At 34.5% G+C, this 57,671-nt stretch carries 47 protein-coding genes, 2 rRNA genes and 3 riboswitches (2 of these 52 running past the window's edge); of the genes, 35 read left to right on the top strand and 14 right to left on the bottom strand.

All coding sequences use genetic code 11. From position 1 onward, the window contains the following. The 5 genes from A9CBEGH2_RS09785 to A9CBEGH2_RS09765 form a co-directional block, all read left to right on the top strand. A 23S ribosomal RNA gene (locus A9CBEGH2_RS09785) occupies positions 1-2,878 on the top strand (it extends 18 nt beyond the left edge of the window). Between the two features lie 43 nt (positions 2,879-2,921). Beyond that, positions 2,922-3,035 (top strand): 5S ribosomal RNA (gene rrf / locus A9CBEGH2_RS09780). Between the two features lie 132 nt (positions 3,036-3,167). Continuing rightward, on the top strand, positions 3,168-5,195 hold the full coding sequence (gene mutL, locus A9CBEGH2_RS09775; protein WP_118277913.1) for a DNA mismatch repair endonuclease MutL: 2,028 nt from the start codon (positions 3,168-3,170) through the stop codon (positions 5,193-5,195). A 2-nt stretch (positions 5,196-5,197) separates the two neighbouring features. Beyond that, positions 5,198-6,112, top strand: a complete 915-nt coding sequence (gene miaA / locus A9CBEGH2_RS09770; RefSeq protein ID WP_118277912.1) for a tRNA (adenosine(37)-N6)-dimethylallyltransferase MiaA — start codon at positions 5,198-5,200, stop codon at positions 6,110-6,112. Continuing rightward, positions 6,094-6,834 carry a tRNA threonylcarbamoyladenosine dehydratase gene (locus A9CBEGH2_RS09765; protein WP_118277911.1) on the top strand — a complete coding sequence of 247 codons (741 nt, stop codon included), beginning with the start codon at positions 6,094-6,096 and terminating at the stop codon, positions 6,832-6,834. Before miaA ends, A9CBEGH2_RS09765 begins: the two co-directional genes overlap by 19 nt. An 81-nt stretch (positions 6,835-6,915) precedes the next feature. On the opposite strand, the gene A9CBEGH2_RS09760 is transcribed toward A9CBEGH2_RS09765, so the two are convergent. Next, entirely contained in the window at positions 6,916-7,557 is a 642-nt protein-coding gene (locus A9CBEGH2_RS09760; RefSeq protein WP_118277910.1) for a YggS family pyridoxal phosphate-dependent enzyme, read from the bottom strand. Between the two features lie 321 nt (positions 7,558-7,878). Between A9CBEGH2_RS09760 and tmk the strand changes: the two genes are divergently transcribed. From tmk to A9CBEGH2_RS09695, 13 genes are all read left to right on the top strand, one after another. Next, positions 7,879-8,517, top strand: coding sequence for a dTMP kinase (tmk, locus tag A9CBEGH2_RS09755; protein ID WP_118277909.1), 639 nt, complete (start codon positions 7,879-7,881; stop codon positions 8,515-8,517). Further along, positions 8,498-9,478, top strand: coding sequence for a DNA polymerase III delta subunit-related protein (locus A9CBEGH2_RS09750; RefSeq protein ID WP_232057277.1), 981 nt, complete (start codon positions 8,498-8,500; stop codon positions 9,476-9,478). The genes tmk and A9CBEGH2_RS09750 overlap by 20 nt, the downstream gene beginning before the upstream one ends. Next, positions 9,479-10,384: a regulatory iron-sulfur-containing complex subunit RicT gene (gene ricT / locus A9CBEGH2_RS09745; RefSeq protein WP_118277907.1), complete on the top strand. Its 906-nt coding sequence runs from the start codon at positions 9,479-9,481 to the stop codon at positions 10,382-10,384. Positions 10,385-10,393: 9 nt separating this feature from the next. After that, complete coding sequence (gene rsmI, locus A9CBEGH2_RS09740; protein WP_163104674.1) at positions 10,394-11,251, top strand: 16S rRNA (cytidine(1402)-2'-O)-methyltransferase; 858 nt, start codon at positions 10,394-10,396, stop codon at positions 11,249-11,251. Positions 11,252-11,493: 242 nt separating this feature from the next. Continuing rightward, positions 11,494-12,735, top strand: coding sequence for an RNA polymerase factor sigma-54 (gene rpoN / locus A9CBEGH2_RS09735; RefSeq protein ID WP_163052242.1), 1,242 nt, complete (start codon positions 11,494-11,496; stop codon positions 12,733-12,735). Next, positions 12,719-13,222 (top strand): PTS sugar transporter subunit IIB, encoded by a 504-nt coding sequence (locus tag A9CBEGH2_RS09730; protein ID WP_118362112.1) that lies wholly within the window; start codon positions 12,719-12,721, stop codon positions 13,220-13,222. The genes rpoN and A9CBEGH2_RS09730 overlap by 17 nt, the downstream gene beginning before the upstream one ends. A 4-nt stretch (positions 13,223-13,226) precedes the next feature. Next, on the top strand, positions 13,227-15,944 hold the full coding sequence (locus A9CBEGH2_RS09725) for a sigma 54-interacting transcriptional regulator (RefSeq protein WP_163104672.1): 2,718 nt from the start codon (positions 13,227-13,229) through the stop codon (positions 15,942-15,944). 80 nt (positions 15,945-16,024) lie between these two features. Then, on the top strand, positions 16,025-16,495 hold the full coding sequence (gene agaB, locus A9CBEGH2_RS09720; RefSeq protein ID WP_115716278.1) for a PTS galactosamine transporter subunit IIB: 471 nt from the start codon (positions 16,025-16,027) through the stop codon (positions 16,493-16,495). Positions 16,496-16,529: 34 nt separating this feature from the next. Beyond that, entirely contained in the window at positions 16,530-17,339 is an 810-nt protein-coding gene (agaC, locus tag A9CBEGH2_RS09715; protein ID WP_115716279.1) for a PTS galactosamine transporter subunit IIC, read from the top strand. Beyond that, on the top strand, positions 17,326-18,120 hold the full coding sequence (agaD, locus tag A9CBEGH2_RS09710) for a PTS galactosamine transporter subunit IID (protein WP_115716280.1): 795 nt from the start codon (positions 17,326-17,328) through the stop codon (positions 18,118-18,120). Before agaC ends, agaD begins: the two co-directional genes overlap by 14 nt. Positions 18,121-18,177: 57 nt before the next feature. After that, positions 18,178-18,948: a Cof-type HAD-IIB family hydrolase gene (locus A9CBEGH2_RS09705; protein ID WP_157964979.1), complete on the top strand. Its 771-nt coding sequence runs from the start codon at positions 18,178-18,180 to the stop codon at positions 18,946-18,948. 15 nt (positions 18,949-18,963) lie between these two features. Beyond that, on the top strand, positions 18,964-19,548 hold the full coding sequence (locus tag A9CBEGH2_RS09700; RefSeq protein ID WP_115716282.1) for a hypothetical protein: 585 nt from the start codon (positions 18,964-18,966) through the stop codon (positions 19,546-19,548). Between the two features lie 2 nt (positions 19,549-19,550). Next, a complete protein-coding gene (locus A9CBEGH2_RS09695) occupies positions 19,551-20,264 on the top strand; it encodes a 6-phosphogluconolactonase (protein ID WP_157964980.1) in 714 nt (237 codons plus the stop codon). An 85-nt stretch (positions 20,265-20,349) separates the two neighbouring features. Here the strand turns inward: A9CBEGH2_RS09695 and A9CBEGH2_RS09690 are convergent, their stop codons facing one another. Next, the gene (locus A9CBEGH2_RS09690; RefSeq protein WP_115716285.1) at positions 20,350-21,195 is read right to left on the bottom strand and encodes a fatty acid kinase binding subunit FakB; all 846 of its coding nucleotides are present in this window, start codon (positions 21,193-21,195) and stop codon (positions 20,350-20,352) included. 104 nt (positions 21,196-21,299) lie between these two features. Next, entirely contained in the window at positions 21,300-22,193 is an 894-nt protein-coding gene (locus A9CBEGH2_RS09685) for a diacylglycerol/lipid kinase family protein (RefSeq protein ID WP_115716286.1), read from the bottom strand. A 167-nt stretch (positions 22,194-22,360) separates the two neighbouring features. Here A9CBEGH2_RS09685 and A9CBEGH2_RS09680 point away from each other — a divergent pair, with 167 nt between their 5' ends. The 7 genes from A9CBEGH2_RS09680 to purH all read left to right on the top strand — a co-directional run bounded on the left by A9CBEGH2_RS09680 (position 22,361) and on the right by purH (position 30,776). Then, complete coding sequence (locus A9CBEGH2_RS09680; protein ID WP_115716287.1) at positions 22,361-22,681, top strand: zinc-ribbon domain and TM2 domain-containing protein; 321 nt, start codon at positions 22,361-22,363, stop codon at positions 22,679-22,681. Continuing rightward, positions 22,656-23,030: a DUF2752 domain-containing protein gene (locus A9CBEGH2_RS12730; protein WP_118362097.1), complete on the top strand. Its 375-nt coding sequence runs from the start codon at positions 22,656-22,658 to the stop codon at positions 23,028-23,030. Before A9CBEGH2_RS09680 ends, A9CBEGH2_RS12730 begins: the two co-directional genes overlap by 26 nt. A 98-nt stretch (positions 23,031-23,128) precedes the next feature. Further along, positions 23,129-23,230, top strand: a riboswitch (purine riboswitch). 173 nt (positions 23,231-23,403) lie between these two features. Then, on the top strand, positions 23,404-23,904 hold the full coding sequence (gene purE, locus A9CBEGH2_RS09670) for a 5-(carboxyamino)imidazole ribonucleotide mutase (RefSeq protein WP_115716844.1): 501 nt from the start codon (positions 23,404-23,406) through the stop codon (positions 23,902-23,904). Positions 23,905-23,920: 16 nt separating this feature from the next. Next, positions 23,921-27,613, top strand: a complete 3,693-nt coding sequence (locus A9CBEGH2_RS09665; RefSeq protein ID WP_118362096.1) for a phosphoribosylformylglycinamidine synthase — start codon at positions 23,921-23,923, stop codon at positions 27,611-27,613. Positions 27,614-27,631: 18 nt separating this feature from the next. After that, positions 27,632-28,663 carry a phosphoribosylformylglycinamidine cyclo-ligase gene (purM, locus tag A9CBEGH2_RS09660; protein WP_115716289.1) on the top strand — a complete coding sequence of 344 codons (1,032 nt, stop codon included), beginning with the start codon at positions 27,632-27,634 and terminating at the stop codon, positions 28,661-28,663. Continuing rightward, entirely contained in the window at positions 28,657-29,247 is a 591-nt protein-coding gene (gene purN / locus A9CBEGH2_RS09655; protein ID WP_115716290.1) for a phosphoribosylglycinamide formyltransferase, read from the top strand. The genes purM and purN overlap by 7 nt, the downstream gene beginning before the upstream one ends. Further along, positions 29,244-30,776 (top strand): bifunctional phosphoribosylaminoimidazolecarboxamide formyltransferase/IMP cyclohydrolase, encoded by a 1,533-nt coding sequence (gene purH / locus A9CBEGH2_RS09650; protein WP_115716291.1) that lies wholly within the window; start codon positions 29,244-29,246, stop codon positions 30,774-30,776. Before purN ends, purH begins: the two co-directional genes overlap by 4 nt. Positions 30,777-30,834: 58 nt before the next feature. Here the strand turns inward: purH and A9CBEGH2_RS09645 are convergent, their stop codons facing one another. Then, positions 30,835-31,392 carry a folate family ECF transporter S component gene (locus tag A9CBEGH2_RS09645; protein ID WP_115716292.1) on the bottom strand — a complete coding sequence of 186 codons (558 nt, stop codon included), beginning with the start codon at positions 31,390-31,392 and terminating at the stop codon, positions 30,835-30,837. 59 nt (positions 31,393-31,451) lie between these two features. Further along, positions 31,452-31,549, bottom strand: a riboswitch (THF riboswitch). Between the two features lie 159 nt (positions 31,550-31,708). On the opposite strand from A9CBEGH2_RS09645, the gene pta (A9CBEGH2_RS09640) reads away from it, so the two are divergent. From pta (A9CBEGH2_RS09640) to A9CBEGH2_RS09610, 7 genes are all read left to right on the top strand, one after another. Then, positions 31,709-32,692, top strand: a complete 984-nt coding sequence (gene pta, locus A9CBEGH2_RS09640) for a phosphate acetyltransferase (protein WP_163104670.1) — start codon at positions 31,709-31,711, stop codon at positions 32,690-32,692. Positions 32,693-32,902: 210 nt separating this feature from the next. Next, complete coding sequence (pta, locus tag A9CBEGH2_RS09635) at positions 32,903-33,877, top strand: phosphate acetyltransferase (RefSeq protein ID WP_118277947.1); 975 nt, start codon at positions 32,903-32,905, stop codon at positions 33,875-33,877. A 139-nt stretch (positions 33,878-34,016) separates the two neighbouring features. Beyond that, entirely contained in the window at positions 34,017-35,168 is a 1,152-nt protein-coding gene (locus tag A9CBEGH2_RS09630) for an RpnC/YadD family protein (protein WP_163104668.1), read from the top strand. A 192-nt stretch (positions 35,169-35,360) separates the two neighbouring features. Next, complete coding sequence (locus A9CBEGH2_RS09625) at positions 35,361-35,597, top strand: hypothetical protein (RefSeq protein WP_115716296.1); 237 nt, start codon at positions 35,361-35,363, stop codon at positions 35,595-35,597. A 236-nt stretch (positions 35,598-35,833) separates the two neighbouring features. Continuing rightward, positions 35,834-36,556 carry a collagen-like protein gene (locus tag A9CBEGH2_RS12600; protein WP_147360171.1) on the top strand — a complete coding sequence of 241 codons (723 nt, stop codon included), beginning with the start codon at positions 35,834-35,836 and terminating at the stop codon, positions 36,554-36,556. A 2-nt stretch (positions 36,557-36,558) separates the two neighbouring features. Then, a complete protein-coding gene (locus A9CBEGH2_RS09615; protein WP_115716846.1) occupies positions 36,559-37,617 on the top strand; it encodes a tetratricopeptide repeat-containing glycosyltransferase family 2 protein in 1,059 nt (352 codons plus the stop codon). A 212-nt stretch (positions 37,618-37,829) separates the two neighbouring features. After that, entirely contained in the window at positions 37,830-39,791 is a 1,962-nt protein-coding gene (locus tag A9CBEGH2_RS09610) for a penicillin-binding transpeptidase domain-containing protein (RefSeq protein ID WP_115716299.1), read from the top strand. A 409-nt stretch (positions 39,792-40,200) separates the two neighbouring features. Here the strand turns inward: A9CBEGH2_RS09610 and A9CBEGH2_RS09605 are convergent, their stop codons facing one another. The 10 genes from A9CBEGH2_RS09605 to A9CBEGH2_RS09550 all read right to left on the bottom strand — a co-directional run bounded on the left by A9CBEGH2_RS09605 (position 40,201) and on the right by A9CBEGH2_RS09550 (position 50,297). Next, complete coding sequence (locus A9CBEGH2_RS09605; RefSeq protein ID WP_118277556.1) at positions 40,201-40,692, bottom strand: hypothetical protein; 492 nt, start codon at positions 40,690-40,692, stop codon at positions 40,201-40,203. 43 nt (positions 40,693-40,735) lie between these two features. Beyond that, positions 40,736-42,349, bottom strand: coding sequence for a recombinase family protein (locus A9CBEGH2_RS09600; protein ID WP_008394611.1), 1,614 nt, complete (start codon positions 42,347-42,349; stop codon positions 40,736-40,738). Positions 42,350-43,454: 1,105 nt separating this feature from the next. Continuing rightward, positions 43,455-44,669 (bottom strand): replication initiation factor domain-containing protein, encoded by a 1,215-nt coding sequence (locus tag A9CBEGH2_RS09585; protein WP_008394618.1) that lies wholly within the window; start codon positions 44,667-44,669, stop codon positions 43,455-43,457. Between the two features lie 408 nt (positions 44,670-45,077). Then, positions 45,078-45,545 carry a 6,7-dimethyl-8-ribityllumazine synthase gene (ribH, locus tag A9CBEGH2_RS09580; protein WP_008394619.1) on the bottom strand — a complete coding sequence of 156 codons (468 nt, stop codon included), beginning with the start codon at positions 45,543-45,545 and terminating at the stop codon, positions 45,078-45,080. Further along, entirely contained in the window at positions 45,546-46,751 is a 1,206-nt protein-coding gene (locus A9CBEGH2_RS09575; protein WP_008394621.1) for a bifunctional 3,4-dihydroxy-2-butanone-4-phosphate synthase/GTP cyclohydrolase II, read from the bottom strand. It lies immediately after the preceding gene. Between the two features lie 19 nt (positions 46,752-46,770). Then, complete coding sequence (gene ribE, locus A9CBEGH2_RS09570) at positions 46,771-47,406, bottom strand: riboflavin synthase (RefSeq protein WP_008394622.1); 636 nt, start codon at positions 47,404-47,406, stop codon at positions 46,771-46,773. Next, positions 47,391-48,491, bottom strand: a complete 1,101-nt coding sequence (ribD, locus tag A9CBEGH2_RS09565; RefSeq protein ID WP_008690020.1) for a bifunctional diaminohydroxyphosphoribosylaminopyrimidine deaminase/5-amino-6-(5-phosphoribosylamino)uracil reductase RibD — start codon at positions 48,489-48,491, stop codon at positions 47,391-47,393. Before ribD ends, ribE begins: the two co-directional genes overlap by 16 nt. A 136-nt stretch (positions 48,492-48,627) precedes the next feature. Continuing rightward, positions 48,628-48,742: riboswitch (FMN riboswitch) on the bottom strand. 109 nt (positions 48,743-48,851) lie between these two features. Then, a complete protein-coding gene (locus A9CBEGH2_RS09560; protein ID WP_118277557.1) occupies positions 48,852-49,007 on the bottom strand; it encodes a type II toxin-antitoxin system RelB family anti-toxin in 156 nt (51 codons plus the stop codon). A 124-nt stretch (positions 49,008-49,131) separates the two neighbouring features. Continuing rightward, complete coding sequence (locus tag A9CBEGH2_RS09555; RefSeq protein ID WP_118361707.1) at positions 49,132-49,443, bottom strand: hypothetical protein; 312 nt, start codon at positions 49,441-49,443, stop codon at positions 49,132-49,134. Beyond that, entirely contained in the window at positions 49,440-50,297 is an 858-nt protein-coding gene (locus tag A9CBEGH2_RS09550; protein WP_118277558.1) for a hypothetical protein, read from the bottom strand. The genes A9CBEGH2_RS09555 and A9CBEGH2_RS09550 overlap by 4 nt, the downstream gene beginning before the upstream one ends. A 154-nt stretch (positions 50,298-50,451) precedes the next feature. Between A9CBEGH2_RS09550 and A9CBEGH2_RS09545 the strand changes: the two genes are divergently transcribed. From A9CBEGH2_RS09545 to mfd, 3 genes are all read left to right on the top strand, one after another. Beyond that, positions 50,452-53,652 carry a DEAD/DEAH box helicase gene (locus A9CBEGH2_RS09545; RefSeq protein WP_118277559.1) on the top strand — a complete coding sequence of 1,067 codons (3,201 nt, stop codon included), beginning with the start codon at positions 50,452-50,454 and terminating at the stop codon, positions 53,650-53,652. Positions 53,653-54,051: 399 nt separating this feature from the next. Next, the gene (gene pth, locus A9CBEGH2_RS09540) at positions 54,052-54,612 is read left to right on the top strand and encodes an aminoacyl-tRNA hydrolase (RefSeq protein WP_115716303.1); all 561 of its coding nucleotides are present in this window, start codon (positions 54,052-54,054) and stop codon (positions 54,610-54,612) included. 9 nt (positions 54,613-54,621) lie between these two features. Continuing rightward, positions 54,622-57,671 carry the 5' portion of a transcription-repair coupling factor gene (mfd, locus tag A9CBEGH2_RS09535; protein WP_163104666.1) on the top strand. It continues 400 nt past the right edge of the window, so the window shows 3,050 of its 3,450 coding nt (coding positions 1-3,050); it begins with the start codon at positions 54,622-54,624; its stop codon lies beyond the right edge, outside the window.

Raw genomic sequence — 57,671 nt, 5'->3', positions numbered from 1 at the left:
GTACGGTGGATGCCTAGGCACTTGAAACTGAAGAAGGACGCAACAAACGGCGAAACGCGGCGGGGAGCTGTACGTAAGCAAAGATCCGCCGGTATCCGAATGGGGGAACCCGGCATGCGTAATAGCATGTCATCCGCAGATGAACAAATAGTCTGCGAGAGAGGTACCCGGGGAACTGAAACATCTAAGTACCCGGAGGAAAAGAAAACAACAGTGATTCCCTGAGTAGCGGCGAGCGAAAGGGGAGGAGCCCAAACCAGACCGAGGTCTGGGGTTGAAGGACCGCGATACGGCAAGAATCATGGTAGGAGAACGGCATTGAAAGGCCGACCGGAGAGGGTGCAAGTCCCGTATCCGAAACCGTGAGGAAGCCCAGCGGGATCCTGAGTACGGCGAGACACGAGAAATCTTGTCGGAAGCAGGCGGGACCATCCGTCAAGGCTAAATATAAGCAAGTGACCGATAGTGAACCAGTACCGTGAGGGAAAGGTGAAAAGAACCGCGGGAGCGGAGTGAAATAGAACCTGAAACCGTATGCTTACAAGAAGTCAGAGCACGTTAAGGTGTGATGGCGTGCCTTTTGTAGAATGAACCGGCGAGTTATGTTATCGTGCGAGGTTAAGCAGGAGATGCGGAGCCGAAGCGAAAGCGAGTCTTAATAGGGCGGCAGTACGATGACATAGACCCGAAACCGTGTGATCTAGCCATGACCAGGTTGAAGTTCAGGTGAAACTGAATGGAGGACCGAACCGACCCCCGTTGAAAAGTTGGCGGATGAGTTGTGGCTAGGGGAGAAATTCCAATCGAACACGGATATAGCTGGTTCTCCCCGAAATAGCTTTAGGGCTAGCGTCGAGGATGAGTCTTGTGGAGGTAGAGCACTGAATGTACGATGGCCCCATCCCGGGGTACTGAGTATAATCAAACTCCGAATGCCATGAGATATTCCCGGCAGTCAGACCGTGGGTGATAAGGTCCATGGTCAAAAGGGAAACAGCCCAGACCGCCAGTTAAGGTCCCAAAATGTATGCTAAGTGGAAAAGGATGTGGGGATGCACAGACAACTAGGAGGTTGGCTCAGAAGCAGCCATCCTTCAAAGAGTGCGTAACAGCTCACTAGTCGAGTGACCCTGCGCCGAAAATGTACCGGGGCTAAGCATACTACCGAAGCTGCGGATTTGTAGTAATACAAGTGGTAGGGGAGCGTTCCATGCACGTGGAAGCCATACCGAAAGGAGTGGTGGAGAGCATGGAAGTGAGAATGCCGGTGTGAGTAGCGAGATGCAGGTGAGAATCCTGCACACCGATAGCCCAAGGATTCCAGGGGAAGGTTCGTCCGCCCTGGGTAAGTCGGGACCTAAGGCGAGGCCGAAAGGCGTAGTCGATGGAAAACAGGCAGATATTCCTGTACCCGCGATGGAAATGAAGGAATGACGGAGAAGGCTAGCATGAGCCACTTATTGGATTGTGGTCGAAGCGAATAGCAGGTGCATAGTCAAATGCGTGCACGGGATGTAAAACGTGACAGGTAAGCGAAACCCCTGGGGAGTAGCGAAGCATGCGAGGCCAGCTTCCAGGAAAAGTTTCTAGTGCTGATTCCATAGCGGCCCGTACCAAAACCGACACAGGTGGGCAAGGAGAGTATCCTGAGGTGAGCGAGAGAACTGTTGCCAAGGAACTCGGCAAAATGACTCCGTAAGTTAGCGAGAAGGAGTGCTTATGAAAGTAAGCCGCAGTGAAGAGGCCCAAGCGACTGTTTAACTAAAACACAGCTCTCTGCGAAGTCGCAAGACGAAGTATAGGGGGTGACGCCTGCCCGGTGCTGGAAGGTTAAGAGGATTTGTCAGTTTCGACGAAGCAATGAATTGAAGCCCCAGTGAACGGCGGCCGTAACTATAACGGTCCTAAGGTAGCGAAATTCCTTGTCAGGTAAGTTCTGACCCGCACGAAAGGCGTAACGATTTGGGCGCTGTCTCGGCAGCAGACTCGGTGAAATCTTAGTACCTGTGAAAATGCAGGTTACCCGCAACTAGACGGAAAGACCCCATGGAGCTTTACTGCAGCCTGATATTGGATTTTGATCAGAGATGTACAGGATAGGTGGGAGACGAAGAAGGATGCACGCCAGTGTATCTGGAGTCGACGTTGGGATACCACTCTTGTCTGATTGGAGTTCTAACCTGCGTCCATGAAGCTGGACGGGGGACCGTGTCAGGCAGGCAGTTTGACTGGGGCGGTCGCCTCCCAAAGAGTAACGGAGGCGCCCAAAGGTACGCTCAGATTGGACGGAAATCAATCGGCGAGTGCAAATGCAGAAGCGTGCTTGACTGTGAGACAGACAGGTCGAACAGGGACGAAAGTCGGGATTAGTGATCCGGCGGTGCCGAATGGAAGGGCCGTCGCTCAACGGATAAAAGCTACCCTGGGGATAACAGGCTGATCTCGCCCAAGAGTTCACATCGACGGCGAGGTTTGGCACCTCGATGTCGGCTCATCGCATCCTGGAGCTGAATTCGGTTCCAAGGGTTGGGCTGTCCGCCCATTAAAGCGGTACGCGAGCTGGGTTCAGAACGTCGTGAGACAGTTCGGTCCCTATCTGTTGTGGGCGTAGGAGATTTGAGGAGAGCTGTCCTTAGTACGAGAGGACCGGGATGGACCTACCGCTGGTGCACCGGTTGTTGTGCCAACAGCATAGCCGGGTAGCTAAGTAGGGAAGGGATAAGCGCTGAAAGCATCTAAGCGCGAAGCCTACTCCAAGATGAGATCTCCCATACGCAAGTAGTAAGACCCCTTGAAGACGACGAGGTAGATAGGTCAGGGATGGAAGCGCAGCGATGCGTGGAGTTGACTGATACTAATAGGTCGAGGACTTAATCAAATGTTGACTGTTGTTCAGTTTTGAAGGTTCGAACCTTCAGGGATCTGGTGATGATGGCGAAGTGGACACACCTGTTCTCATCCCGAACACAGAAGTTAAGCACTTCAGCGGCGACAATATCCAGACGTGCTCTGGTGAAGATAGCACGTCGCCAGTTCCTTTTTGAGCCTTGAGGCTCTTTTTTTTCGTCATGGTTCTACACCATGGCTTTTTTTATTTCATGTTTATTATAGGAGTATAAATAAGAAAGATTTGATATAATATAAAAGAAATTTAAGGAGGTAATTGCATGGGTAAAATAAATCGTTTAGATGAACATCTTTCTAATATGATCGCAGCCGGAGAAGTGGTAGAGCGACCTATGGGGATTGTTAAAGAATTAGTTGAAAACTGTATTGATGCACATGCAACGAATATTGAAATACAAATCTCGCAAGGTGGTATTGAGTCTATATCGATTATAGATGATGGAGATGGAATGGATTCTGGCGATGCTACTCTTGCATTTGAAAGACATGCGACAAGTAAGTTGAAAGAAGTTAATGATTTATGGAACATTCATACAATGGGATTTCGTGGGGAGGCATTACCATCAATTGCTTCTGTGTCTCATGTATTGTTAAGAACGAATAATGGAAATGAATCTACAGAAGTAGAAATTAAGTATGGAACATTAGTGTGTGCAAAACCATGTGCAACCCCAAAAGGTACAATGATAGAAGTTAGAAATTTATTTCAAAAGACTCCAGCACGTTTTAAGCATTTAAAAAGTCCACAATATGAATTTTCCTTAATTTCTGATGTTGTACAAAAATTTGCATTATCTCATCCAAATATAGGTTTTTTACTTTCTCATGATGGTAGAACGGTATTTAAGACTAGAGGAAATGGCAGCTTGTTAGAAGTATTAATGCAAATTTATGGAAGAGAGACTGCAAAGAGTGCTATTGCACTAGATGGAAAAGATAACGATTATATAATTGATGGATACATCATGCAGCCACAATATAATCGTGCTACTAAATATTATATGTTGTTGTATATTAATGGAAGAATGATACGTAATTATCATTTACAGAAAGCGGTTATGGATGCTTATGCACCTTTTTTACCAAAAGATCGTTATCCAATAGCTGTTATTAATTTACATATGGATGCGCAATTGGTTGATGTAAATGTACATCCTAGTAAGTGGGAAATTCGTTTATCAAAAGAAAAGCAATTGGAGAAACTAATATATCAAACGATTTCAGAAGCACTAACGAATCGTTTAGAAGTACCTAAAATTAAGATAAATAAAGAAGAGAAAAAAGAAAAAATAGAGATGCAGGAGCTTGAATTTACATATGAAAGAGATAATCAAACAAAGCAGCTGCATTTGGATGTGAATCAAAGTTTTTTAAGTCCACAGAAAGAGGAACAAGTAAAAATCATAGAAGAAATACCTGATACAAATATAGAAAAAAAAGAACTAATTAAAGTAGAAAAGGAAACTGTTGATTACACACAGTTACCAAAAGAAGAAAAAATGCTTGTAAAAGAAGATGGATTTAAACATGAAATAAAAGAGGAACCAGTTTCTGTTAATATAGTATCTCAAGAAGAAATTATACCGGTTAAAGAAGAAATAAAACTTAGCGAATCACAATTAAAGAATGAATATTTTGCTTTTCAGCCACAAGAAGAAAAACAAAAATTAGAAATTTCAAAAGAAGAAAGCTTTACTCCTAAAAATCCTAGTCTTCCACAGTTACGTGTTATTGGGCAGTTTCACAATAGTTATATTATCGCAGAGGGAGAAAAAGGATTATATATTATTGATCAACATGCTGCGCAGGAACGTTACCATTATGAAGAAATACGTAAACAAATATTAGCAGGTATTACAGAAACACAGCCTTTATTAATACCAATTACAATCGAAAGTACTATGTCTGCCGTATCTCAGGTAAATGATATTAATGCATTACTTGAACAGTTAGGTATTCATTTGGAAGCTTTTGGAAATACAACATTTGTTTGTAGAGAACTTCCTGTGTGGATGAAGGATATAAAAGAAGAAGCCTTCTTACAAGATATGATAGATATATGGGAAAAAGATAAAGAAATTTGCATAGATAAATTAAGAAAACATGCAATTTCTACAATGGCTTGTCATTCATCTATACGTTTTAATAGGTCTTTAACACTAGAAGAAATGAAGCAAGTTATTATAGATTTAGAAAAATGTGAACAGCCATTTCATTGTCCACATGGAAGACCTACTTTAATTTGTATGGAAGATAAAGATTTAATTCATGAGTTTGAAAGAGGTTAAATATGGAAAAAATAATTATTATCGTAGGACCAACTGCTGTAGGAAAGACAAGTTTAAGTGTAAAGCTTGCGAAAGAACTTCAAGGAGAAATCATTAGTGGCGATTCTATGCAAGTATATAAAGAAATGAGTATTGGTACAGCAAAAGTGAAAGAAGAAGAAAAAGAAGGGATTCCTCATCATCTTGTAGATTGTTATTCATTTGATGAAGAATATAATGTGAAAATATTTCAAGAGAAAGCAAGAGAAGAGATTAAAAAAATGCATGAAAAGGGCATTCTTCCTATCATTTGTGGAGGAACTGGTTTATATATTAAAAGTATGTTGTATGATTATCAATTTGAAGATCAGAAACAAGATGAATCCTTTATGCGATATTTACAATCTAGAAGCAATGATGAACTTTGGGGTTTGCTAAATATAATTGATCCAAAATCTTGTGAAACTATACATCATAACAATCGTCAGCGAGTTGTTCGTGCTTTATGTATGGCACATGAAGGGAAAAAGAAAAGTTCTATTATAGAAGAACAAGAACATAAACCAATTTATGATGCATATATCATAGGATTAACAATGGATAGAGATCATTTATATGAAAGAATTAATAAGCGTGTAGATATCATGATGGAAGAAGGTTTATTTGAAGAAATAGATCATCTTCAGAAACAAAAGGAAAATGTATGGGAACTTCAAAGTTTCCAGGGAATTGGATATAAAGAATGGAAAGATTATTTTTTGCATAATGAAAGTAAAGAGTTTTGCGTAAAAAAAATCAAAAAAAATTCTAGAAATTTTGCGAAACGTCAATATACATGGTTTAATAATCAAATGGATGTACACTGGTATGATGTTGAAAATCAAGACTTCCAGCAGAAGTTAATGGAGGATGTGAAAAAATGGCTGAACAAACAGTAGAAACACCATTACAAAGAATGGAACTACTTATTGGAGAAGAAAACCTAAATAAACTACAAAACAGCAGTGTTATGGTTGTTGGAATTGGTGGAGTTGGTTCTTATGTATGCGAAGCACTTGCCAGAAGTGGTGTAAAAAAGTTAATTCTTGTGGATGGAGATTGTGTTGCGTTAAGTAATCTAAATCGACAGATTCATGCGACATATGATACTTTGAATCAAAGCAAAACGCAAGTGATGAAAGAGCGAATCCTAACATATAGAAATGATTGTGAAGTTATTTGTTTCGACTTATTTTATAAGGAAGAAGAAAATGAAAGATTATTTTCTCAACCTGTAGATTTTGTAGTGGATGCAATTGATACTATGAGCAGCAAACTTTCTTTAATAAAATATTGTCTAGCACATAAGATTCCATTCATATCCAGTATGGGAATGGCAAATCGGATGGATCCAACGAAAATAGAGATTACAGAGCTTTCAAAAACAAGTTATGATCCAGTTGCGAAGATTATACGTCAACTTGTTCGTAAAGAAAAAATAAAAGGTAAAATTCCAGTTGTATGGTCGAGTGAACAGCCAAGTGTACAAACAAGAATTATTAATGAAAACGGAGTTACTAGAAAACAGAAAATGCCACCGGCAAGTTCTCCTTTTGTACCATCGGCAGCAGGACTTGCGATTGCATCATATGTAGTAAAAAAACTAATAGAAACCAAATAGATTTTGGTAAAAAGAAAAAAGGTGTGTTTAGGCTGATGATTACTAATCAACTTAATTCACATCTTTTTCTTTCTGTAAACTTTATTTTCTTTTACCGAAAATTAAACTACCTATACGAACAAGATTAGATCCATGTTCTAAAGCAATTGGATAATCCTGGCTCATTCCCATAGAAAGATATTTTATCTTATCTTTTCCATATTCTGTTTGTAGACGCTGGAATAAAACTCTCATTTTTTCAAAACATTCATGAATATGTTCTTCATCATCTGTTAAAGGACCAACACACATAAGACCTTGTATATCTAAATGTTCAAACTTCATACAATTTTTTACAAAAGATAAACATTCTTCAAAATAAATTCCTGTTTTATTTTCTTCTCTTGAAATATTAACTTCTACAAGAACAGGCATAATTTTATTAATTTTAGAACATTCTTTCTCAATTTCCTGTGCAAGACGCAAGCTATCCAAACTTTCAATCATAGAAACAAGAGGAACAACATCTTTAACCTTATTTCTTTGTAAGTGACCGATAAGATGCCACTCATAACGTGAATCATATTTATCTTTTAACTCTTGTACACGGTTTTCTCCAAAGATTCTACATCCGCAATTATAGGCTTCTTCAATTTCTTCTTTTGTTCTTGTTTTACTTACTGCAACTAAAGTTGCTTTATTTTCTATATCTTTTTGAACCTTGGCAAGTTTTTTCTTATCCATATATTTCACCTCTTATTTTTCTATATTATAGCACTAATATATACGAAAAGGACAGTTACCTGTCCTAAACGTGGCTTATAGCCTGTATATAAAAGGGATATAAGAATTCCCTATTAAAAGTATATGTAGAATACATTGTTTTATACATTTAATCATACCTATATCATAATTTTTTGAAACAGTATATAAATAAGGAACGAGATAACAATTTTTATTTTGTTTTGTCTAGCACTAATGTAAGGAGACATCATTTACATACTGTGAAAAAGGTGGTTGTATGATATAATAGTAATGTATTTTTACGATTAGGAGTGTGAATATATGAACAAGGGATTGTTTATCACATTTGAAGGAAATGATGGAAGTGGAAAAACGACAATTTCCAAAAATATATATGAAAAATTAAAGAAAATGGGATATCCAGTTATTTATACAAGAGAACCTGGAGGAATTGATATTGCGGAGCAGATTCGCAATGTTATATTAAATCCAAAAAATACTGCCATGGATGCAAGATGTGAAGCTTTGCTTTATGCAGCAAGCAGACGTCAACATTTAGTTGAGAAAGTTTTGCCTGCTTTAGATAAAGGACAAATTGTTTTATGTGATCGTTTCCTGGATAGCTCTTTGGTATATCAGGGAATAGCCAGAGGGATTGGTGTACAGGAAGTATATGATATTAATGCATTTGCGATTGAAGGGCATTTGCCTGATGCGACAATCTTTTTATCAGTCGATTTAGAAGTAGGGCTTTCCAGAGTAAGTTCCAGAGGTAATAAAGATCGTTTGGATCAGGAGGGAATAAAGTTTCATAAAAAAGTTGCACAGGGGTATGACATGATAAAAGAGCGCTACAAAGAGCGTATGCATATCATTGATGCGAATCAAACAGTAGAGGAAGTAGAAGCTTCTACATTGAAGGAAGTATTGGAGATTATGAATGCTCATGGTCAAGGATAAACTAAAAGAGCAGCAGCCAATTGTATATCATACACTAAAAAATGCATTGGAAAATTCTCGACTGGCACATGCATATTTGTTTAGTGGGCCAGGCGGTTCCATGAAAAAGGATGCAGCAATCCTTCTTGCGCAAAGCTTGCTTTGTAAAGGAAATACTTTTGCATGTGAAGAGTGCGATCTTTGTAAAAGGGTGAAAGCACATGAATATGCAGATATGATTTATCTAGATGGAAGTGAAATATCTATAAAAAAAGAGGATATAAAAAAGCTGCAGAAATCATTTGAAAAAACAGCACTGGAAAAGAACGGAAGAAAGATATACATACTGGATCATGTTGAAAATGCAACAGCGGATGCATTAAATTCTTTATTGAAATTCTTAGAAGAACCATCTGGTGATATGACTGCGATTCTTCTGGTAGAGCAGATGGATCGACTTCTTCCAACCATTGTATCTAGATGTCAGAATGTTCCTTTTAAGGCAATGAATACAGCACAGGTATTTGAAGAAACAAAAAAGGAAATGGATCGTTTAGATGCTTATTTTCTTAGTAAGATGTTACGAAATAAAGAAGGCATGAAAGAAATTAGTGAAAGTGAAGATTATCAGCATGCCCTATATTGTTTCAAAAAAACATTAGAAGAGATACATATATCTGTAGCGGATTCTTTAATGTTTTTACAGTTAGAAGGATTTAACGCAAAACAAAAGAAATTCGGAAAACAGGCATGTGAGTATTTCTTTTCTATGCTGCAGATTTTCTTTATGGATTGTATGCGTAAAAATACATTGGAAAATGAAAATTGGTATAATCATCAGATAGAAAAGATGCGTAATAAAAATATTGATTATGTGCGTATTTTACAGATATTGATGCAAGGGAAGGATAAGCTTTTGCGTTCTGTAAATATACAATTATTAATTGATCAAATACTATATCAGATAAGTGAGGTGTTATAAATGAGTCAAAATGAAAATTCTTTAAAAAATAAACATGCATCGGATGGACATACTCATCATCATGAACATAAGAAAAATGAAACAACGGAACCAAGAATATATAAATATTTAGCATTTGTATCTTTTGAGGAATCAAAAAAGGTCTATAGTTTTGGATGTGACAGCGATGAGTATCGAGTTGGAGATGATGTTGTAGTAGAAACAATTCGAGGATTGGAACTTGGAAAAATTGTAAAAGAAACAGAAACTTTTATCCCTAATGGGATGGAAATAAAACCTGTTATAAGAAAGGCAACAAAAAAAGATCATCAGCAAGTAATAGAAAATAAGAAGAAAGCTAAAGAAGCCTTGGAAATCTGTAATGAGTGTGTCAAAAAATTAAATTTGGATATGAATTTAATTGAGGCAGAATATACATTAGATTGTAATAAAATTATCTTTGTCTATGTAGCAGATGAAAGAGTTGATTTTAGAGAATTATTGAAAGAATTGGCGGGTATTTTTAAATGCCGTATTGAACTTCGACAGATTGGACCAAGAAATAAATCAAAACTAGTTGGTGGTCTTGGTATGTGTGGTATGGAAACATGTTGTTCTCGTTTTATGAATGATTTTGATGTTGTTTCTATCAATATGGCGAAGAATCAGCTTCTTGCATTAAATATTCAAAAGCTAAGTGGGCAATGCGGTAAATTGATGTGCTGTTTAAAATTTGAAGATGCACAGTATAAAAAGTTAAGAGAAGGACTCCCAAAAATGAATTCTCAGGTAGAATATAAGGGAAATCGTTATAAAATTACGAGCATGAATGTATTATTACAGCAGGTAAAAATTGAAAATAAAGAAGATGTACAGTTTTTAGATTTCAAAGAGTTATGGCCAGATATGGATTTTTCTGATCGGTAGGTGATAAACATGATTCGTCAAAAAAGTTTTGAGAATGAGAAAGCAACTTTATATGTTGTTGCGACTCCTATTGGAAATTTAGAGGAGATGACTCCACGTGCAATTCATGTTTTGGAAAGTGTAGATGTGATTGCGGCCGAGGATACAAGAAATACATTGAAGTTATTGAATTATTTTGGTATTCGTACAAGACTTATTGCACATCATCAGCATAATGAGGAACAAAGTGCAAATGGTTTGCTGGAGTTACTTCGTCAGGGAAAAAATGTTGCTATTGTATCGGATGCAGGATATCCTTTGATTTCTGATCCAGGCAGTGTTGTCGCAAAAAAAGTGATGGAAGAAGGATTTAATGTTGTACCGATTTCTGGAAGTAATGCAATGTTAAATGCTTTGGTTGCTAGCGGTATGAACACTAGACATTTTCTGTTTTATGGTTTTTTAAAAGCACAGGAAAAAGAGAGAATACGAGAACTGCACGAATTAAAGTATTATCCGTTTACAATTGTTTTTTATGAAGCACCGCATCGTATAGAAAAGATGTTAAAAAGCTGTTTGGAAGTATTGGGAAATCGACAAATTTGTCTTGCTAGAGAACTTACAAAAAAACACGAAGAATTTATTCGTGGAACAATAGAAGAAGTTTTAGAAATTGTTGATGATATAAAAGGAGAAATGGTGGTTGTCATTGAAGGATGCAGCGAAGAAAAAAATCCTGGAGAAGATCAGGCATCACCTCTTGTACATGAACAGATAAAAACATATATTGATGGTGGACTAACAACAAATGAAGCCATTAAGCGTGTGGCAAAAGAATTAGGATTATCAAAAAATGATTTATATAAGGAATATCATGAATTGAGTTAATAAAATTTAGTAAAAAATAGACTGTTTTAATTTTATAGATTCTTATATGATGTTTGATAAATCAAAAAAGGAGATTTTGAATTCTATTGAAACAATCAATATTATCATAATCTCCTTTTTTAAATGATATAGATATTTAATATCGTTTAAACAATATATAAGTATTTCGAATTATCAAATAGTTGAAAGTAAAATTTCATATTTTATTTTTTGAAATATAAATGTTTGTTATAATAGGAAGTATGAAAAATGTACTGATTTTAAAACCAGAAATAATCCAGAAGCAAAATTATAATAAGTCCAGAGAAACATCGTTATCTATGTTATGTATGGCAAATAAGGATTTGAAATTGTTTTTATATAATAAAGCAAGTACTAATCCTTTTTTGTCGTTTCAAACTGTAAGCGATGAGATTATAAATTATCAGGCTTCTGCAGCGACTTTATCCGATACGATTCTTTCTCAGCTTTCTTATTTAAATGTAGAGTTAGATGAGGATATATGTTATTACTTGTTATCACAGCTAGATTCTAATGGATATTTTAGATGTTCCATGAAAGATTTATGCAAGCAAAGTATATATACTCAAAAACAATTAGAAAAAGTAATTTCTATTTTACAGACACTAGATCCTGTTGGATGTTTTTGCTTTTCTTTAAAGGAATCATTACAGGTGCAGGCTTTTGCCTGTGAAGAAGCAGAAAGTGAAACAGCATATATTTTATGTTCTTATTTAGAGGATTTAGCAAATCATAATCTTAATCATATTATGGAAGAAACGCAGATGGATGTAGAGGAAATTCAAGAAGGACTTCGCTTTATTCAATCTTTAAATCCAAAACCGGCAAGCGGGTATGCATCTTTTTCACAATATATGGAAGCAGAAGCAAGTGTTGAAGTGAAAGATGGAAAAATACAAATTCAGTTATTAAAACAAGATTTTACTATAGAAATTGATGAAGAAATGCAGAAGAACAAACAAATGCAAGAAGAATACAAGCAGTTATATACAGAAGCAAAAAATATTATGAACTTTATACAGAAAAGAAATGCTACAATCATGCAAATTCTTCAAATCGTATGTCAAAAACAGAAAGATTATTTTTTACATGGAAAAGCATTGCAGTATTGTACTATGCAGCAGATTGCGAAGGAATGCGATGTAAATGTTTCTACAATATCCAGAGCAGTAACAGGAAAAATGTTACAGTTTCAAAATCGATATATTCCATTGCGTTATTTCTTTGTAAGAAATGGGAATAAGGAGCATAGTCAGGAAGAACTTGTTGATAAAATAAAAGAATACATAGAGAGTGAAAATCCAAAAACTCCATACAGTGATGAGAAACTGAAGGCGTTGCTGGAGAAAGAGGGGATTTATGTATCGAGAAGAACGATTGCGAAATATAGGGAATTGGCACAGATAGAAAATGCTTCTAAACGAAAAAAGAGAAAGGGAGAAAAATATGAGCGCAAAAATTAAATTAATACGTGTAGATAATCGTTTGGTTCATGGACAGGTGGGAGTCACTTGGACAGATTCTTTATCAATAGATACAATTGTAGTAGTAGATGATGAGGTTGTATATAACCCATTATCACAAAAGTTAATGCAAACCATTGCGAAAAGTTCAAATGTACAAATCCGTTTTTACACTGCGGAACAGTTTGTTGAAACTTATCAAAATAGTTCAAGCAATCGTAAACTTTTTGTCGTTGTGAAAACAATACAGGTAGTAAAACGCTTATGTGTTTTAGGATTGTCAGCACAGAAATTAAACATTGGTAATATTCATTATGAAAAAGGAAGATACCCATTTAATAGAAAAATGTATTTAACGAAGGAAGATGTAGAAGATATTATATATCTAAATCAACATGGATATTCTGTATTTTATCAAGATGTACCAGGTACACTTGTTGAAAAGCTAGATTCTATTTCTTTGGAAGATTTAAAAATCAGGAGGTAATACGATGGGTACGAAGTTTCAATTATTAGAAGAATTGACAAAGAGAACATTGGAAAATGAAATAGAGGAAAATTCTTGTTTTACTTCTAATGATTTGTCAGATTTTATGCAAATGAGTAGAAATACAGTAAGTCAGTATTTGAATGAGTTCGTAAAGGAGAAAAAATGTATTAAAGTTAACTCTCGTCCAGTGTATTTCTTTTCAAAAGAAGCATTGGAAAATAAATGGAAGATTACTTTAGATAAAACGATATATACATCTGTCAGTGAACTTTGTGCAAATAAAGAAAATGATTTTGAAAAAATAATAGGATATAATGGTTCTTTAAAAGACCAGATTGAACAGTGTCAAGCTGCAATATGTTATCCTCCACAAGGATTGCCTGTTTTGATTTATGGACCAACAGGAACGGGGAAAACAATGATAGCATCTTCTATGGAAGAGTATGCAAGACATCAAAACATCATTAAAGCAAATGCGAAAATGATAGCAGTAAATTGTTCAGAATATGCAAATAATCCAGAATTATTGACAGATAATTTATTTGGACATGTAAAAGGCGCCTATACTGGAGCTGATGATGAAACAGAAGGGTTGATATCTTTAGCAGATGGAGGAATTCTATTTCTAGATGAGGTACACTGTTTAAAACCGGAATGCCAAGAAAAGCTGTTTCAGTTCATGGATAAAGGAGTTTTTCATAAGGTTGGGGATAATGAAAACTGGTATTCTTCAAAATGTCGTTTGATTTTTGCGACTACAGAAAATCCACAAAATGCTTTATTGAAAACGATGCTTAGAAGAATTCCTATTATGATTACGATACCTGCTTTAAGCGAACGTCCTTTGATTGAAAAACATGAGATGATTTTTAAAATGCTGCAGGTAGAAAGCCAAAGACTTCATAGAAAAATACATATTTCTAATCTTGCATATCAAACTCTATTAGAACATGAGTTTAAGGGAAATATTGGAGAAATGAAAAACGCAATTAAAGCAACTTGTGCAAATGTGTTTGTGAAACGTCAGGAAGAAGAGATGCAAATACATTTGTTAGATTTACCAGGATATTTATTTGATGAATCTAAATCCGTTTCTATGAATGCATATAATTTAAAAACAGAAACAATGATTGATATAAGCGAACAGAATAAAGATCAAGCTTCATCAAACCCATTGATTCAATTGTATGAAAGGCTGTTAGAAACATATCAATTATATAAAAAGGAGCAGATAAATGAAGATCTTTTTGTAACACATTGTCGCTCATTTATTACAAATTTTATAGATTATTTGTTCTTTAAAGGGAAATATAAAACAACGACTTCTAATGAAGAATATTTATTAAAGATGGTGGATAAGATTTACTCTATTGTAATGAATAAATATTCTTTAATTATTCCAAATAATAAAATACGTGTATATTCGAAGATGTTTGTTGAGTATGCAAAAAATGTAACGGAGGCGTGTATTTGGACTTCGGTTCATGCACAAGAAGTAGACGAGTTCAAACAATTGATTTGTGAGAAGTATCCACGTGCCTATACAATTGCGGACGAGATTATTGAAAATGCTGATTTGAACCTGGATATTCATATGGATTCTTTTATGTGGGTAGTAATGGGATTTGCATTCTTGGAGTTTCAGCCTACCAGTCATAATGGTCGAGTTGGTTTGATTTTATGTCATGGATATTCTACTGCCAGCAGTATTGCGGATACTGCGAATCATATGCTTGGAGAGCATATTTTTGATGGAATTGATATGGAACTGCAAACATCGATTGATAAAATTGCTACATTAGTAAATTCTTATTTAAAAGAAAAAAGTCCTATTCAAGAATTGATGCTTTTGGTTGATATGGGAAGTTTAGAGGATATTTATGAGAAAATAAATCCATTATTAGAATGTAATATTGGTTTGATTAATCATGTATCCACAGCTTCAGCCATAGAGATTGGAAATTACATAAAACAAGGAAAAAAAGCAAAAGAAATTGTACAGGAAATACAGAAAGTTATTTATTCTTCCTATAAATTTATCGAAGGGAAAAGAAAACAAGATGCGATTTTAACTCTTTGTGCAACGGGATTTGGAGCTGCGAAAAAAATTAGTGAAATGCTTCTTCGCTCTTTACCAAAATCTATAGATTTACAGATCTTTCCTTATGATTATAAATCATTAAAGAACTATGGAAAGCAAGATGCAATTTTTTCAGAGTACAATATTCAATTGATTGTAGGTACACTAGATCCGCAAGTAGAAGGTATACCATACATGGGAATGGAAACAATTATTACCAATGGGGAAATGGATTATTTGCATCAGCTCATAGGAAAATATTTAACTCCACAAGAGCTTAGAACATTTAATGAAAATATAATGAAGAACTTTACTCTTTCTAATATAGTGAATCAATTAACGATATTGAATCCAGAAAAAGTTATGAATATCGTAGAAGAAATTGTAGGAGACTTAGAAGAAAAACTTAATAAAAAACTGGACATTGCAAATAAAGTGGGATTATCTATACATATCAGTTGTTTAATTGAGCGATTGCTTCTAAAACAGGGGATTGAGAATGTAGATGGAATTGAACTATTCCGCAGAGAAAATAAAGAAGCAATTGAAAAAGTTAGAGAAGCTTTTAGTGTCGCAAATTATCAATATAGTGTCGAAATAACCGATCCTGAAATCAAATATATCTTGAATTACTTCTAAAATTAACCGTTTTCACTAGTCGACAGTTTTTGGCATGAATTTTGCTATAACAATGAGTGAAGAGGAAAGGAGAGATTGATATGCCAAATATCATATTAACAAGAATTGATAATCGTTTAGTACATGGACAAGTGGGTGTAACATGGACAAAAACAATTGGTGCAAACCTATTGCTTGTTGCGAATGATGAAGCAAGTCAGGATAAATTGCAGCAACAGTTAATGAGTGTTACTGCAAAATCTTCTGGAGCAGGAATTCGTTTCTTTGACATTGCAAAAACAGCAGCAATCATTGGAAATGCCGCACCGAATCAGAAAATCTTTATTATTTGTAAAACTCCTGCAGATGTCAGAAGACTAGTAGAAGCAGGTGTAGAATTGAAAGATGTCAACGTTGGAAATATGCATTTCTCAGAAGGGAAACGTGCATTATCCAAAAAAGTTTACGTTGATGACAAAGATATGGAAGATTTGAAATTCTTAGCATCAAAAGGAATCAATGTATATATTCAGGATGTACCTGGAGATCCTAAAACACAAATTGAAGGATAGTATAAAATAATAAAAACAAAAGAGGAGAAAGTTTATGGAAATAACATTAGTGCAAGGAATTATGTTAGCCATAATGACAATTATCGTTGGGCTTGACTTCTTCCTTGAAGCATTCTTTATTTTCCGTCCATTAATGGTTTCTACATTCACAGGACTTATTTTGGGCGATGTTACATTAGGTTTAAAAGTTGGGGCGTTGGTTGAACTTGCATTTGCAGGGTTGACACCAGCTGGGGGAACACAGCCACCTAACCCAGTTTTTGCAGGTTTGATGGGAACTGTATTAGCTTATACTACAGGATGTCAGCCAGAAGCTGCATTAGGACTATGTTTACCATTCTCATTCTTAGGACAATATGTAATTTTGTTCTATTATTCAGCATTTTCTTTCTTCATGGGAAAAGCAGACAAATGTGCTGAAAATGCAGACATGAAGGGAATTAGAAGAATTAACTTTACGACAATGGCAATTATTTCGTTATCTTATGGAGTATTGGCATTCTTGTGTACATATGTTGCACAACAGCCAATGATTGCATTTGTTAACTGGTTGCCAGAAGTTATTACACATGGTTTAGAAGTCGCTGGTGGTATTCTTCCAGCAGTTGGATTTGGTATGTTGTTAAGAGTTATGATGAAAACAAAATATGTTCCATATTTCATCGCTGGTTTCTTAATGGCAAGTTTCTGCGATATGCCAAACCTTCTTCCAGTTGCTTTATTAGGAACTGTATTTGCTTTAATTGATTTCTTTAACGCAAAACAGAGAAAAGCAGATATTGAAGAAGCTATTCAAAATGCAGATTTAAGTGGAATGGGAGGCGATTCAAATGTCGGAATCTAAATTAACTAAAAAAGATATAACGATGCTAGGGATTCGTTCTTCTTTCTTACAGGCATCATTTAACTATGAACGTATGCAGGCTTGTGGTTTTACATGGGCAATGCTTCCCGTACTGAAAAAAATCTACGGGGATGACAAAGAAGCAATTTCTGGTGCAATGACAGATAACCTGGAATTCATCAATACACACCCTAACCTAGTTGGTTTCTTGATGGGATTAATGATCTCTTTAGAAGAAGGTGGGGCTTCCCGTGATATGATCAAAGGGTTGAAACTTGCGTTATTTGGTCCAATCGCTGGTATTGGAGATGCTATTTTCTGGTTTACAATTTTACCAATCGTAGCTGGTATTTCATGTTCTTTCGCAAGTCAGGGTTCTATCATCGGTCCAATTATCTTCTTCCTAACATATTTAACAATTTGGATTCTACGTATCGTATGGACACATCTTGGATATCGTTTAGGTACAAAATCTATTGATATTATTACAGAAAACTCAGATGTATTGGCAAATGCTGCTACCATCTTAGGTATTACCGTTATCGGAGCTTTGATTGCTTCTTATGTATCTGTAAATCTATTACCTGTCATTAAAGTAGATGGTGGAATTGAAGTTGCTGTTCAAACAGAATTCTTTGACCGTATCTTCCCTAACTTGTTACCAATGGGAATCACATTGCTGTGCTTCTTCCTGTTGAAGAAAAAACAGGTATCTCCAATCCTTCTGATTTTAGGTATTATCGTTATCTCTATTCTTTGTGCTTGGGTTGGATTAATGTAAAATGAAGAAAACGGATTGGATATTTTCAATCCGTTTTTATCAATATGGAGGATGAATATGATAAAAGCAGTTTTTTTTGATGTAGATCATACACTATTTTCGCATCGATTAAATGCGATACCGGAAAGTGCAAAAAAGGCCATTCAAATATTGCAGAAAAAAGGCATATATGTCTTTTTAGCAACCGGCAGACATCGAATTGAGATAGAACAGCTTCCTATGGAAGAAATTACATTTGATGGATATATTACGTTAAGTGGACAACTTTGTCTGGATAAAAACTATCGTATCCTTTATGAAAATAGCATTCATCCACATGATATAGAAATCCTAAGAAATGAATTTGAGAAAAAAGAAATTCCTGTATTTTTTATAGAAGAAAATGCACTTTACACCAATAAACACACCAAAGAGCTGGAGAAAGTACAAGCCAGTGTTTCTTCTGAAATGCCTCCTATTAGAGAACTATCCGATAATAAAGTATATCAGGTAACTTTATTTACAAGCAGAGAAGAAGTAAACAAAATTGTATCTAATCTTATATACAGCAAGTGTACAGGATGGAACGCTTTTGGCTCTGATGTGATTTCCAGTAGTGGTGGAAAAGCAAAAGGAATTGAGCACATGCTGCAGCACTATGGAATAAAAAAAGAAGAAACCATGGCCTTTGGTGATGGGGAGAATGATATAGATATGCTGGAGTATTGTCAGATTGGTATTGCCATGGGGAATGCGCATGAAGGCTTGAAAAAAGTAGCAAACTATATTACAGAAGATATAGATAACAATGGTGTTGAATTAGCGTTAAAGCACTTTGGTTTAATTTAGAGAGGATATAGAAGTATGTTGATATTTTGTTTGGCAGTTGTTTTCCTTTTTTTCATTGTTTATATGGGATTACAAATGTATATAAAAAATAAACTGATTGCATTTCTAGAAAATAAGGACTTTGATTCTTTTTATAATTTATTAAGTACTACAAAAGCACAGGTTGTACTTCCGCCATATAATATTGAATATATGAAGTTAAATGGATATATGATGCAGAATCGTAAAAAAGAAATCGATCATCAATTTACACTCTTACTAAGAGCAAAGAAAAACAAGCAGCAGACACAAGATCTTTTACAGCGAGGATTACAGTATTATATAGATAGAAAAGATAGCAGAAAATGTCATTTATTTTTAGATGAAATGAAGAATGTTATGGGTACACAGGTTATGAAAGAAGCGACTTACATGGTAGATATTTTAGTTGATGGAAAATCTTGTTTTATTGAGGAAATGAAAGAAAAACTGAATAGTGTAAGTGAAAATCAAAAACCTGTTTATTATTATCTGATACAAAAACAATATGAGAATTGTCATGATATGAAAAATGCGAAATTATATGAAAACTTATGTAGTCAATGGAAAGAGAGGAAATAATAATGAATTTTATTCAGGCAAAAGATTATGATGAAATGAGTAACATCTGTGCAGAATTGATGCGTAAAGATGTAGATGAGAAAGAAGATATAGAAATTTGTCTTGCGACTGGTTCCAGCCCTGCATTGGCTTATAAGTATTTTGTAGAACAAGTAAAAAATGATAAAGTAGATATGTCTAAATGGAAACTTGTAAAGCTAGATGAATGGGTAGGATTAGATGAAACGTCTACTGCTACTTGCGAATACTTTTTACAAAAACACTTCGTTGGTCCTTTGGACTTGGAAAAACAAATGGTATCTTTCGCATTAAATAAGGATGCCAAGCAAGAAACAGAAAGAATTAATGCTTATTTGGATGAAAATCCTATTGATTTATGTATTCTAGGATTTGGAAAAAATGGGCACTTAGGATTAAATGAACCAGATGATGCTTTGCATCCAATTTCTTTTGTAAGTGAACTAACTGCATTATCTAAAACGCATTCTATGCTGGAAGAGGAAGATAAAGGAGTTACACAAGGTGTTACGATTGGTATGAAAAATATTTTGGATTCTAAACATATTATCCTGTTAATGCATGGAAAAGAGAAACTGGAATTATTTAAAGAATTCTTAAAACAGAAGATTTCAACACAACTTCCTGCTTCTTTCTTATGGTTACATAATAATGTAGATGTTGTTATATGCATGGATGAATTTGATGTAGAGATATAAAATAACAACAATAAAAATACCACGCAGCTGTATGTCAAAATACAAGAATGCATGGTATTTTTTTAGATATGTTTAAATAAGGATTTTACTTCTTAGTAACATAAGTAATCAAACAAGCCCCAGGTCCTGCATGTGTACCAATTACTGGACCAACTACTCCATGTTTTACATTTTTAATTCCCAGCTCATCTTTTAATTTATTTTCAAATTTTTCGATTGAAGTATTGTTTCCTGTATATGCAATACATACAGGCTCATCTAAATCAATTTCGTTTCCTTGTTTTATAAGGTCAATGAGTTTATCTGTTGCTTTTTGCGTTCCTCTCGCTTTTCCAAAGACATCTAGTTTACCTTTTTCTTTAAAACCAATAATTGGTTTTAATTTTAATACAGAACCAACTGTAGCACTTGTTCTGGACAATCTGCCACCTTTGAATAAAAACTCCAAAGTATCCACAATGCCATAAATCTTTACCCTTGTTTTATAATTTTCAATCTCTTTTACTATTTCTTCTGCAGAAAAACCTTTATCTCTAAGAGATACTGCTTTTTCTACAATTAACCGTAAAGCCTGTGTAGCACTTAAGCTATCAATGATATGAATATCTTCATATTCTACTAAGTCTTTAGCCATACAGGCATTTTGATACGTACCACTTAATCCACTGGATAATGTAATTAAAATAACGCTGTCTTTCTTTTGTTTTGCATCTTCAAAAAAATCCATGAAATCTTGTGGAGCAGGTTGAGATGTTGTTGGTAATGCATCACAGTTTTCCAATAATTCATAAAACTTTTCAGGCTGCAGATCAATTCTATCTTTATATTCTGCAGTATTAAAAATAACCTTTAACGGTACAATCTCAATATTTAATTCTTTTGCATAATCTAATCCTATATCGGAAGTAGAGTCAGTAATAATTCTAATCATCTGAATTCTCCTTTATATACTTTTAACTTCAAAGTAGTTGTGATAAAACTATACACAATTATACTTTGAATGTCAAATTTTTTATGCAAAGATTATAATTTTCGTTAAGGATTAGGAAGTATAAGTTTGACTTTTTTATCAGATAATTTAATTTTTAAAGAATCACATACTTGTGTTTCTCCATCTAGATTTACTACAATTTCTTTTTCAGGAGATAAGACTTCAAATTCATTTTCTTGGTATGTAGAAACAAGGCTTGTATAAGCTGTATGTGTTCCTAGTTTATATTTATGAGACAAAGATAAAATCTTTCTTCTTGTAACTTTTTTAATTAGACAAATATCCATTTTATCATCATTGACTTCAGCTTTTGGAACAGGACAGTATCCACCGCCATAATATTTTCCATTGCCACAAACAAGGAAGGTAAATTCATCTTCTAATATATGTTCTCCAACTCTAATTTTATAAACAGATGTTAAGGAGTGCATCATACTATATAAAAGTCCTAAATAATAAGGAATTGCACTGCCTAAAAAAGAAAAGAATTTAAACTTATCAACATTTTGTGCAATTTTAACATCTAAGCCAATAGAGGCAGTATTGATGGCATAATATTCATTTGCTTCTAAAAGATTGCAGGTAATTGTATGTGGATGCTGATAATTATTTAAATTAATAAAATCTTTTTTTGTGAGAGATTTAAAAGATTTAATAAAATCATTTCCTGTACCTAGAGGAATGATTGCTAATTCAACTTTTGAAAAATCTTTAATTCCATTTACAATTTGATGAATAGTTCCATCTCCTCCACATGCATAAATACGAATATTTTCGTCTGTAGATGATATTTCTTTCGCAATTTCTTTCGCATGTCCAGAGTAAGAAGTTTCTTTGATTAGTATATCTTCTTCTTTATATATAGAACGTATGCTGTTATAAAACTTCATACGTTTTCGTTTTTTTATTTGGGAATTTATAATAAATACGTGTTTCATATACGTCCTCAGTCTTTCTAAACTTTTAAAATCAAAGTTATTTTATCATAAGTTAATAAAAGTAAAAACTAAAATGTGCATAATCTGTTTTTGTATAGATTACATTTATTGACTATGGGCAGGAATCATTATAGAATTTACATAGAGAAGGTAGAGGAGGAAATTTTATGTATTGTAAAAACTGTGGAGCACAAATCGATGACAAGGCATACATTTGTCCTAACTGTGGTGTAAAAACAGGTGGAGGATATGATGCAAATGCGAAAAATAAAATTATTGCGATTATATTAGCTGTATTTTTAGGAACTTTTGGTGTACACAATTTTTATTTAGGATATATTTCAAAAGGAATCGCACAGCTTTTGTTGAGCACGATAGGTGCATGCATTATCATTGGTCCTATTATTACCTGGGTATGGGTAATCGTTGAAGTTATTATGATTGCGACAGGTTCTTTAAAAGATGCGCAGGGTAACGACTTGGTATAGTTTTTGGATTGTAATTCTAGAGGGAATTCTATTTGCTTCTATTTATATATGGCGTATAGATATTCCCTGTTATTTTGAAACAATATATAAGATTCCTTGTCCCTTATGTTATATGACACAGGCTATGGATTATCTGCTTGCTGGAAATATAGAAAAAGCAGTGCTTACAAACCCTTTGATAGTTGTTTTGCTTCCTCTAGGTATTATCATAAATTTGATCTGTATGTTAGATTTTTGTACATTGTTTAAACATAATCATATGAAAAGGTTTATTCAAAAAGTAATTTTAAGATGGTGGAGTGTAGGCATTATTGCTTTGGGATGGCTATATGTTCTTATATATCATTAAGTTATATATAAAAAGAATGTTATATTTTAAGAGATAAGGTAAAAAATAAAGAAAAAATAATAGATTTTTATTGTAATAAAAGAAGAGGTCATGTATAATATCCATGTATTGACTTACCTTGTATATACTTCGTAATATGGTCGAAGAGTTTCTAGCCGTTCTCCGTAAACGAACGGGCTACAAGTAAACAATTACTCTTTCTTTTTGTTCTGGGACGTACTTGTTTGCTTTAGCAGGTGCGTCTTTATATTTTATAGGAGGTCTTAGTTATGGTCTTAACAAGATGTGCTATAATTTTAAAAACAAATATTTTCAGCATGTACATATTGTAGAGCAGCAGTATGTACTTTTTTTGTATGAAGGAGGAAATTTTATGTCTGAAAAGAAACCTGTTGTAAGTATTTTAATGGGAAGTAGATCTGATTTACCTACAATGGAGGCATGCTTTGCACAGTTAAAGGAATTTGATATTCCATTTGAAGCGCATGCTTTATCTGCACACCGTACACCAAATGAAGTTATTTCTTTGGCAGAAAGTGCAAAAGATAGAGGAATAAAAGTAATTATTGCGGCAGCTGGAGGAGCAGCTCATTTGGGAGGTGTCATTGCTTCTTCTACAACACTTCCAGTGATTGGTGTTCCCATTCAGACAAGTGCTTTAGGGGGAATGGATTCTTTATTATCAACAGTACAAATGCCAGGAGGAATTCCAGTGGCAACAGTTGCGATTGGAAAAGCAGGTGCGAAAAATGCAGCGATTCTGGCAGCACAGATGATTGCTTTACAGGATGAAAAATTAGCTGAAAAATTAGTAGAGTTTAAGAAAGCAATGGCAGAAAAAGTAATAAAAGATTCTGTTATTGAAGTGGAATAAGAAAGGGTATAAACATATGAATTATCGTGTATTTGTAAAGAAAAAAGAAATGTTTCAGGTAGAAGCACAATCTTTGCATCATGAGTTAAAACAAAATTTAAATCTAAGTAGTTTAACAGGACTAGAGCTATATAATGTATATGATATCTTTCATGGGGATGAACATGATATTGCTTTATTAAAAGAAAAAGTATTATCCGAGAAAGTTACAGATGAAGTGTTTGATTCTGTAGACTTAAATGGAAAAACATATATTGCGTATGAGTGTTTACCAGGGCAGTATGATCAGCGAGCTGATAGTGCACAGCAATGTTTAATGTTGTTAAATAATAAACAGGATGTAGTAATCAAAAGTGGTAAAATCGTAGTTTTAGAAGGAAGTCTTTGTGAAGAAGAACTGAATGCAGTACGTAAATACTTGATCAATCCTGTAGAAATGAGAGAAAAAGATCTTTCTGTATTGAAATATGATGAAGATGTAGAAATCGAACCAGTACCTGTGCTTAGCGGATTCTGTGAATTGGATGAAGCTGGGTTAGAAGAACTTCGTAATACACAGGGTCTTGCGATGACATTGGAAGATGTAAAGCATATTCAAAAGTATTTCAAGAATGAAGAACACCGTGATTTAACTTTAACAGAATTAAAAGTATTAGATACGTATTGGTCTGATCATTGTCGTCATACAACATTTGAAACAATTTTACAGAATGTTAAATTTGAAGCAGGAGCATTGCAGGAAGAAATTCAAAAAGCGTATGATTTGTATCTTGAATTAAGAGAAAAAGTACATCATGGAAAAAAAGTCATGACGTTGATGGATATGGCTACGATTGCCGGTAAATATTTACGTAAAGCTGGAAAACTTGATGATATGGAAATCAGTGATGAAATCAATGCATGTTCAATTGAAATTCAGGTAGATGTAGATGGAAAAGAAGAACCTTGGCTATTGATGTTTAAAAATGAGACACATAATCATCCAACAGAAATTGAACCATTTGGTGGGGCAAGTACATGTATTGGTGGAGCAATTCGTGACCCATTATCTGGAAGAAGCTATGTATATCAGGCTATGCGTATTACAGGAGCTGGGGATATTACAGCGGATATTAAAGATGCTCTTCCAAATAAACTTCCACAGTCTCGTATATCCAAAGGTGCTGCAGCAGGGTATTCTTCTTATGGAAACCAGATAGGACTTGCGACAACTTATGTAAAAGAAATCTTTAATGATGGATATGTCGCAAAACGTATGGAAGTTGGTGCTGTTGTAGGTGCTGCACCAAAAGCAAATGTTGTACGTAAAGCACCATGTCCAGGAGATATTGTTGTTTTGATTGGTGGAGCAACAGGTAGAGATGGAGTAGGAGGGGCAACCGGTTCTAGTAAAGAACATAATGATACTTCTCTTACAAAATGTTCTAGTGAAGTACAAAAAGGAAATGCACCAATTGAACGTAAATTGCAGCGTTTATTCCGTAATCCAAACGCCACTCGTCTAATTAAAAAGGCAAATGACTTTGGTGCTGGAGGAGTCAGTGTTGCAGTTGGGGAATTAGCAGATGGGTTAGATATTGATTTGGATAAAGTACCAGTAAAATACAGTGGATTATCAGGAACAGAACTTGCGATCAGTGAATCTCAGGAACGTATGGCTGTTTTGATTGAAGAAAAAGATTTTGATGCTTTCAAACAGTATGCTTATGAAGAAAATCTAGATGTCAGTGTTGTCGCAAAAGTTACAGAAGAGCCAAGACTGGTTATGCATTTCCAGGGAAATACAATTGTAAATATGTCTCGTGCTTTCCTTGATACAAATGGGGTAAGAGGATTGCAGGATGTACTTGTAAAAGAAGGATTAACTACAACAAATCCATTCCACAGCAAGATAACATCTATCAAAGAAAACTTGAAACAGCCAAATGTTGCATCTCAAATTGGACTTGCGGAAATGTTTGATGCATCTATTGGAAAATCAACAGTATTAATGCCATTTGGAGGTAAATATCAGTTAACAGAAACAGAAGGAAGCGTACAGAAATTGCCTGTTTTTGGATTCACAAATACAGCAAGTATCATGACACATGGATATAACCCGGAAGTTTCTTTATATTCTCCATATTTAGGTGCAAGTTATTCTGTTGTAGAAGCACTTGCAAGAGTTACAGCATTAGGTGGAAACTATGCAACTTGCCGTTTAACAAATCAGGAATATTTTGAAAGATTAAACAAAGACAGTGAACGCTGGGGAAAACCTATGCAGGCATTGTTAGGTTTAATCGAAGCAGAAATGGCATTTGAAACACCAGCGATTGGTGGTAAGGACTCTATGAGTGGAACATTCAATGATATTAGTGTTCCTCCAACGCTTATTACTTTTGCGGTTACAACAGAAAAAACAGAAAATATTATTTCTTCAGAATTTAAAAAAGAAGGAAGTTATGTATATTTAATTAAACATACACCAAAAGAAAACTATGTTCCAAATTATGAACAGTTAAAACATAACTTTGAATCAGTTCGTAAACATATTTTAAACAAAGATATTTTAGCGGCATCAACGGTGAAATTTGGTGGTATTGCGGAAGCTTTATGTAAAATGTGCTTTGGAAATAAAATTGGTGTAAGCGTAGAAACGAAGGAACCTGTATTTGATTTATCGATTGGTTCTATCCTTGTAGAAAGTGCAGTAGAAATCAAAGAAGATAATTTCATCTTGTTAGGTAAAACAACAAGTGATGGTATGATTGCGATCAATAAGGAAACAGTAAGCATTGACGAAGCAATTTCTACTTGGTGTGAACGTTATCATAAGATCTATCCAATGACTACGGATGAAGATGGAAAGAAAATAGAAACTCCATTATATACATCAAAAGAAACACCGAAAGCACGTAAGACATATGAAAAACCAAAAGTTATCATTCCAGTATTCCCAGGACAGAACTGTGAATATGATACAAAACAGCAGTTTGAACGTGCGGGTGCTGAAGTAGAAGTTTATGTATTTAATAACTTAAATGTAGAAAGTATTGAACGCAGCTTAAAAGAATTAAGTGAGAAAATTGCTGAAGCACAGATTTTAATGGTTGTTGGTGGATTCTCAAGTGGAGATGAACCAGATGGAAGTGGTAAGTTTATTGCGAATGTATTAAGCAATCCACAGGTTAATGAAGCAGTGCAGACATTGCTTTCAAATGATGGATTGATTTTAGGTATTTGTAATGGATTCCAGGCTTTGATTAAGAGTGGTCTATTGCCTTATGGAAACATTGAAGGATTAAATGAAAATTCTCCAACATTATTTAGAAACAATATTAACCGTCACGTATCTCATATGGCTACAACAAGAATTGCATCTAATAAATCGCCATGGCTATCTAGCTTTACTCCAGGGGAATGCCACAGTATTGCCATGTCACATGGAGAAGGTAAATTTGTGGTAAGTGAAGAAGTTGCGAAAGAACTGTTTGAAAATGGACAGGTGGCAACACAATATGTAGATTTCGATGGAGATCCAACGATGAATGGTGTTTATAATATCAATGGTTCATGCTATGCAATTGAAGGTATTACATCAAAAGATGGAAGAATCCTTGGTAAAATGGGACATAGTGAACGTTATGAAGATGGGTTGTTTAAAAATATTGAAGGAAATAAATTACAGAACATTTTCGAAAATGGTGTAAATTACTTTAAAAAGTAAAAGAAAGGGAAAAGAATTATGAGTGATAAATATAGAGAATCTGGTGTAGATTTAGAAGCAGGTTATGAGTCTGTTCGACTAATCAAAAGCCATGTGGCAAGAACAAAGGTAAAAGGTGCTATCGATTCTATCGGGGCATTTGGTGGAATGTTTGACTTGTCTATGTTGAATATGAAAGAACCTGTATTGGTATCTGGTACAGATGGAGTAGGTACAAAACTGATGATTGCCTTTGAAATGGATAAACATGATACCGTAGGAATTGATGCAGTCGCTATGTGTGTAAATGATGTATTGGTACAAGGTGCTGCACCAATCTTCTTCCTTGACTATTTAGCAGTCGGGAAAAATGAACCTAAAAAAATTGAACAGCTGGTAAAAGGTGTTGCGGATGGATGTGTACAGGCGCAGTGTGCTTTAATTGGTGGAGAAACAGCAGAAATGCCAGATATGTACGATGTGAAACATTATGATATTGCAGGTTTCTGTGTAGGTGCTGTTGATAAATGCAATCTTTTAGATGGACAGAAAATTGAAGCTGGTCAAGTATTGATTGGTCTTCCAAGTTCAGGGGTACACTCTAATGGGTTCTCCTTAATTCGTAAAGTATTATTAAAAGATGCAAAACTAGATTTACATAAAGAATACGAAGAATTGGGTGGAGAAAAACTGGGAGATGTATTATTAACACCAACAAAAATTTATGTAAAAGCAATCAAACACTTGCTTGGTAAAGTAGATATCAAAGGAATGAGCCACATTACAGGTGGAGGTTTCTATGAAAATGTACCAAGAATGTTGAAAGAAGGACAAGGGGTAAGTATTGATTTAAACTCTTATCCTCATAAGCCAATCTTTGATATGATTGCAAGATATGGAAATATTGAAACAAAAGAAATGTGCAATGTATTCAATATGGGTATTGGATTCATTATGGCTGTAGATAAAGAAGATGTAGAAAAAGTGCAGAGTTTACTAGCTGAAATCAATGAAGAATCTTATGTCATTGGTGAAGTAACAAATAGTGGCAGTGTGGATTTAACATGGTAAAATTAGCAATCTTTGCAAGTGGAAGTGGTACAAATTTTGAGAATATCATTACTACGATACAAAATGGAAAATTAAAAAATGCAGTATGTGAACTCTTAATTGTAGATAAAGAACATGCTTATGCAATAGAGAGAGCAAAAAAATTAAACATACCTTATCTATATGTAAATCCAAAAGCATATGCAAATAAGGAAGAATATGAAACGGAAATTTTAAAGCATTTAAAAGACAAAGGGGTACAGTTGATTGTATTGGCTGGATATATGCGCTTTATTGGAAAAGTGCTTTTAGAAGCCTATCCAAAAAGAATCATCAATATTCATCCAGCCTATCTTCCAAATTTCCCAGGAGCACATGGAATTCGTGATGCCTATGAGGCTAAAGTTAGCTTCACAGGTGTTACGGTACATTATGTTGATGAAGGAGTAGATACAGGGGAAATCATTCATCAAGAGAAGATTGATATTGATCCTTCCTGGAGTTTAGATACTTTGGAAGAACATGTACATGCACTGGAATATCAAATGTTTCCTGGTGTTATTCAAACCATTTGCGAACAAATAGAAAGAGAGGATACAAAATGAAAAGAGCATTGGTAAGTGTATCTGATAAAACAGGGCTTGTAGAATTCGTGTCACAGCTTTGTGAATTAGGATATGAAATCATCTCCACAGGAGGTACAAAAAAAGCATTGGAAAATGCAGGAATTCAAACAATAGGAATTTCTGATGTGACAGGATTTCCAGAAATTATGGATGGACGTGTAAAAACCTTACATCCAAAAGTACATGGAGCACTACTATGTGTACGTGATAATCCTGCCCATGTACAGGCATTGAAAGAGAATGAAATCGAATATATTGACTTGGTATGTGTAAACTTATATCCATTTAAAGAAACGGTGTTAAAAGAAGGAGTAACACACGAGGAAATCATTGAAAACATTGATATCGGTGGTCCAAGCATGTTAAGAAGTGCATCAAAAAACTATCGTTATATACCGGTTATATGTGATCCCAAAGATTATGATAAAGTAATTACAGAATTAAAAGAAAATGGAGAAACTACTTTAACAACAAGAGAACATCTTGCCGCAAAAGTATTCCGTCATACAGCTCGCTATGATGCGATGATTGCGGATTATCTAACAAACAAAACAGAAGAAAAATTTCCTGAATCTATTACTATTACATACGATAAAGTACAAGATCTTCGTTATGGAGAAAACCCACACCAAAGTGCTGCTTTCTATAAAGGAATGAATCCAAAATATTCTTTAGCAAACGCAACACAGTTACATGGAAAAGAATTATCTTATAATAATATTCAGGATGGAAATGCTGCGATTGAAATCTTAAAAGATTTTGAAGGACAGTATGCTGCTGTTGGTGTAAAACATATGAATCCATGTGGTGTTGGAATTGGAAACAGCATTGAAGAAGCATGGGATAAAGCATATGAAGCAGATCCTGTTTCAATTTTTGGTGGAATTGTTGCGTTAAATGATGTGGTAAGTGTACCTCTTGCGGAAAAATTATCAAAGATTTTCCTTGAAATTATTATTGCGCCTGATTTTGAACCAGAAGCATTTGAAATCTTATCCAAAAAGAAAAATATTCGCTTGATGAAATTGGATACAACATTGGAAGTAAACAACAAATTGAAATTTACAAATGTAAATGATGGTATGTTAATCCAGGATATGGATACTCACCAAATTACAAAAGAAGATTTGCGTTGTGTAACGAATCGTAAACCTACAGAAGAAGAAATCGAACAGCTTTTATTCGCATGGAAAGTTGTAAAACATGTGAAGTCGAATGCAATCGTACTTGTAAAAGACAATATGACAATTGGTGTTGGTGCTGGACAGATGAATCGTGTAGGTTCTGCGAAGATTGCGATCGAACAGGCTGGTGAAAAAGCAAAAAGTTCTGTTATGGGATCTGATGCTTTCTTCCCAATGCCAGATACTGTAGAAGAAGCAGTAAAAGCAGGTGTTACTGCTATCATTCAGCCAGGTGGTTCTATTAAAGATCAGTTGTCAATCGATGTATGTAACGAACATGGTATTGCCATGGTATATACAGGAGTAAGACATTTTAAACATTAAAATACAAAAAGAAAAGTATCGAGGCAATTTAGAACTTCGATACTTTTTTACAGTTAAACTATTTATTTTTATGAATAGATATTCTAGATGCAGTCTTTAAGGTAATATAAAGCAATGCAGTATCTATTGGAAACATCACTATATTTTTTATGATACGTGGCATAGCAAATAAAGCATTGCCATATAAAATATTAAGCCAGATAGGTGTTAATATAAGATTAATGACAATAACTACAGTTAATCGACATAAAATGGTTCTTGGAAGTGTAACCTCTTTTTTGTAGAGAAAACATCCGTAAATAAAAGCACTGACAAAAGCATTAATGGTAAATCCAGGGAAAAAAGGTCCAGATGGTCTTACAATATAATTTAATAAATCCGCAATAACACCAGCCAGTCCAGTTAGTAATGGACCATACATCATGGCACATACACCAACTGCCAAGTAACTAAATGAAATCTCTAATAGATTACTGATAACGATCCTGACAGAAGAAATAACCACATGTAAAGCCGTTAACATGGCACAGCCACATAAAGATTTAACACTTTTTATTTCTAAAGCGGAATCTTTTATGCGCTGCATAAAAGTAAGAGTATTTTGTTTTGTATGCATATAAAAAACCTCCTTTTCCATATTGCATATAGAAAAAGAGGTTAATTTTTCCTATGTGCAACAGCGGGATGCGAGAAAGAAATCGCAAGAAACACTTTTCGCCCGTCTGACAACTCCCCGTTCAGACGATACTTAACGCTTCTTTCTCTACTCTGCGTACAGTTGTGATTATAGACGCTTTTGTATAAAAAAACAACTTAAAAGTATAAATAAATTTATAAAAATAAAGAAAAGATTGTGAATTTTTTTATTAGTAAAAATAAGCTTTTTTACATATATACAAGTTGTATAATAATAGTAGAGAGAAGGTGAATTTATGTTTCATGCGCTAAAAGAAAAAATTAAAGGAAAAGGAACAAGAATCGTATTTACAGGAGGAAGTGATCAACGTGTTATTGAAGCGGCCATTCGTTTAAAAAAAGAGAATATTCTTGAGCCGATACTACTAGGAAATCGTGAAGAAATTTTGTATGCCGCAAAGGGGAAAGGATTTGATGTAGAAGGAATTGAACTACTAGATCCAAAAGAGTATCATTCTATAGATAAAATGGTAAAGCGTGTAGTTGAACTTCGAAGAGGAAAATTGGATGAGAAAATGGCTTACGAAGAATGTCTAAAACCCAATTTTTTTGGAACGATGTATGTAGAAATGGGATATGCTGATGGATTATTAGGCGGGGCAACTTATTCCACAGCCGATACGATTCGACCTGCATTGCAGCTGATACGTACAAAAGCGGGGAATTCTATTGTATCCAGCTGTTTCATTATGTTGAAAGAAGGAATAGAGCCATTGGTCATGGCGGATTGTTCAATTAATATTGATCCTACGATTGATAATGTTGTAGAAATTGCATTGCAGACGGCAGAAACAGCACGTCAGTTTGGAATTGAACCGCGTATGGGACTGTTATCCTATTCAACTTTAGGTTCTGCAAAAGGTACAAGTGTAGAAAAAATGCAGGAAGCATCAAAACGTTTAAAAAGAATTTCCCTGGACTTTGAAGTAGAAGGAGAACTACAATTTGACTGTGCAATTGTTCCAGAGGTCGCAAAACTGAAGGCACCAAAATCAAGAATTGCAGGAAACGTTAACACGTTTATTTTTCCTAATATTGATGCAGGAAATATTGGGTATAAGATTGCGGCACGCTTAGGAGAGTATGAAGCAGTTGGACCAATCCTTCAAGGATTAAATGCACCAATTAATGACTTATCAAGAGGCTGTAATGCAGAAGAGGTATATAAGATGGCAATGATTACAGCTGCACAAAAATATATGAATAAAGAAGAAGCATAAATAGGATAATATTAGCGGATGCATAAAAATGCATCCGTATTCATTTCGTTGGTTAAAAGGTATAAAAATAACATAGAAGAGATATAAATTCTGATTTTCTATAGAAACAAAATAATAGAATTTGTGAAAATTTTCATTTGTGTAAAAATGCTTTTTTTATACAAATACAGGGTGTATAATTATCTTTGGTAAGAAAGAGAGGAATCATAAATGATTAACGCACTTAAAGAAAAAATCAAGGGGAAAGGAACAAGAATCGTTTTTACAGAAGGTTCTGATCCACGTATCTTAGAAGCCGCTGTTCGTTTACATAAAGAAAAAGTTGTAGAACCAGTATTATTGGGAAATCGTGCAGAAATTATTGGTTCTGCACAGGCTGAAGGATTTGATATTGAAGGGATTGAAATGTTAGATCCAGCTGAATACAAAAACATGAATATGATGGTAAAACGCGTAGTTGAATTACGTAAAGGAAAAATGGATGAAGCTGCAGCACGTGAAGCATGTCTAAAAACAAATTTCTTCGGGACAATGTATGTTGAATTAGGATGTGCTGATGGATTGCTTGGTGGAGCTACTTATTCTACAGCAGATACAGTTCGTCCAGCACTTCAGTTAGTAAAAACAAGACCTGGAAACTCTATTGTATCTAGCTGCTTCATTATGATGAAAGAAGGAGAAGAAACACTTGTTATGGGTGACTGCTCAATCAACATTGATCCAAGTGCAGATGATTTGGTAGAAATTACACTACAGACGGCTCATACTGTACGTCAGTTTGGAATTGAACCACGTATTGGTTTATTATCATATTCAACATTAGGTTCTGCAAAAGGTACAAGTGTAGAGAAAGTAAAAGAAGCATCTACTCGTTTAAAACGTATGCCTTTAGATTTCGGTGTTGAAGGAGAAGTTCAGTTCGACTGTGCAGTAGCTCCTGAAGTAGCAAGCTTAAAAGCTCCAAACTCTACAGTAGCAGGAAAAATCAATACTTTTATTTTCCCAAATATCGATGCAGGAAATATTGGGTATAAAATTGCTGCTCGTTTAGGTGGATATGAAGCTATTGGACCAATCCTACAGGGATTAAATGCACCAATTAACGACTTGTCTCGTGGATGTAATGCAGAAGAAGTTTACAAAATGGCAATCGTTACAGCTGCTCAGAAATACATGGATATTTAATAAACATAAAAATTATGCGGATACACGAAAGTGTATCCTTTTTATTTGAGAAATATATAGATAATAAAAATGAATTTCATGAAAAATAATTATAAGAAATTTTATTACTTTTTTGTATTTTTACCTATTGGTTTCGTATATGTATAGTGAAAAGGATAAAGTGTATCCAAACATGCTTTCCATATATCACGATATCGGTATAGACAAACAATATTCTTATTTTATAATGAAGATGGATATCTCTTATCTTTCCTTCATCAATATTATATCCGATCAAGAAGTATCAAAAGAGGAGCTGATGAATATGGGAAAACAGGATATCGCACTAAAATCTTATTTCAAAAATAATGATCGCTTTGCGGATTTAATTAACACAGGCATATACAATGGCATACAGGTTGTTAAACCTGATGATTTGGAAGAACTTGATACGGATTCATCGCTGTATATCCATACGCAGGGGATGAAGATTCCCCTTGCAAGAGTAAGAGATGTTATCCGAAAATCTGCAGGAGATTGTGAATATGTGATTTATGGGGTTGAAAATCAATCCAGTATCCATTATGCAATGCCTTTGCGTGTGATGATGTATGATACTTTGACCTATGAAGCAGAATGCAGACAGTTTGTAAATACGAGAAGAAACAGGAAAGACAGTGAATATCTTTCTAAAATGCGTAAAAATGATCGTATTCATCCAGTATTTACACTAGTCATATATTATGGAGAAGCACCATGGGATGGGGCAAGAAGTCTGAAAGACATGATGGTGGATATGCCGAAATGGATGGAAAAAAGATTCAATGACTATCCTATGAAGCTGCTGGAAATAGGAACCTGCAGAAATACATTTCAAAATCAGGATATCTTTAATTTCATAAAGATTATACAGCTTTTATACAGTGACAAAGTAGAAGAACTGCAAAGGTATTATGCGAATATAAAAGTAGGAAGAGATACAGCAGAACTGGTAGGAACGATAACGGAAAATGAAGAAATATTAAACTATGTAAAAGAACATAAAGATGAGGAGGAAATCAACATGTGTGAAGCAACGAAGAGATGGGAACAAAGATGGACACGAAAAATTACAGATGGATTCATCAATATGATGGGAGTTAGAAAAGAAGGAGAAGAAAATCTTGCTCCTGAAGAGGCTATTAAAAGATTAAAAAGTGAAGGCGAAAAAAAAGGCATAGCGAAAGAGAAAATAGAAATAGCACAGAAAATGCAGGAAAAAGGATATTCGACGAAAGAAATAGAAGAACTAACAGGAATACTTTTGCATTAAAAATTACATATAGGAAACCTCTTTGTATGCTTTTATACGAAGAGGCTTCTTTTTTTGCTAAGGTAAATAGAATATTGATATATTTAAAAAATATGTCAATGTGAGGATACAAGTCGTGAGAAAATTATGGCTTTTTTATGATTATTCTATGCTTTTGTGATATAGTTTAAATATACAAGGGAGGTGCTTTTTATGTTGACTATCTTTAATCGCACAGTAGTTTTTATGACTTATAATGAGGAAAATATGAGAAAAGCATGTTTTTCATTAGAACATTGCAATATTGATTACATATTAAAAACCACAAAGATTGCAGATGTATATGCAAAGGATGAGGGACTTCAGATTGCATATAAGGTTTATGTAAGAAAAGATAAGGCAAATGAAGCACAGGCCTGTATTCATAAAGCTTTATTTGATGAAGATTAATATTGTAAAGATCTGTAAGCTATTAGTTTTGTGTCTATATCTAATGGAGTCATCTTAAGGAAAATACTTAAGAGTGATTCCTTTTTTAGTAGCTTGTTTCATTAATTTTATAGTATCAAAAAGTATTGACTTTATGAAATTAATTTTCTCTTTTCTTAAATTTCATGGGACAAAACACTATCTTGTGCATATAAATAAAATGTACAGGATAAAAGCCTGAGAAAGGAGTTTGTACTATGCGAAACAATTATTATGACGATGATATGTGTGATTATGATTTTATGAATGATTGTGATTGCAGATGCAATCGAGAATGTGATGATCATCTAGAAGAAAAAAGAGGTCCAAGAGGGGAACAAGGTCCTAGAGGATTGCAGGGTATGCAGGGAAAGGAAGGTTTGCCTGGACCAAGAGGTCCACAGGGAGTAACAGGCCCACAAGGACCAATAGGCCCTCAAGGAATTACGGGTCCTAGAGGAGCACAGGGTGAAATGGGACCAACAGGACCTATGGGGCCACAAGGTCCAAGAGGACCAGAAGGACCAAAATGTGAAGTTTCTTTTGCGGCAGGAAGTTTATATACGATGAAGGATATGGAAATATGTCCAAATGAAGCTGTACGTTTTGAATGCAGCAATATTTTAGATGGATTTTCTGTAAGTGAAGATGGAGATGCCTTGATCGCAAGAAAAGAAGGATTATATTTAATTCAATACAGTATTACAATTGATCATTTGGAAGGCTGTGAAGGTGTATTCATGTTAACGATAAATCATGAATGTCTAGAAGAATCACGTCAGCCAGTTATATCTGAATGCAGTGTTGTAAGTGGAAGTGCACTTGTTCGTTTAAAAGATGAAGACTGCATCCAGTTATGCTTTGATGGAGATCAGCCAGGTATCAGCTGCAGCTATTGTGATTGCACAAATGCAATGTTAAGTGTTGTACAGATTTGTTAGAAATGAATACGATTAGTGTATGCATGATAGTAAAAGATGAGGAGGCAGTGCTAAAACGCTGCCTTCTATGTGTAAAACAATTTGCGGATGAAATCATCATTGTAGATACAGGAAGTATGGACTCTACAAAAGAAATTGCGAAACGATATACCGATAATATTTATGATTTTCCATGGAATCATGATTTTAGTAAAGCAAGAAACTTTTCTTTTTCAAAAGCAAGTATGGACTATATATTTTGGCTTGATGCAGATGATGTTATCAACAAAGAAGACTGTGAAAAAATCCTTAGTTTAAAAAAAGAACTGCATCATGATGTAGCTGCAGTAATGATGAAATATGTGGTATCCGTAGATGAAAACAATCGTCCTTTATCTTATTTTTATCGGGAAAGGATGGTAAAAAGAGAAAATGGATTGGAATGGCTAGGAATTGTACATGAATGTTTAAATATAAAAGGAAATATTGTATATAGCCCTATTAAAATCTTTCATGATCCTAAAAAGAAAAAAGATGTATCACGTAATCTTGCTTTATATGAAAAGCAAAAAGAAAAGAATATTACGTTTAGCGCAAGAGATTTATATTATTATGGCAGAGAGCTTTATGAACATAAAGAATATCAAAAAGCTCTATCTGTATTAAAACAGGTACTTGAAAAAGATACATGGATAGAATATAAGATTGGTACCTGTGAAATATTAGGGATGATTTATCAAATATTAAAAGATAAAGAAAATGCACTTTTGATGTATTTTCAAAGTTTTCTATATGATGAACCAAGGGCAGAAATATGCTGCTGTATTGGCGAATGTTTCATGCATTATGAGGAATATAAGAAAGCTGTTTTCTGGTATCAGCTCGCTTTAAAAAGAAATCGTAAAGATAGAGAAGGTGCTTTTATTAGAGAAGATTGTTATGGATTCTTACCTTCAATACAGTTATGCGTTTGTTACTGGATGTTACATGATAAAGAAAAATCCTCCTATTATCATACATTATCTAAAATTTATCGCCCTAAACATCCTGCTGTTTTATATAATGAAAAGATATTTCAGTAAAAAAGGTGCATGTTTTTATACTGCGCCTTCTTTTCTGCTGTTGATATTGTTATTTCTCAAATAACCAATGAAGTTGTGTTTGGTATAAAAATATAACATAACATTTATTAACAAACCTTAAGTAAAAGATCTTGTCTATATATGTAGAAGTTATTGTTGGAATTAGAAAATAATGGTATTCTTACAATAGAAAGATAGTAGGGAGTGAGAGTATGGAAAATAATCGAAAAAAAGGGATAGTGATTGCTGGTATTGTCATTGCTTTGCTTGTTATTGCAGGAAGTGCATTCTTCTTTTTAACAAATAAACCAAGTCCAAAGAAAACATTTGAAGAATTTGCTGGCTTACTAGAAGAGGGAAAATATGAAGAAATGTATACATATTTAAGTAAAGATGCAAAAGCAAATTGGGCAAAAGATGATTTTGTAAAACGTTATAATAATATCTTTCGTGGAATTGAGGCAAACAATATAGAAATTAACGTAACAGATGAGAAAGATGGTATTGTAACGTATGAAGAATCTATACAGACAATGGCAGGAAAAATTTCTTTTACACATGAAGCTAATTTAGTAGAAGAAAAAGATGATACTAGTAGTTATAAGGTAGATTGGAACAGTACTTATGTATTTCCAGAACTTGCGGATAGTGACTATGTAAGTGTACAGACAGAAAAAGGAAAACGTGGAACGATTGAAGATCGAAATGGAACAGCTTTGGCAACGGAGGGAACTGTGTATTCTGTTGGTATGGTAGCCGGACCTAAGGCTACGCAAGGTACACAGAAAAAACTGGCAGAGATTGTTTCAATTGATGAAGATTCTATTAAACAGGCAATGGATGCAGGTTGGGTACAGGAAGGAATGTTTGTTCCTGTAAAAACAATTTCTGAAAAAGATAAAAACGCGATTTCTCAAGAATTAGGTAACTTAGAAGGTGTTTCTGTTCAGGAAAGTACAGGACGTATATATCCATATGGAGAAATGCTGGCGCATGTTACAGGATATGTCCAAAATGTAACTGCAGAAGATTTAGAGAAACATAAAGGAAAAGGCTATACTTCAAGTAGTGTAATTGGGAAAAGCGGTTTAGAAGCTGTTTATGAAGATAAGTTAAAAGCAAACGATGGTGCTGTGATTTTCATTTATGATCAAAATGGAAATGTAAAAAAGGAAATCGCAAAAAAAGAAGCTAAAAATGGGCAAAATATTCGTACAACCATTGATTTGAATACACAGAAACTTGTATACGAACAATTAAAAAAAGATGCAGGAAGCAGTGTTGTCATGAATTCAAAAACAGGGGAAGTATTAGCACTTGTAAGTACTCCTTCCTATGACCCGCAAGATTTTGCATTAGGTATGGATACAAAAACATGGAATGCATTAAATGAAAATAAAGATCATCCTTTAATGAATCGTATAACTTCTGTATATACACCAGGTTCTACATTTAAAATGATAAGTGCAGCTATAGGTCTAGATAGTAAAACAATTGATGAAAATACAGCCATTGAAAAAGTAGAGAAATGGCAAAAAGACAAAAGCTGGGGAAATAATTATGTAACAACTACAGAACAATATACGGAACCAAGCAATTTAAAAAATGCTTTGATTTATTCTGATAATATTTATTTTGCACAGCTGGCTGATAAGATTGGAAGTAAAACTTATATTTCCTATTTGGATACATTCGGTTTTAATAAAAAATTAAACTTTGAACTTGGTGTCCAGCAATCTACTTATGGGGATAAGATGGAAGATATACAGAAATTATGTGCAACAGGATATGGACAAGGAGATTTGCAGATTTCTCCTCTTCATCTAACAAGTATCTACACTTCTCTTGTAAATGATGGAACCATTCTTCAGCCATATTTGGTATATAGTAATAACGAAACAAAAACAATGGTAAAGAATGCCTACAGTAAAGAAGCGGCAAATATCGTATACAAAGACTTGCAGGCAACGATGAATCATTATGGAAGTAATCCAACCAATGCAGCCGGAAAAACAGGAACAGCTGAAATTGATAATGGAAAAGAAACTATCGGATGGGTAAGTGCAGTAAATGAAAATATCGCAATTACAATGATGGTAGATAAAACAAAAGATAAAGGGTATAGCCAGTATGTTCTTCCAAAAGTACAAAAGATTTTGACAGAAGTTAAATAAAAAAGAAAAAGCGTGAAGCTGTGCTTAAAATGCATACTTGCGCTTTTTTTATATTCTTATGTAAAAGTTAAGAAAATCTTTAAATTGCGATTTTTGGATATATTGATATTAAACGAACTGCGATTTTTGGATATGTTATTGTTATAGAAGTATTTTCCTTTGTTTAAACATACAATCTATAATAAATTTGATGGTTGAAAAGAGAAAAATATGTTAATTCTAAAACGATAAACATTATGAATTTGTGTTGTTACTAATAAAAAAGCAGATTATTTCTAACCTGCCAATGAAATACATTTATTCATATTTTTTCCCAACAATGTAAGTTATAACACATAAGCCTATGGATAAAATAAGAAGAAATGGTTTGGTTATATCTTTCCATAAAGCAGCATATCCAAGAAGAAAGCTAAGATAACAAAGGAATGGAAATAAAATGGCAACATAAAGTAAATACTCGTAAAACAGTTAATACATGTATCCAGTTATTGTTGTTGAATGATAAACCTGTCATATGAATTCTAAATATTCCCTGGGAAACAAAATTAATCTTATTCTGATCGTAATATATAGGTAGTAACTCTTTCGCAAAGACACAAGACCAAAGCGCAAAGAAAAGCATGAAAGAAGTGATATAGAAACTATTTTCTATTTGTTTGATAGGAATCTTAGAAGTATATAATAAGATTATTTCTATACCATTGATAATCAATGTAATAAGAAATGCAAGTATCCATTTCTTTTTTCTTTTATGAATCGCATTTTGTAAAGATACATCTAAGGATTCTGCTGAAGATGTAGTTAGATTTTCATTACTTTCTATTTTTTCTCCTTGTAATAATTCGGCTACACTAATATCAAATACATCCGCAATAGGGGCAAGAAGCGCAATGTTTGGCATACCATTTCCAGTTTCCCTTAGTTAAAGATATGAACCCTCTTTATCAGTCTACTTTTCCAATAAATCGGTAGTATATCTCTATTTCCTGTATTCTTTCGTTCTCCTCATTCGTTGTTGCTTCGTGAATAAGGATTTTTTCTATCATTGCATTTAATAACGGTGCTGTCAGTTCCTTTGGTACGGAATACTCCTTGATTAACTCAATCCACTTTTCAGCACCTATCATATCCTGTTCCATTTTACTTAATTCTTCTCTTAGGTTGGTTATCTGCTGTTCAAGTTCTATCTGCTCTTTTTGATATTTCCCCGACAGCATGATGAAGTTTCGTTCCGTTATCTTCTCACAGGCTCTATCTTCATACATTTTTGCAAATAAACGGTCAATCTCATTTTGTCGGTTCTCGGCTTTCTTCAAGGCACTTGCCTTTTTCTTCTTTTCCCGTATTCGCTCTGCATTGCCGACTTTCTGTATTTTGTTCAATACCTTTTCTTCGTCCTGCTGTACTGCCTTAGCCCAATACTGCAATCGTTCCAATACAGCTTGATACAGCACATCATAGCGGATATAGTGCATAGAACAATAACCTTTGCCAAACTGTCCGTAGAAACTACAAGAATAATAACTATACGGTGTTTTATTTGCCTTATTTGTCGCAAACCTCATAGACCAGCCACAATCCGCACACTTGACAAGCCCTGCAAATATCGGCGTTGCCTTTTCCTTTGTCTGTCTACGCCTTGATTTTATCTGCTCCTGCACACGATAGAACACTTCCTTGTCAATAATCGGTTCGTGCGTGTTTTCTACTCGAAACCATTCGCTTTCGGGCTTTCGTACTTTCTTCTTGCTTTTGAAAGAAACGGTTGATTGTCGATTATGAACGCTGTTTCCGATATAGACTTCACTTTTCAATATCGCCTTTACATGAGCAATCGTCCACTCATAACGCTTGCTTTCGGGCTTTCCCTCAAAGATATGAGCAAAAGTACCGTACCTTGTAAAATTCAACCAAGACGCTGTCGGGACTTTTTCTTCTCGCAGTATTTTTGTGATTTTGGCACTACCGTAACCTTGATAGGCTAGAGAGAAGATTTTTTCAACAATCCATTTTGTTTCCTCATCAACCAACAGTTTCCCTTTGATGTCGGGGTGTTTCTTATATCCTAACGGAGCATAAGCCCCATAATACGCACCCTCTGCAAATTTCGTCTTAAAGGCTGATTTCACTTTACGGCTCGTATCTCTTGCCACCCATTCATTGATGATGTTCTTAAATGGTGCAATCTCACTTTCGCCTTTTTCGCTGTCCACACCGTCGTCAATCGCTATGTAACGGACATTATGGCTGGGAAAATACAATTCTGTATATTGTCCTGTCATAATATAATTTCTACCAAGTCGTGATAAGTCTTTTGTTACAACACAGTTGATTTTTCCTGCCTCTATATCCTCAATCATTCTTTGAAAACTCGGTCTGTCAAAATTTGTTCCCGACCAGCCGTCATCAATATATTCATCAATCACATTCAAATGATGTTCTTTTGCATATAGACGCAACATACTTCTTTGTGTGGTAATGCTGGAACTTTCGCCCTGTAATTCATCATCTCGGCTTAACCTAAGATAAAGTGCAGTATTGTAAATCTGTTGTTTCATTGTCAGTTATCCTCCTTTATAACTAACCCGTGTTTACAATACCTGCTTGCAAGTAAAGTATAACACGGGTACTTTTTGTCATTCAATCTATTTCTTACAACTGCACCGATTTTATGCGATTGTCTGCTTTGCTTTTTCCAACATGACATCAGTTAGAAGTTCTTCCATTGTCTTTCCCTTTTCGGAGAAATGCTCTTTTACAACAATCTTTGTCTTTCCTCTGTTGCCAATGCCACACTTGTTATTTTTCTTTTGAATTGTTTTTACAGCATTATCAATAACACATACCCCCTTTCTGTAAAATCTTTCTAAGCAATTCAACGGCTTTTGTCATAGCCCACAGGACTTCCACCTCTGCATAGTTCTTATGTAGCCGTACCCATTGCGTGCGACGCTTTTAACGCTCAAGCTGTGGCTGTACGGGAGTATCATTATCTGACAGCACAGGTCATGGCGATAAAAGAGGACAAATCTTTTACAAGAACACAGATAGGTTGTCGCTCACTTTTGCAGGAGAAAGGTCATGGCGTATCTGTTTCAACGGCTCGCTGTCTGTCAAAGGTATTGAATTGCTTTATTCAGTTGTCAAAGAGCGATTGAAAGAAGAAAATCATCTTTCCTATATATCGCGTTGGAAAAGAGTAAAAGCGTAACCAATATTCAAAACTTTTTTCTTTTCTTGTACCATATAGGGAAAGAAATTGTCATTCTGCTAAGTTGATGATGAAAAGATTTCTTTTCACACCCTAACTACCTATGCAATACCGTTACTGCCAACTATGAAATGAAAGATTTTGTTTGCTCCATATAGGGAACGACAACTACCAAATGTTAAGTTGAGAATGAAAATATTTTCTTCTTTTCACATCAACACTCAACTGCTAATACCTGTTTGAATACAAATTGAAGATACTTTGTCTTCTTTCACATAACACTGTCCACTCATCTTGAATTTCCGACATTTTTTCAAAACTTTTCTTCTTTCACTCCATATAGGGAATGGAAACCTTGATTTGATGACCTATTTTCAAAAAAAGTTAGATTTCCTTTTCTCGTACCATATCTGTACACAAGTTGATGTTTTGTTGCAGATATTTTGAAGAAATTAAAAAATACCGTCATTCTCTTGTGGGACAGCGGTATCTATGCGTTCTTCTATGGTTGATTTTTCTAATTGTAATAAGTGTTTATGCTTATCTTTGAGTTCTGCCTGCTCAATCATATCTTTCAGTATCGTTGTATGATTTTCTCTGTCTAATGCTTGTACCATTTTTATGGTTGGTGCAACCTGTCTTTGTAACCAATGTAATGCCTTTTGTAAAGTATAAGGTTCTGGTTTAGTCGTTAATCGTATCGGCTCTCTATTTTCCCCTATAAACCATGCCCAATCATCATTTGTTTTCCATTGACTTTTCGGTTTATCATCTTCTCTATCAACAAAGCGGACATAATGATTGATGATAGAAAAAGCGGTGCGTTCAGCGTCCCGATAGGTCAGTAAATCTACAACCGCATAATAGGCTCGTTCATTCTTCATGCGTATTTCAAAACGGTTCTTGATTTCTGTATCTTCAACTTCTATGCCATTTTTGACATACTGCTCGTAATTTTTCTGATAGGCACACATATATAACTCACTACTGGTTGAACCGAGATATAAGGTTTCTCCTGTATTCTTTGGTAAATCGCTACCACATTTTTCCGTACCGCTGTAATCTTTCTGCATACGAAAGTAGGAGATACATTCGCCAGCCTTGTATTTTTCCTTTAACTTTGGAATATCTAATATTCCTGCTTTATCATTGATTGCCAAGTCAAGTCGTTTCATCTTACCACCTGCCGTTAAACAATCCAGCATAAAGTCATACCATGAGCGTTCCTGTGCCAATAGATAACTTTCCATTTGCCGACACCCTCTGCCTTTTAGTTCTAATAAAACACCTAAATGCTCTTGCATGGAACACATGATGTTGATGTCGCCTAAAACATATTTGCTTTCATATCCGTATTTTCCAAAATCTTCATAAAGCATATAATCGGCTTTTAGTTGTAATACTTCACGAATAATCTTTAATGCGTCTGTCGTAGGAAAGCGGACACGGAAGTAATCAATCAACAGAAATAGTGGTTCTTGCGGATTGAAACGCTCAATCTGTTTTTCTATCGTTTGTTTTAGTTCAGCAGAGGGAACAACAGTCCCATTCTCTATCTGGTTAAAATATGTACGACTGATACCACAGGCAACAGCAAGTTTTCTTTGTGTTACTCCATATTCTTCACGCTTTTGTCTTAATTCTTCTATAAAGTTTTTATCATTCATTCTTCAATTCCTCCAATCAAAAAAGGCAACTACCATATTTGATAATTGCCTATACTTAAATTTCCGCAAAAGAAAAGACAATCAATTTCTCGTTTGAAATCAACTGTCTTTCCTATGTCTTATTCAATTTTTATGTATTAAATGAGTGCTTTTTAGTTAACACCCTATTAAAAGCGATTTTACCTTGTAAATACAGCGTTTTCCGCTTAGTAGTGTATATTGTTTCTTGTTTTTTGTGCCCCCCTTGTTAGATAACGGGGGCTTACTGTTCGCTCGCAAGCTCGCTCAACTGCCGGAGTGAACCAGCCACTAAAAACGGTGGAAAAATCTAAGAGATTTTCCCACCGCCGTGTCTGGATCACTCCGCCTATTATGCTTTTTCGCTTTACCTTTTAATCCCCAATCATATTATACCTCTAATGCACGAATTAGATTTACCATTTCAATAGCTCCCTGTGCACATTCAGAGCCTTTATTTCCTGCTTTGCTACCAGCTCGTTCTATCGCCTGTTCAATCGTATCTGTCGTAAGAACACCAAACATAACTGGTGTTTCGGTATTTAAACTGATTTGAGCAATTCCTTTTGATACCTCACTACACACATAATCATAATGGCTTGTACTACCTCGAATAACTGCTCCCAAACAAATAATCGCATCATATTTTTTACTTTTTGCCATTTTAGACGCTATCAAAGGTATTTCAAATGCTCCCGGAACCCAAGCTACCTCTATGTCCTTTTCACCAACATTTTCTCTTTTCAAATTATCTAATGCACCTGCTAATAGCTTAGAAGTTATAAACTCATTAAATCTTGCTACAACAATACCGATTTTTATATTTTCTGCTACTAAATTTCCTTCAAAAGTGTTCATTTATTTTTCCTCCATATTCAAAATGTGTCCCATTCGGTCTTTCTTTGTCTTTAGATAAAAACTATCATAAGGATTTGCTTCTATTTCAATCGGTACTCTGCTTGAAATTTTCATTCCATAATCTTCTAACTGATAAACTTTATCAGGATTATTTGTAAGTAAATGCAATGATTTTATTCCCAAATCTCTTAAAATCTGTGCACCGATATAATATTCTCTTAAATCGCCTTGAAATCCTAATGCAAGGTTGGCGTCAAGTGTATCCATACCGTTATCCTGTAAATGATAGGCTTTTAGTTTATTGACAAGCCCGATACCTCGTCCCTCTTGTCGCATATAAAGCAATACACCAGAACCATTTTCTGCAATCATTTTCATTGCTTTATCTAACTGCTGTCCACAATCACAGCGTAAAGAGCCAAAGGCATCTCCTGTTAAGCACTCTGAGTGGACACGACATAGCACATCGTTTCCATTATTCAAATCTCCCATAACCAATGCAACATGATGTTCTCCATTCAATTTATTGATATAACAATGTGCTTTGAAATTCCCATATTTTGTAGGCATTTCTACAACCGAAACACATTCTACAAGCAAATCATATACTTTTCTGTATTCCTGTAATTCTTTAATTGTGAGGGTAGGTATATGGTGTGTTTGAGAAAACTGAATTAAATCAGGTGTTCTCATCATTTTCCCGTTTTCATTCATAATTTCGCAACATAAGCCACATTCTTTTAAGCCAGCCAACCTCAATAGGTCAACCGTTGCTTCTGTATGTCCATTTCTTTCCAAAGCACCTCCGTTCTTTGCAATCAGAGGAAACATGTGCCCCGGTCTACGAAAGTCAAAGGGATTTACATTCTCAGTCACACACATACGAGCCGTTAATCCTCTTTCTTCGGCAGAAATACCTGTTGTAGTATCCTTATAATCAATAGAAACTGTAAAGGCAGTTTCATGGTTATCTGTATTATCTTCAACCATAGGGGAAAGCATGAGCCTGTTAGCCAGACTTTCACTCATAGGCATACAGATTAAGCCTTTTGCATAAGTCGCCATAAAATTAACATTTTCTGTTGTCGCAAATTGTGCCGAACAAATTAAATCCCCCTCATTTTCTCTCTCTTTATCGTCCATAACCAAAACAAGTTTTCCCTCTTGTAACGCCTGCAATGCCTCTTTTATTTTTTGATATTTCATAATTCCTTTATCCTTTCTGCTAAAATCCGTATCGGCATAACAACTCTTTCGACAACTCTGTTTCATTGCTGTTGTCTATGAGTTTCTGCACATATTTCCCTAATATATCATTTTCAAGGTTTACCATATCCCCGACTTGTTTATTCTTGAGAATTGTTTGCTCCAAAGTATGAGGGATAACGGATACCGAAAAATCTGCTTTCGATACTTTTGCGACAGTAAGACTAATACCGTCAATAGCAATCGAACCTTTTTCAACAATTAGATTTAAGATTTCTCTTTGCGTATTGATTTGATACCACACCGCATTTTTGTCTCTACGCACAGACGATATTCTGCCTGTCCCATCAATATGCCCCGTAACAATGTGACCGCCCAACCTGCCATTCATAGGCATAGCTCTTTCTAAATTCACAAGGCTTCCATGTCTTAACAGGCTAAGAGCCGTTCTGTTCCATGTTTCATTCATCACATCAACTGTAAAAGATTGTCGAGTGAAACAAGTAACTGTAAGGCAGATACCATTGACTGCTATGCTGTCGCCTAAATGTATATCCTCTAATATTTTTGAAGCTTTAATGGATAGTTTACAGTTACAAGTATCTTTCTGTATTCTTTCTACTTTACCGATTTCTTCTATTATTCCTGTAAACATGGATAAATCACTTCGCTTTCTATGAAATAATCATTTCCCACTTGAGAAAAAGCATATGGTTTAAGCATAATGGCGTCATTAGGAAAAGCAACACCTTGACCACTTACAGGGCTTTTTGCACTCCCACCAAATATTTTAGGTGCTATATAAATTTGCACCTCATCAACAATCTGTTGCTCAAGAGCACTCCAATTCATTGCACTTCCACCCTCTAAAAGTAGACTGTCTATCTGCATATTTCCTAAACATTGCATTAAATTCATTAAGTCAATATGATTACCTTTTTTCTTCGTATAAATAATTTCACAACCACATTTTCTGTAAAGAGCAATCTTACTTTCATCAATAGAAGAAGTAGCGATATATGTTTTAATGTCATTCGCTGTTTTGATAATTTTTGATGTAATGGGTGTTCTTAAATCTGTATCACATACGATACGAATAGGATTTTCCCCGTTTTCTAATCGGCATGTCAGTAAAGGGTCATCTTGAATAACGGTATTCACTCCTACCATGATCGCAGTAACCTTATGCCTGAATTGATGTACTTGTTTTCTCGCTTTTTCGCCACTTATCCATTTTGATTGATTTGTATAAGTTGCTATTTTCCCGTCCATTGTCATTGCATATTTCATAAAAACATAAGGAATATGCCTTGTAACATATTTTCTAAAAACTTTGATTAACTGTTGACACTCCATTTCTAAAATTCCTATCACAACTTGAATGTTGTTTTCCTCAAGTACCTTTACACCTTTTCCAGACACAATAGGATTACAGTCTAAAGTTCCGACGACTACTCTTGTAATGCCACTTTTAATAATTGCTTCTGTGCAAGGTGGTGTCTTACCATAGTGACAGCATGGTTCAAGTGTTACATAAAGTGTTGCTCCTACAGGTGACTCCCTACAATTTTTTAATGCATTTCTCTCTGCATGCAATCCACCAAAGATTTCATGGTATCCCTGTCCTATAATTCGATTATCTTTTACAATTACTGCCCCAACCATAGGATTAGGATTGACATAGCCAGCACCTTTTTTTGCCAGTTTTATTGCTAATTTCATGTATTCTGTATCGCTCATTTTTACACCTCCAAAAAAATACATGCCTTGAATAAAATCTATCCAAGACATGCAAAAGAGGATTTATGCGATTAAAGAAAATGCTCTGAAACAATATAAAATCATTCCAGAGCACGCAAAAAAAGCATAAACTTACTTTCATCTTCTTTCATCCAGACTATACTGTCGGCTTTGGAATTTCACCAAATCATGCCTTTCGGCTCGTGGGCTATACCACCGGTAGGGAATTACACCCTGCCCTGAAGATAGTTATTCAATTACGGACAATTATAATATCTGATATTATATCTGTCAATAAAAAGTTTTTTTCTCGTTTATCCAAATACAATAATTTGCAAGCAGGTAAACACAGGTTATTTCTTAATATCCTTTTGTTTGGGAAACTCCACATTCCCACTTACTTACTGTTTTATCCGATACAAATAGTTTTTCAGCCAGTTCTTTTTGTGTCATTTCTTTTTCTTTTCGCAGTTCAACAAGAAACTGCCCAAATTTTTCATTACTTATTTGCTTCATAGTATTCCCTCCTATTGGTATTGTAATGGTTTTTACCTTAAGAGACAATCTACGAATGGTAGAGTTAGCTTATTCACTGTCTTTTATAGTTAAGTTTTTATTCTTCATAAAAAAACCACAGATATTACACTGTGGTGATATAGTCCATAAAAGCTTCTTGTAAATTATGAAGCAGTAGGTAGTCATAAAATTGTTCATCGTTTACATCTTTTTCATATTCATCAACGATCTTGCTGGTATGTGGGGCAAAAGGATAAGGAATTCCACTTTGTGTACGTATGTAATGAAGATGCCATCCTTCTTTTGTAGGGTGAATCGTTACACTTGCACAGTCTTCTCCATTATCTCCCCATATATCGTCACAAAACAATTCTGCATAAAAAGGAGATGAAAAGTTTTTTTCATTTCGATAGGAAGCTAGCTCTTGAACTCTCATGCCTTGGCTCCTTTCAGATATTCTTCATAGGCTTTATATAAAAGTGTGATTTGATCTTTGAATGTTTGTTCCTCTGCTGAGAATACCATATATTTCATTGCTTCTTTATAGAAATCTTCAAACTTGTCAATATTTTTTGATGATGCGATACCATGCAGTAAACTGTAATATACAAAGTAAGGCTCTTTTGGATACATGTTTAACAATTCTTCTTTTTTCTTGTTCGCAATTTCTATATTACCAGATGCCGCATATCCACATAACAGAGCAGCTTTCATATCCGCAAAAAAGCTTTGGTTTTTCTTATAAATGGAAAGAAGGTTATTCGCCTGATTTTCTGCTTCCTGCATCTGTTCATCATTTGGACAAATGCTGGCATATCGTATAAAGGCAGTTACTAAAAAAGTAGTAATATCGAAATCATAAACATGATGAAAATACATTAAATCTTTTTTCTGCTGTGTATACATGTTTTCAATACGTTTCATCAGTTTATAAATTTCAGTAATTTCTTCCTGTATTTCCATTTCTGTATTTGATAAAGAAAGCGCATCTGCATAAATATAATAGGGATCACATAAAGTGTGTAGATCATATTGTTCAGGAATGAGTTTAAGTAATAATTTTTGATATACAGTTCGATGTGTCGGAGAAACGCTTAATACTAAATCTTCAACAGAAGTTAGTGTTTCATATTGTTTTAAGATTTCTTCTTTAGAAGTTTGAAATCCTGCATCTTTTAATTGCTGAATGTATTCCTCTATACTGGATTCTTTAGTTTTATAAAATGTATCATAAAAGGATGGTTTAGAAGATATATTCTTTTTTTTCTTATGTTTTTTCTTTGTTGCCATAGGGATTCCTCCTTTTTTTATATTTTATAATATTGAGTTAAAAGATACAATAAGCTTTCAAAAACGAAATGCAAAAGTGACAGCACATGGAAATTGACACAATGTGTTTCTAGAAAATATGGTAAAATAAATATAAATAAAAAGAGGGATCGGAATGAAATTTAAATTATTAAAAAGCTTTAATATTACAACAAAAACAGACAGAAGAGATTTACAGAAAATCCTTAATGATATTCAAGTAATTAAGTTAGAGATAAGTGATGAGGGATGGGATTCCTATCATATTGATGCTGTATGCAAGCAGGGGGATGCTTTTTACGATGTATCTCTTAGGGTAGAGTATAATCGGGTGGAACATTATTACTCTGAATGTAATTGTAAAGAATTTAATCCTTATTCTTTACGAAAATACTGTCCTCATATATTAGCTGTCTGTGATTTTTTAGAAGGTAAAGAAGCAGTCGATTATACATGGGAAGATGTGTATGAAATGGAAGGTTATCTTGCATATAAACGAAAGAAGGAACTGGAATTATTTCGTATGCAGTCAAAACATGCACTGGATAAACTTTATAAGAAAAAGCAGCAGGTACATGAAAAAACCATAAATTCTTGTTTGGATACAAAAATATATTCGATTGAAATAAATAAGGAGGGAAGTGGCTTTCAAGACTTTCGTGTAGGATTTAAAGTTGGATGTGAGAAGAAATATGTAATTAAAGATATTCCAAATTTTGTTCAGGCAGTAGAACGAAAACAATATGTAAAATATGGTAAAAACTTAGCCTTTGTACATGATATTGAAAAATTTGATGAGCATTCTAAAAAAATTATTCACTTTATGGAGAAATGTATCATGATGGATAGAGAATTTTTATCTGGACGTTATTTGTATCCATTAAATTCTTATGAAATGACGGATACATTTTACGATATCATGTATCCAAAAAAACCAGCGGAAGAAATGAAATTTTGTGTTGGTGTAACAAAGGAAGAAGATTTGCTTTGTTTTGAGACAAGAAATACAGAGTTTATCATAGGAGGAGAAAACTATTTTTATAAGTTTAAAGATGGAGAACTGGTCCGTTTTCATACATCATTTTTTGAACTTTTAGAATTGTTTATCATACAGACACAAGAACGTTTATTTGTTTCACTTGATGATTATCCTGAATTTTATGATAAAATATTCCGTCATATACAAGCCAATTTAAATATTGTAGAAGGAGAAGATCTTCTTCCACAGATAAAAACAGAAAACTGTATTGTACATAAGCCGGAATTATATGGAGATGTATATGATGCAGATACAATATCTTTCAAACCAGTAGCATATGATGAACAGGAACAAAAAGTAGCGTTACTAACAAATCAGAATTATGAAACAAACGCAAATATAGAAATATTATTATCGGTATTAGATGAAAAAAGTGTTTATAAAGATAAGGAAGAAAATGCATTCTTTATGAATATCGATGAAGATGATACATTATCTTTTCTACAAAACAATGTGCCGGCATTACAAAAAATCTGTGATGTTTATGTTAGTGACGCATTAAAGAAAATTGGTAAAAAAACCAATTATACAATTACAACAGGAGTACATTTAAATAATAATTTGCTGGAAATCAGTTTTCATACCGAAGATTTTGATATGAAAGAAATTGGTGCCATTTTAAAAGCCATGAAAAAGAAAAAACGTTATACACGTTTAAAATCAGGACAGATTTTGCATTTAGAGAGTGAACAGTTAGAAGATATTGAAAGTCTTTTGGAAGATTATGATTTATCAGAGAAAAATATTAAGAATGGGACTTTAAAACTGGATGCTTTTCATTCCCTTTCCTTAGATGAGCGTTTAAAAGAAAACAGCAGTTTAAAAATCAATCGTGATGAGGCATTGAAACAATATATTGAAAATTTCCAAAACAATAAAATTCGTTATACGGTAAATGAAGATTATATGGATATTCTTCGTGATTATCAAAAAATCGGTGTGAAATGGCTGTTGACCATGTACCAGTATAAATTCAATGGGATTTTGGCAGATGAGATGGGGCTAGGGAAAACCTTGCAGGTAATTTGTATGTTAGATAGTGTAAAGGATGAGGGAAAACAATTCCTTGTAGTAGCACCCGCATCTTTGATTTACAATTGGCAGGATGAAATTCAAAAGTTTTCTAAAACACTGTCTAGCTGTATCATTACTGGAAATAAAACAAATCGAAAGAATTTGATTCATAAAGAACATGTTGATGTCTATATTACTTCTTATGATTATTTACGTAATGATATTGAAGAGTATAAAGATATAATGTTTGATACGGTTATACTAGATGAAGCACAGAATATTAAAAATCAGAAAACAAAAAATGCAGAATGTGTGAAACAGCTGCAGGCGGCGCATCGTTTTGCGTTAAGTGGAACACCGATTGAAAATGCATTGTCGGAACTTTGGAGCATTTTTGATTTCTTAATGCCAGGTTATTTATTTAGTTATGCACACTTTAGAAAACATTATGAAATACCAATTGTATCCAAGCAGGATGAAAAGGCAAATAAGACATTGAAACGACTGGTATCTCCATTTATTTTACGAAGAACGAAAAAGGATGTATTAACAGAACTTCCTGATAAAGTGGATCATCAGTATTTGATTGATTTTAGCGAAGAAGAAAAGAAACTGTATTTTGCGAATGCTATGCAGGTAAATAAAGAGTTAAAACAGAAACTAGATCAAAACAGTATTGGAAAAATTGAAATCTTAGCGATGCTGACAAGGCTTCGTCAGATTTGCTGCGATCCGCGATTAGTTTTTGAAGGCATTACAACTCCTTCCAGTAAACTACAGGCTTGTATAGATTTGGTAAATACACTTCATGAAAATAATAAGAAAATATTGATTTTTTCTTCCTTTACTTCCTTAATGGATCTACTTGCACAGGAGTTAGATAAGCAGAAGCTTCCTTATTATATGCTAACAGGAAGTACAAACAAGGAAAAACGAAGAGAAATGGTAGAGGCATTCCAAAAGGATGATACACCAATATTCTTGATTTCTTTAAAGGCAGGGGGAACTGGTTTGAACCTTACGGCAGCAGAAGCAGTTATTCACATTGACCCATGGTGGAATGTATCAGCACAAAATCAGGCAACCGATCGTGCACATCGTATTGGACAAAATGCAAATGTGCAGGTGTATCGTATGATTATGAAAGATTCTATTGAGGAAAAGATTGAAAAGCTGCAACAGCAGAAAAAAGATCTTGCGGATAATTTTGTGGAAGGAAACGATGGTTCTCTTTCTACAATGTCCAAAGCAGATATTTTGGATTTATTTGCACATAAAGAATAAGTTAATAAAATTTTATGTAGAACAGGGCATTCTTAGACAGTTTGTTTTAGGGATGTCCTTTTTATATGATGAATTAGGTTCTGAAACAGTATGGCTATTATTCACTCCTGTGTTAATAAGTGAAATGATATAGTGTATTGTAATTTTGATGTTATTATGGGAAATCAAAACGAGGAGTTCAATTTAGAATATGAGTTGCAAATCTTATTAAAGAGTATGAAAAAAGGATTTGGACTTGGTGATAATTGATGAAAAGAATTAGGTGATTGTAGATGGAGTATGATAGAAATAATTTGATTTGCATAACCATATGTCTCGTTGTATAATGTATCCACAAAGAAAGAAACACGATCTCATACACTTTATGTATGAGATTTTGTCGTGGTATGAGGTGAATATATGAAACTGATCGTTGGTTTAGGAAATCCGGGTAAAGAATATGAAAATACAAGACATAATGCGGGCTTCAGTGTGCTTGATGCAATCGCAGAGTATTGCCATGTAGAAGTTACACAGAAAAAGTTTAAAGCACTGATTGCACTGACACGTATTGATGGAGAACAGGTGTTGTTGATGAAGCCGCAGACGTATATGAATTTATCTGGGGAAGCAGTGGTGGAAGCTATGAAGTTTTATCGTTTACAGGCAAAAGATATTCTGGTAATTTATGATGATATGGATATGCCGGTTGGAAAGATTCGTCTTCGTGAAAAAGGAAGTGCTGGTGGACAGAATGGAATGAAAAATATCATTGCCCATTTGCATACACAGGAATTTAATCGTATTCGTGTAGGGATTGGAAAAGATGCACGAGTACCGGTAGTAAACTGGGTGCTGGGAAAAATACGCAAAGAAGAACAGGAAGATTTTAAAAAGGCAGTGGAACAGGCAAGAGATGCGGCTATTTTTTCTTTAACGCATACGTTTATTGATACCATGAGCCGATATAATAAAAAGTAGGGTGATATTGTGGATATTCTTTTAAGAGAACTGGCAGAAAATGCCGGTGTCAAAAGTATTCTAAAAAAAGAAAGTGTATTAGGAAATCTTTCTTTAAGTGAAGAAGCATTGTTAATTGCCAGTGCATATCGTATGCAGCCGCAGAGTATGTTTATTGTGAAAAACAATGCATATTCTGCACAGAAATTATACGATCGTTTATCTGCTTTATTAAAAGAAGATGTGCTGTTATTTACGATGGAAGAATCTTTGCGTGTGGAAGCTGTTGCCTCTTCTCCTGAGACAAGAGCAAACCAGATGGAAGTAATGGGCAAACTATTGGAGGATCGCCCTTATATCTGCGTTATGAACACGGCTGGTGCCATTCGTTTTCAGCCATCAAAAGAACAATTTGAAAAGCATACCTTATCTTTGAAACAAGATGAAGAGATTGCATATGATGACTTGAAACGGTTGTTGCAGGAAGCAGGTTATACCCATGTGAATCGTGTGGATCAGCCTTTATGCTATGCAGCACGCGGGGGGATTATTGATGTCTTTTCAATGAATTATGAGCACCCGATTCGTATTGAGTTTTTTGATAATATTATTGATAGTATTCGTTTTTTTGATATTTCTACACAAAGAACAATAGAAGTCATACAGGAAATAAAGATTTTACCTGCCAGCACCTTTTTGTTTGAAGAAAAACAACTGGAAGAAATTCGACAAAATGCAATCAATGAATTTGAAAAACAGAAAAAACATTTACCAGAAGATATGCAAGAAACTTTATATGATACGATTTTAGAAGATCTTGATATGCTGCAGCGAAGAGAAGTGGAAGGTAAGCTGTATCGCTATTATGCTTTCCAGCAAGATAAAAGCACGCTTTGTGATTATCGAAAGGATGCCTGGATTCTTGTTTCCAGTAAGGAAGAAGTAAAAGAATCCATCAAACATATACAGGAAGAAACAGTTTCTTATTTACAGGAGCTGTTTGAAGAGGGAAGAGCTTTATGTAAATTCTCTGTATTTGAAGATATGAATCATGTACTGCAGGGACATGAAGTATTGGAATTTGGTATGTTTGTAGATTATAAAAAACCGGTATCTTCCAATATTCTATCCATGTCGTTAGGCGATGTGAACTTAGAAAGAACGATGCAGGAAGTTTTGTCACAGGCGAAAAATAGACGTGTTTTATTGTGTCTTGATGAAAAAGAAATTGTGCAAATAAAACGTATTTTACAGGAAGAGAATGTAAGTTATCATCTTGTGGAAGAAGAGGATGTACTGGAAGAAGGGATTTCACTTCTTCAACATGCTATGGTGGAAGGTTTTACTTGTGTAAATGAAAATATCGCAGTTTATACCAGCAAAGAACTTTTCCATAAAACACAAAAGACTTCTCGTTTTGCGAATAAGTTTAAAGAAGCGGAAGTATTACATAATTATGAAGAATTAAGTGTAGGAGATTATGTTGTACATAATCAGCATGGTGTAGGAAAATATTTAGGTATCGTAACACGAAACAATGATGGTATGCATAAAGATTATTTGCATGTAGTCTATAAGGGAGATGCTTCCTTATATATACCATTGGAACAGTTTCATTTAATTCGCAAGTTTATTTCTAAAGAAGGTGCTTCACCAAAACTGAATACACTTGGAAGCAAGGAATGGGAAAAAACAAAACGCAAGGTCAGTGAAAAAATTGCGGAACTTGCGGATCGTTTGCTGCATCTATATGCACAGCGTGATGAAAATATTGGTTATGCGTTTGCACCAGATACACCTTTACAGGCTGATTTTGAAAAAGATTTTCCTTATGAATTAACACGAGATCAGGCAAAAGCGGTAAAAGAAATCAAACGGGATATGGAATCCAGCAAACCGATGGATCGTTTATTATGTGGGGATGTTGGTTTTGGGAAAACAGAAGTGGCAGCACGTGCAGCATTTAAAGCCGTTGCGGATAATAAACAGGTTGCATTTTTATGTCCTACAACCATTTTATCTTTGCAGCATTATAAAACCTTTGTAAAACGATTCCAAAATTTCCCTGTACAAATTGCGGTGATCAATCGTTTTGTGCCTTTGAAAGAACAAAAGAAACTTTTACACGATGTAAAAGAAGGCAATATTGATATTTTAATTGGAACACATCGCCTACTATCTAAAGATGTGGAATTCTCTGATTTGGGATTATTGGTTATCGATGAGGAACAACGTTTTGGCGTGGAACATAAAGAAAAAATAAAAGAATTAAAAAACAGTGTTGATGTACTTTCCTTAAGTGCAACACCAATTCCAAGAACCTTACAGATGTCTTTGATTGGGATTCGTTCCTTATCACAGCTCGATACTCCGCCATCCAATCGTATGCCGGTACAAACATATGTAATAGAGAAAAACTTTTCGATGATCAAAGAAGTGATACAGCGAGAATTAGCACGAAATGGGCAGGTATTCTATCTTTTCAATAATGTAAAAGAGATTTATAATGTGGCACGTAAATTAAGAGAAGCTTTACCAGATATTGAAGTTGGTGTGGCACATGGAAAAATGAGTCGAGAAGAAATCGAAGATGTGATGTTGCAGTTTACCGATAATCATTATCAGGTGCTTGTCTGTACAACAATCATTGAAACAGGAATTGATATTCCAAATGCCAATACGATCCTTATTGAAGATGCCGATCATTTTGGATTAAGTCAGCTGTATCAGATCAAAGGACGAGTGGGTAGAAGTGATCGTTTAGCATATGCGTATTTGATGTATTCTCCACAAAAACAGTTAAGCGAAGTGGCGGGGAAACGATTAAAATCCATTAAGGAATTTACTCAGCTTGGAAGCGGATATAAGATTGCCATGCGAGATTTAACGATTCGCGGGGCAGGAGATATGCTGGGACCACAGCAGGCTGGTTTTATTGATACCGTAGGTATTGACATGTATATTGAAATGTTAAATGAAGCCATTATGGAAAGAAAAGGTATCAAAAAAGAAGAAAAACCGGTAATGAAAAAAGCAAATGTTGCGGTAGATGCCTATATACCGGGAAAATTTGCGAATGA

The organism is Amedibacterium intestinale, assembly GCF_010537335.1.
Lineage (GTDB): Bacteria > Bacillota_I > Bacilli_A > Erysipelotrichales > Erysipelotrichaceae > Amedibacterium > Amedibacterium intestinale.
This window is presented reverse-complemented; position numbering and strand designations above follow the sequence as displayed.

What these genes read in the sequence shown, in the direction of transcription:
- A9CBEGH2_RS09555 (WP_118361707.1), bottom strand. Translation starts at nt 49,443, where the DNA reads ATGAGAGTTCAAGAGCTAGCTTCCTATCGAAATGAAAAAAACTTTTCA.
- agaC (WP_115716279.1), top strand. Translation starts at nt 16,530, where the DNA reads ATGGAAATAACATTAGTGCAAGGAATTATGTTAGCCATAATGACAATT.
- A9CBEGH2_RS09695 (WP_157964980.1), top strand. Translation starts at nt 19,551, where the DNA reads ATGAATTTTATTCAGGCAAAAGATTATGATGAAATGAGTAACATCTGT.
- ricT (WP_118277907.1), top strand. Translation starts at nt 9,479, where the DNA reads ATGAGTCAAAATGAAAATTCTTTAAAAAATAAACATGCATCGGATGGA.
- A9CBEGH2_RS09560 (WP_118277557.1), bottom strand. Translation starts at nt 49,007, where the DNA reads ATGAAGCAAATAAGTAATGAAAAATTTGGGCAGTTTCTTGTTGAACTG.
- A9CBEGH2_RS09550 (WP_118277558.1), bottom strand. Translation starts at nt 50,297, where the DNA reads ATGGCAACAAAGAAAAAACATAAGAAAAAAAAGAATATATCTTCTAAA.
- A9CBEGH2_RS09685 (WP_115716286.1), bottom strand. Translation starts at nt 22,193, where the DNA reads ATGAAACACGTATTTATTATAAATTCCCAAATAAAAAAACGAAAACGT.
- A9CBEGH2_RS09760 (WP_118277910.1), bottom strand. Translation starts at nt 7,557, where the DNA reads ATGGATAAGAAAAAACTTGCCAAGGTTCAAAAAGATATAGAAAATAAA.
- ribH (WP_008394619.1), bottom strand. Translation starts at nt 45,545, where the DNA reads ATGAACACTTTTGAAGGAAATTTAGTAGCAGAAAATATAAAAATCGGT.
- purE (WP_115716844.1), top strand. Translation starts at nt 23,404, where the DNA reads ATGTCTGAAAAGAAACCTGTTGTAAGTATTTTAATGGGAAGTAGATCT.
- A9CBEGH2_RS09665 (WP_118362096.1), top strand. Translation starts at nt 23,921, where the DNA reads ATGAATTATCGTGTATTTGTAAAGAAAAAAGAAATGTTTCAGGTAGAA.
- A9CBEGH2_RS09765 (WP_118277911.1), top strand. Translation starts at nt 6,094, where the DNA reads ATGGCTGAACAAACAGTAGAAACACCATTACAAAGAATGGAACTACTT.
- pta (WP_163104670.1), top strand. Translation starts at nt 31,709, where the DNA reads ATGTTTCATGCGCTAAAAGAAAAAATTAAAGGAAAAGGAACAAGAATC.
- A9CBEGH2_RS09625 (WP_115716296.1), top strand. Translation starts at nt 35,361, where the DNA reads ATGTTGACTATCTTTAATCGCACAGTAGTTTTTATGACTTATAATGAG.
- A9CBEGH2_RS09605 (WP_118277556.1), bottom strand. Translation starts at nt 40,692, where the DNA reads ATGCCAAACATTGCGCTTCTTGCCCCTATTGCGGATGTATTTGATATT.
- rpoN (WP_163052242.1), top strand. Translation starts at nt 11,494, where the DNA reads ATGAAAAATGTACTGATTTTAAAACCAGAAATAATCCAGAAGCAAAAT.
- A9CBEGH2_RS09700 (WP_115716282.1), top strand. Translation starts at nt 18,964, where the DNA reads ATGTTGATATTTTGTTTGGCAGTTGTTTTCCTTTTTTTCATTGTTTAT.
- A9CBEGH2_RS09610 (WP_115716299.1), top strand. Translation starts at nt 37,830, where the DNA reads ATGGAAAATAATCGAAAAAAAGGGATAGTGATTGCTGGTATTGTCATT.
- A9CBEGH2_RS09545 (WP_118277559.1), top strand. Translation starts at nt 50,452, where the DNA reads ATGAAATTTAAATTATTAAAAAGCTTTAATATTACAACAAAAACAGAC.
- pta (WP_118277947.1), top strand. Translation starts at nt 32,903, where the DNA reads ATGATTAACGCACTTAAAGAAAAAATCAAGGGGAAAGGAACAAGAATC.
- purH (WP_115716291.1), top strand. Translation starts at nt 29,244, where the DNA reads ATGAAAAGAGCATTGGTAAGTGTATCTGATAAAACAGGGCTTGTAGAA.
- pth (WP_115716303.1), top strand. Translation starts at nt 54,052, where the DNA reads ATGAAACTGATCGTTGGTTTAGGAAATCCGGGTAAAGAATATGAAAAT.
- A9CBEGH2_RS09615 (WP_115716846.1), top strand. Translation starts at nt 36,559, where the DNA reads ATGAATACGATTAGTGTATGCATGATAGTAAAAGATGAGGAGGCAGTG.
- A9CBEGH2_RS09600 (WP_008394611.1), bottom strand. Translation starts at nt 42,349, where the DNA reads ATGAAACAACAGATTTACAATACTGCACTTTATCTTAGGTTAAGCCGA.
- A9CBEGH2_RS09690 (WP_115716285.1), bottom strand. Translation starts at nt 21,195, where the DNA reads ATGATTAGAATTATTACTGACTCTACTTCCGATATAGGATTAGATTAT.
- A9CBEGH2_RS12600 (WP_147360171.1), top strand. Translation starts at nt 35,834, where the DNA reads ATGCGAAACAATTATTATGACGATGATATGTGTGATTATGATTTTATG.
- A9CBEGH2_RS09730 (WP_118362112.1), top strand. Translation starts at nt 12,719, where the DNA reads ATGAGCGCAAAAATTAAATTAATACGTGTAGATAATCGTTTGGTTCAT.
- A9CBEGH2_RS09725 (WP_163104672.1), top strand. Translation starts at nt 13,227, where the DNA reads ATGGGTACGAAGTTTCAATTATTAGAAGAATTGACAAAGAGAACATTG.
- mutL (WP_118277913.1), top strand. Translation starts at nt 3,168, where the DNA reads ATGGGTAAAATAAATCGTTTAGATGAACATCTTTCTAATATGATCGCA.
- A9CBEGH2_RS09705 (WP_157964979.1), top strand. Translation starts at nt 18,178, where the DNA reads ATGATAAAAGCAGTTTTTTTTGATGTAGATCATACACTATTTTCGCAT.
- A9CBEGH2_RS09680 (WP_115716287.1), top strand. Translation starts at nt 22,361, where the DNA reads ATGTATTGTAAAAACTGTGGAGCACAAATCGATGACAAGGCATACATT.
- A9CBEGH2_RS09630 (WP_163104668.1), top strand. Translation starts at nt 34,017, where the DNA reads ATGTATAGTGAAAAGGATAAAGTGTATCCAAACATGCTTTCCATATAT.
- ribE (WP_008394622.1), bottom strand. Translation starts at nt 47,406, where the DNA reads ATGTTTACAGGAATAATAGAAGAAATCGGTAAAGTAGAAAGAATACAG.
- agaB (WP_115716278.1), top strand. Translation starts at nt 16,025, where the DNA reads ATGCCAAATATCATATTAACAAGAATTGATAATCGTTTAGTACATGGA.
- rsmI (WP_163104674.1), top strand. Translation starts at nt 10,394, where the DNA reads ATGATTCGTCAAAAAAGTTTTGAGAATGAGAAAGCAACTTTATATGTT.
- A9CBEGH2_RS09750 (WP_232057277.1), top strand. Translation starts at nt 8,498, where the DNA reads ATGCTCATGGTCAAGGATAAACTAAAAGAGCAGCAGCCAATTGTATAT.
- tmk (WP_118277909.1), top strand. Translation starts at nt 7,879, where the DNA reads ATGAACAAGGGATTGTTTATCACATTTGAAGGAAATGATGGAAGTGGA.
- miaA (WP_118277912.1), top strand. Translation starts at nt 5,198, where the DNA reads ATGGAAAAAATAATTATTATCGTAGGACCAACTGCTGTAGGAAAGACA.
- purM (WP_115716289.1), top strand. Translation starts at nt 27,632, where the DNA reads ATGAGTGATAAATATAGAGAATCTGGTGTAGATTTAGAAGCAGGTTAT.
- A9CBEGH2_RS09575 (WP_008394621.1), bottom strand. Translation starts at nt 46,751, where the DNA reads ATGAAATATCAAAAAATAAAAGAGGCATTGCAGGCGTTACAAGAGGGA.
- A9CBEGH2_RS12730 (WP_118362097.1), top strand. Translation starts at nt 22,656, where the DNA reads ATGCGCAGGGTAACGACTTGGTATAGTTTTTGGATTGTAATTCTAGAG.
- A9CBEGH2_RS09585 (WP_008394618.1), bottom strand. Translation starts at nt 44,669, where the DNA reads ATGAATGATAAAAACTTTATAGAAGAATTAAGACAAAAGCGTGAAGAA.
- A9CBEGH2_RS09645 (WP_115716292.1), bottom strand. Translation starts at nt 31,392, where the DNA reads ATGCATACAAAACAAAATACTCTTACTTTTATGCAGCGCATAAAAGAT.
- purN (WP_115716290.1), top strand. Translation starts at nt 28,657, where the DNA reads ATGGTAAAATTAGCAATCTTTGCAAGTGGAAGTGGTACAAATTTTGAG.
- agaD (WP_115716280.1), top strand. Translation starts at nt 17,326, where the DNA reads ATGTCGGAATCTAAATTAACTAAAAAAGATATAACGATGCTAGGGATT.
- ribD (WP_008690020.1), bottom strand. Translation starts at nt 48,491, where the DNA reads ATGAGCGATACAGAATACATGAAATTAGCAATAAAACTGGCAAAAAAA.